At 62.7% G+C, this 41,526-nt stretch carries 37 protein-coding genes, 3 pseudogenes and 1 riboswitch; of the genes and pseudogenes, 23 read left to right on the forward strand and 17 right to left on the reverse strand.

Translation table 11 applies throughout. From position 1 onward, the window contains the following. Nucleotides 1-75 precede the first annotated feature (75 nt). Nucleotides 76-357 (forward strand): annotated as a pseudogene (locus tag OKB81_RS05760) (hypothetical protein); the annotation flags it as partial. Nucleotides 358-426: 69 nt separating this feature from the next. Here OKB81_RS05760 and OKB81_RS05765 read toward each other — a convergent pair. Together OKB81_RS05765 and fkpA are read right to left on the reverse strand one after the other, a co-directional pair. Next, nucleotides 427-1,829 (reverse strand): annotated as a pseudogene (locus OKB81_RS05765) (sigma-54-dependent transcriptional regulator). Between the two features lie 148 nt (nucleotides 1,830-1,977). Then, entirely contained in the window at nucleotides 1,978-2,787 is an 810-nt protein-coding gene (gene fkpA / locus OKB81_RS05770) for an FKBP-type peptidyl-prolyl cis-trans isomerase (protein ID WP_029313875.1), read from the reverse strand. 119 nt (nucleotides 2,788-2,906) lie between these two features. Between fkpA and OKB81_RS05775 the strand changes: the two genes are divergently transcribed. Next, complete coding sequence (locus OKB81_RS05775; protein ID WP_109111702.1) at nucleotides 2,907-3,875, forward strand: WD40 repeat domain-containing protein; 969 nt, start codon at nucleotides 2,907-2,909, stop codon at nucleotides 3,873-3,875. A 14-nt stretch (nucleotides 3,876-3,889) separates the two neighbouring features. Continuing rightward, complete coding sequence (locus tag OKB81_RS05780; protein ID WP_010673249.1) at nucleotides 3,890-4,105, forward strand: SlyX family protein; 216 nt, start codon at nucleotides 3,890-3,892, stop codon at nucleotides 4,103-4,105. 64 nt (nucleotides 4,106-4,169) lie between these two features. On the opposite strand, the gene OKB81_RS05785 is transcribed toward OKB81_RS05780, so the two are convergent. Together OKB81_RS05785 and OKB81_RS05790 are read right to left on the reverse strand one after the other, a co-directional pair. Further along, nucleotides 4,170-4,808, reverse strand: coding sequence for an FKBP-type peptidyl-prolyl cis-trans isomerase (locus OKB81_RS05785; protein WP_010673248.1), 639 nt, complete (start codon nucleotides 4,806-4,808; stop codon nucleotides 4,170-4,172). 146 nt (nucleotides 4,809-4,954) lie between these two features. Next, nucleotides 4,955-5,161: a YheV family putative zinc ribbon protein gene (locus OKB81_RS05790; RefSeq protein WP_039040049.1), complete on the reverse strand. Its 207-nt coding sequence runs from the start codon at nucleotides 5,159-5,161 to the stop codon at nucleotides 4,955-4,957. A 39-nt stretch (nucleotides 5,162-5,200) separates the two neighbouring features. On the opposite strand from OKB81_RS05790, the gene OKB81_RS05795 reads away from it, so the two are divergent. The 3 genes from OKB81_RS05795 (at nucleotide 5,201) to OKB81_RS05805 (ending at nucleotide 7,969) form a co-directional block, all read left to right on the forward strand. Continuing rightward, nucleotides 5,201-5,887 carry a hypothetical protein gene (locus OKB81_RS05795; RefSeq protein ID WP_119197375.1) on the forward strand — a complete coding sequence of 229 codons (687 nt, stop codon included), beginning with the start codon at nucleotides 5,201-5,203 and terminating at the stop codon, nucleotides 5,885-5,887. A gap of 138 nt (nucleotides 5,888-6,025) precedes the next feature. Then, nucleotides 6,026-6,925 (forward strand): chemotaxis protein, encoded by a 900-nt coding sequence (locus OKB81_RS05800; protein WP_045523724.1) that lies wholly within the window; start codon nucleotides 6,026-6,028, stop codon nucleotides 6,923-6,925. 60 nt (nucleotides 6,926-6,985) lie between these two features. Continuing rightward, nucleotides 6,986-7,969 carry a hydrolase gene (locus OKB81_RS05805; protein WP_270662537.1) on the forward strand — a complete coding sequence of 328 codons (984 nt, stop codon included), beginning with the start codon at nucleotides 6,986-6,988 and terminating at the stop codon, nucleotides 7,967-7,969. On the opposite strand, the gene OKB81_RS05810 is transcribed toward OKB81_RS05805, so the two are convergent. Next, complete coding sequence (locus OKB81_RS05810) at nucleotides 7,951-9,090, reverse strand: GGDEF domain-containing protein (protein WP_119197373.1); 1,140 nt, start codon at nucleotides 9,088-9,090, stop codon at nucleotides 7,951-7,953. The genes OKB81_RS05805 and OKB81_RS05810 overlap by 19 nt on opposite strands. An 89-nt stretch (nucleotides 9,091-9,179) precedes the next feature. On the opposite strand from OKB81_RS05810, the gene OKB81_RS05815 reads away from it, so the two are divergent. From OKB81_RS05815 to OKB81_RS05825, 3 genes are all read left to right on the forward strand, one after another. Next, nucleotides 9,180-9,425 carry a YheU family protein gene (locus tag OKB81_RS05815; protein WP_010673242.1) on the forward strand — a complete coding sequence of 82 codons (246 nt, stop codon included), beginning with the start codon at nucleotides 9,180-9,182 and terminating at the stop codon, nucleotides 9,423-9,425. Between the two features lie 235 nt (nucleotides 9,426-9,660). Next, entirely contained in the window at nucleotides 9,661-10,530 is an 870-nt protein-coding gene (locus OKB81_RS05820) for a phosphoribulokinase (protein ID WP_010673241.1), read from the forward strand. Between the two features lie 16 nt (nucleotides 10,531-10,546). Then, on the forward strand, nucleotides 10,547-11,080 hold the full coding sequence (locus OKB81_RS05825; RefSeq protein ID WP_119197372.1) for a hypothetical protein: 534 nt from the start codon (nucleotides 10,547-10,549) through the stop codon (nucleotides 11,078-11,080). Between the two features lie 69 nt (nucleotides 11,081-11,149). Here the strand turns inward: OKB81_RS05825 and OKB81_RS05830 are convergent, their stop codons facing one another. Further along, nucleotides 11,150-11,449, reverse strand: coding sequence for a hypothetical protein (locus OKB81_RS05830; protein ID WP_010673239.1), 300 nt, complete (start codon nucleotides 11,447-11,449; stop codon nucleotides 11,150-11,152). A 48-nt stretch (nucleotides 11,450-11,497) separates the two neighbouring features. Further along, entirely contained in the window at nucleotides 11,498-11,902 is a 405-nt protein-coding gene (locus tag OKB81_RS05835; RefSeq protein ID WP_041211191.1) for an OsmC family protein, read from the reverse strand. Between the two features lie 374 nt (nucleotides 11,903-12,276). Here OKB81_RS05835 and crp point away from each other — a divergent pair, with 374 nt between their 5' ends. Together crp and OKB81_RS05845 are read left to right on the forward strand one after the other, a co-directional pair. Then, nucleotides 12,277-12,915, forward strand: coding sequence for a cAMP-activated global transcriptional regulator CRP (crp, locus tag OKB81_RS05840; protein WP_010673237.1), 639 nt, complete (start codon nucleotides 12,277-12,279; stop codon nucleotides 12,913-12,915). Between the two features lie 127 nt (nucleotides 12,916-13,042). Beyond that, nucleotides 13,043-13,843, forward strand: coding sequence for a putative RNA methyltransferase (locus OKB81_RS05845; RefSeq protein ID WP_041211190.1), 801 nt, complete (start codon nucleotides 13,043-13,045; stop codon nucleotides 13,841-13,843). Nucleotides 13,844-13,983: 140 nt separating this feature from the next. On the opposite strand, the gene OKB81_RS05850 is transcribed toward OKB81_RS05845, so the two are convergent. The 4 genes from OKB81_RS05850 to OKB81_RS05865 all read right to left on the reverse strand — a co-directional run bounded on the left by OKB81_RS05850 (nucleotide 13,984) and on the right by OKB81_RS05865 (nucleotide 23,999). Next, nucleotides 13,984-16,560 carry a glycosyl hydrolase family 18 protein gene (locus OKB81_RS05850; protein WP_160837339.1) on the reverse strand — a complete coding sequence of 859 codons (2,577 nt, stop codon included), beginning with the start codon at nucleotides 16,558-16,560 and terminating at the stop codon, nucleotides 13,984-13,986. A gap of 132 nt (nucleotides 16,561-16,692) precedes the next feature. Further along, nucleotides 16,693-16,779: riboswitch (cyclic di-GMP riboswitch) on the reverse strand. A 198-nt stretch (nucleotides 16,780-16,977) separates the two neighbouring features. Then, nucleotides 16,978-20,439, reverse strand: a complete 3,462-nt coding sequence (locus OKB81_RS05855; protein ID WP_119197370.1) for a hybrid sensor histidine kinase/response regulator — start codon at nucleotides 20,437-20,439, stop codon at nucleotides 16,978-16,980. A gap of 63 nt (nucleotides 20,440-20,502) precedes the next feature. After that, nucleotides 20,503-21,645 carry a 3-phenylpropionate MFS transporter gene (locus OKB81_RS05860; RefSeq protein WP_160837336.1) on the reverse strand — a complete coding sequence of 381 codons (1,143 nt, stop codon included), beginning with the start codon at nucleotides 21,643-21,645 and terminating at the stop codon, nucleotides 20,503-20,505. A 260-nt stretch (nucleotides 21,646-21,905) separates the two neighbouring features. Further along, the gene (locus OKB81_RS05865) at nucleotides 21,906-23,999 is read right to left on the reverse strand and encodes a TonB-dependent hemoglobin/transferrin/lactoferrin family receptor (RefSeq protein WP_119197369.1); all 2,094 of its coding nucleotides are present in this window, start codon (nucleotides 23,997-23,999) and stop codon (nucleotides 21,906-21,908) included. Between the two features lie 195 nt (nucleotides 24,000-24,194). On the opposite strand from OKB81_RS05865, the gene OKB81_RS05870 reads away from it, so the two are divergent. From OKB81_RS05870 to OKB81_RS05880, 3 genes are read left to right on the forward strand one after another with little or no spacing between them, the layout of a single operon-like run. Next, entirely contained in the window at nucleotides 24,195-25,163 is a 969-nt protein-coding gene (locus tag OKB81_RS05870) for a ChaN family lipoprotein (protein WP_119197368.1), read from the forward strand. A gap of 14 nt (nucleotides 25,164-25,177) precedes the next feature. Continuing rightward, nucleotides 25,178-25,729 (forward strand): cysteine hydrolase family protein, encoded by a 552-nt coding sequence (locus OKB81_RS05875; protein WP_039040040.1) that lies wholly within the window; start codon nucleotides 25,178-25,180, stop codon nucleotides 25,727-25,729. 39 nt (nucleotides 25,730-25,768) lie between these two features. After that, a complete protein-coding gene (locus tag OKB81_RS05880) occupies nucleotides 25,769-26,176 on the forward strand; it encodes a hypothetical protein (protein WP_119197367.1) in 408 nt (135 codons plus the stop codon). A gap of 65 nt (nucleotides 26,177-26,241) precedes the next feature. Here the strand turns inward: OKB81_RS05880 and hutZ are convergent, their stop codons facing one another. Both hutZ and hutX read right to left on the reverse strand, forming a co-directional pair. Further along, on the reverse strand, nucleotides 26,242-26,799 hold the full coding sequence (gene hutZ, locus OKB81_RS05885; protein WP_010673228.1) for a heme utilization protein HutZ: 558 nt from the start codon (nucleotides 26,797-26,799) through the stop codon (nucleotides 26,242-26,244). Then, nucleotides 26,796-27,308, reverse strand: coding sequence for a heme utilization cystosolic carrier protein HutX (gene hutX, locus OKB81_RS05890; RefSeq protein ID WP_160837338.1), 513 nt, complete (start codon nucleotides 27,306-27,308; stop codon nucleotides 26,796-26,798). The genes hutZ and hutX overlap by 4 nt, the downstream gene beginning before the upstream one ends. A gap of 167 nt (nucleotides 27,309-27,475) precedes the next feature. Between hutX and OKB81_RS05895 the strand changes: the two genes are divergently transcribed. Genes OKB81_RS05895 through OKB81_RS05905 form a run of 3 tightly spaced genes read left to right on the forward strand, consistent with a single transcriptional unit; the run spans nucleotide 27,476 to nucleotide 30,156 of the window. Continuing rightward, nucleotides 27,476-28,321, forward strand: coding sequence for a heme/hemin ABC transporter substrate-binding protein (locus OKB81_RS05895; RefSeq protein ID WP_119197366.1), 846 nt, complete (start codon nucleotides 27,476-27,478; stop codon nucleotides 28,319-28,321). Beyond that, nucleotides 28,318-29,349: a FecCD family ABC transporter permease gene (locus OKB81_RS05900; RefSeq protein ID WP_042881318.1), complete on the forward strand. Its 1,032-nt coding sequence runs from the start codon at nucleotides 28,318-28,320 to the stop codon at nucleotides 29,347-29,349. Before OKB81_RS05895 ends, OKB81_RS05900 begins: the two co-directional genes overlap by 4 nt. 15 nt (nucleotides 29,350-29,364) lie before the next feature. Beyond that, nucleotides 29,365-30,156 carry a heme ABC transporter ATP-binding protein gene (locus tag OKB81_RS05905; protein ID WP_039040038.1) on the forward strand — a complete coding sequence of 264 codons (792 nt, stop codon included), beginning with the start codon at nucleotides 29,365-29,367 and terminating at the stop codon, nucleotides 30,154-30,156. Nucleotides 30,157-30,253: 97 nt separating this feature from the next. Here OKB81_RS05905 and OKB81_RS05910 read toward each other — a convergent pair whose 3' ends face one another. Further along, complete coding sequence (locus OKB81_RS05910) at nucleotides 30,254-30,862, reverse strand: YitT family protein (protein ID WP_010673223.1); 609 nt, start codon at nucleotides 30,860-30,862, stop codon at nucleotides 30,254-30,256. A gap of 293 nt (nucleotides 30,863-31,155) precedes the next feature. Here OKB81_RS05910 and OKB81_RS05915 point away from each other — a divergent pair. Both OKB81_RS05915 and OKB81_RS05920 read left to right on the forward strand, forming a co-directional pair. Further along, nucleotides 31,156-32,505, forward strand: a pseudogene (locus tag OKB81_RS05915) (UDP-glucose dehydrogenase family protein). After that, nucleotides 32,502-33,500 (forward strand): NAD-dependent epimerase, encoded by a 999-nt coding sequence (locus OKB81_RS05920; protein WP_141116536.1) that lies wholly within the window; start codon nucleotides 32,502-32,504, stop codon nucleotides 33,498-33,500. The pseudogene OKB81_RS05915 and the gene OKB81_RS05920 overlap by 4 nt, the downstream one beginning before the upstream one ends. 42 nt (nucleotides 33,501-33,542) lie before the next feature. Here the strand turns inward: OKB81_RS05920 and OKB81_RS05925 are convergent, their stop codons facing one another. The 3 genes from OKB81_RS05925 to OKB81_RS05935 are packed head-to-tail and all read right to left on the reverse strand — an operon-like array spanning nucleotide 33,543 to nucleotide 36,320. After that, nucleotides 33,543-35,231, reverse strand: coding sequence for an ArnT family glycosyltransferase (locus OKB81_RS05925; protein WP_202395069.1), 1,689 nt, complete (start codon nucleotides 35,229-35,231; stop codon nucleotides 33,543-33,545). Next, on the reverse strand, nucleotides 35,221-35,580 hold the full coding sequence (locus OKB81_RS05930) for a lipid-A-disaccharide synthase N-terminal domain-containing protein (RefSeq protein WP_045523761.1): 360 nt from the start codon (nucleotides 35,578-35,580) through the stop codon (nucleotides 35,221-35,223). The genes OKB81_RS05925 and OKB81_RS05930 overlap by 11 nt, the downstream gene beginning before the upstream one ends. Further along, the gene (locus OKB81_RS05935) at nucleotides 35,580-36,320 is read right to left on the reverse strand and encodes a glycosyltransferase family 2 protein (RefSeq protein WP_119197364.1); all 741 of its coding nucleotides are present in this window, start codon (nucleotides 36,318-36,320) and stop codon (nucleotides 35,580-35,582) included. The genes OKB81_RS05930 and OKB81_RS05935 overlap by 1 nt, the downstream gene beginning before the upstream one ends. Nucleotides 36,321-36,632: 312 nt before the next feature. Between OKB81_RS05935 and OKB81_RS05940 the strand changes: the two genes are divergently transcribed. The 4 genes from OKB81_RS05940 to OKB81_RS05955 all read left to right on the forward strand — a co-directional run bounded on the left by OKB81_RS05940 (nucleotide 36,633) and on the right by OKB81_RS05955 (nucleotide 41,393). After that, entirely contained in the window at nucleotides 36,633-37,475 is an 843-nt protein-coding gene (locus OKB81_RS05940) for a lytic transglycosylase domain-containing protein (RefSeq protein WP_119197362.1), read from the forward strand. A gap of 198 nt (nucleotides 37,476-37,673) precedes the next feature. Beyond that, nucleotides 37,674-39,341 carry an energy-dependent translational throttle protein EttA gene (ettA, locus tag OKB81_RS05945; protein ID WP_119197361.1) on the forward strand — a complete coding sequence of 556 codons (1,668 nt, stop codon included), beginning with the start codon at nucleotides 37,674-37,676 and terminating at the stop codon, nucleotides 39,339-39,341. Between the two features lie 111 nt (nucleotides 39,342-39,452). Continuing rightward, on the forward strand, nucleotides 39,453-39,782 hold the full coding sequence (locus OKB81_RS05950) for a hypothetical protein (RefSeq protein WP_039040029.1): 330 nt from the start codon (nucleotides 39,453-39,455) through the stop codon (nucleotides 39,780-39,782). Between the two features lie 255 nt (nucleotides 39,783-40,037). After that, a complete protein-coding gene (locus OKB81_RS05955) occupies nucleotides 40,038-41,393 on the forward strand; it encodes an NCS2 family permease (protein WP_010673214.1) in 1,356 nt (451 codons plus the stop codon). Nucleotides 41,394-41,526 lie beyond the last annotated feature (133 nt).

The raw sequence follows: 41,526 nt of genomic DNA on the forward strand, positions 1-41,526 counted from the left end.
GCAAAAGAGAGTAATAGATCAGAACGGCCGATCGCCGTCAAGCACTGAAAATAGCAAAATCAGGTGCGGAATGACGGCTTTATCGCCCGCTGGAGTCTGGCGCGCCTGAGCCGGGCCCAGGATCGCCATGAACAGGCCATGGCCGAACTGGCGCAGTTGCGCGACGACATGACTGCCGCAGGCGCCCCCGAGGATGGCTATGTGTTCGAGGAGCTGGGGGAGAATGCGCTCTTGCTCAATGATCCCGCGGCGACCGAGTACTTTGCCCGTGCCTGGTTTCTGCTGTCACAGGATGGCTGGTTCACCGCTAACGAGGCAGAACGACTGGCCAGGCTCAAGCTGCTCGCCAAACTCTGATAAGCGTGCGGGGCGACCAATTGGCCGCCCCGCACATCAGCATGTCTGCCCGGGAGTAGAGGTGACGGCTCAGGCCGGACTCGCCTCTTCCCAGCTCTGCTTCTTGCGATAAATCGTGGAAGGGCTTATTTCCAGCAGGGCCGCCGCCTTGGGGATGTTGCCGTCACAACTGGCGATGGCCTGCTCGATGGCCTCCTTTTCCACCTGCCAGAGCGGACGGACCTGCCTGCGAACGACGACGGATTCTGACTGGGGATCCGCGATCCCGACCACAGGCTCCGGGGCCAGGGTTCGCCCCCCGTTGAGGGGAGGTGGCAGGATATCCGGGCTCACCAGCTCGCCATCGTTGAGCACCACTATGTTGCGCACCACGTTTTGCAGCTCGCGCACGTTGCCGGGCCAGGGGTAGTCGAGCAGCACCTGCACTGCGTCCGCATCAAAGTCCCTGAACCGCTTGTTCTCCTCACCGGCATAACGCAATAGCAACTCCCGGGCCAGCAGCAGGATGTCCTCTCCCCGCTCCCTCAGGGGGGGCAGCGCCAGCGGGATCACGTGCAGGCGGTAGTAAAGGTCTTCACGAAACCGTCCGGCCTTGACCTCCACCAGGGGATCCCGGTTGGTGGCGCAGACAAAGCGCACATCCACCGTCTCCAGCTTGCCGCTGCCGACCCGCTGCAGGGTGCCGGTCTGGATGAAACGCAGCAGCTTGCTCTGCAGGTCGAGATCCATCTCGCAGATCTCGTCGAGGAAGAGGGTACCGCCGTCCGCCAGACTGGCCGCCCCCTTGCGATCCCCCTGGGCACCGGTAAACGACCCCTTCACGTGGCCGAAGATCTCGCTCTCCATCAGGTCATGGGGAATGGCGGCGCAGTTGAGGGCGATGAAGGGCTGATCCCGACGCGGGCTGCACTGGTGGATGGCCTCGGCGCACACCTCCTTGCCGGTGCCGCTCTCGCCAGTGATGAAGACGGTGGCCTTGCTCGGCGCCGCGCTCTCGATGATGCGATAGACCGCCTCCATCGCCATGGAGGCGCCGATTAACCGGCAAAGGAGCTGCGCTCGAAGTTTTCCCGATACTGGGCCACCAGCGAGCTGAGCTGCTGGTGCTTCAGGGCATTGCGCGCCGTGGCGCACAGGCGCTTGCCATCGAACGGCTTGGTGAGAAAATCGAAGGCCCCGAACCGCATCGCCTCCACCGCCACATCCACCGAGCCGTGAGCGGTGATCACCACCACGGAGCAGGGCAGTTGCCGCTCCGTGATCTGCTGCAAGATGTCCATGCCGGACATGTCGGGCAACTCCAGGTCGAGCAGCACCACGGGGGGCGGGCTTGCCAGCAATTGTGCCAAAGCCTGCTGGCCACAATCTGCCAGCTGCACCTCGTAGCCATCCTGGGCCAGATACTGCTCATAGACGACCGCCAGACTGCGGGTATCTTCCACCAACAGGACACGGGGTTTGCTTTCAGCCACGAGATCCATCCTTGCGCTTGATTTTGTTGTCTATTCTGGGGGCTAGCCGCCACACACTCAAGACGGCCTCATCGCTTTATCCGGGGGATTGCGACAATACACAAGCAAAAACGGCTCCCTGGGGAGCCGTTTTTATGGTGCTTTGAGCTTATTTCTTGGCGTTGTCGCCATCGGCAGCCGGTTTTTCGATGGCCAGCAGCTCTACGTCAAATACCAGCACGGCGTTGGCCGGGATGGAACCTGCACCGTGCTCGCCATAGGCCAGCTTGGACGGCAGGAAGAACTTGAACTTGGAGCCGACCGGCATCAGTTGCACCCCTTCGGTCCAGCCCGGGATCACCTGGTTGAGCGGGAAGGTAGCCGGCTCGCCGCGATCGACGGAGCTGTCAAACTTGGTGCCATCAGTCAGGGTACCGGTGTAGTGTACCTTGACGATGTCGGTGGCCTTCGGCTTGGCGCCGTCACCCATCTTCTCGACCTGATATTGCAGGCCGGACTCAGTGCTCTTCACGCCCTCTTTCTTGGCGTTGGCAGCCAGGAACTCTTCACCCTTCTTCAGGTTTTCCACGGCATCCTTGTCGGCCTTCGCCTTGGTCAGCTCGTTGATCTTGGCGTCGTATTCCTGCAGAACCTTCTGGATCTCCTCGTCGGTCATCTTGGCTTCTTTGCCCAGACCGTCGGTGACACCCTTCAGGATCACGGTGTTGTCCAGCTTGATGCCGAGCTCCTGCTGGCGCTCCAGGGTATTGGCGATATAACGACCCATGGAGAGGCCGATCGCATAGCCGGATTGCTCTTCAAAGCTCTTGGCCTCAGCCTTGGGGGCCTCTGCCGGCTTGCTGGCTTCTGCCTTGACCTCTGCGGTGTTGGTCGCAGCAGGTTTCTCATCTTTTTGGCAAGCAGTCAGACCGACGGCAACCGCCGCAGCCAACAGGGACACCTTCAGAAAATTGTTCATCAGTTTCTCCAAAACTCTAAATACCGCTCTCGGTTCCTTCGTGAAATGAGAGGTTTATCGTGATAAGCGCCTTATACTAACGCCGTGATCGCAGGTAACGAAAGCATGAGACAGGAAAAATGATCAAAAGTGCCATTTATCTCATCGGTATTTGCCTGATGCTGACGGGGTGCGAACAACGCTCACTTCCCAGCCAGCAGATCCACCTCGCCAACCAGGGGCTGCTGAGCGCGGATCTCGCCAGTTCCGGCAAGCTCGCGCTCGTCTCCAGCCTGGGTCAGGGCACTGTGGTGTGGGATCTGGAACAGGGCAAGGAGCGCTGGCGCTGGCGCCAGAGCGACGACCAGGAGGAGTTCGTCACCCTGACCCGCTTCTCCCCCGATGACAGCCATGCCATCACCGCCACTCAGCACACCTTCGCCATCTGGCGCTTGCAGGATGGCCGCTCCCAGGGCTACTACTCCCTGCCAGAATCCCGCCTGCGCGATGCGGCGATCTCGGCGGATGGCCGCCAGGTGCTCATCGGCCGTGAAGACGGCAAGGCGGAGGTGGTCGACACCCAGACCGGACGCCGGCTGCAATTTCTTGGCCACACCGAACAGGTCAACACGGTGGATCTCTCCCCCAATGGTCGCTATGCCCTCACCGGCGGCAACGATTACAGCGCCTATCTGTGGGATACCCGCACGGGCCAGGTGGTGTGGCGCTTCAACCACGCCGGGCGAGTCGTGATGGCGAGACTGGATCCGTCCGGACGTTTCGCCTTCACCGCAGACAGTCGCCAGGCCAGCATCTGGGATCTCAAAACCGGCAAGGAGCACAGCAGGTTGCAATATGATCACCGCTTCGAGGTCTACACCAGCGCCCGCTTCGCCAACGGCGGCAACTGGCTCATCACCGGCGCCCCCTCCCGCCAGCTCACTCTGTGGCAGGTGAGTGACGGCCAGCCGTTGCAGAGCTGGCGCGTCTCGCCCCATCCCAAGGTGAAACCGCCGAGCGCTGTGGTCTATGGCGTGGCTTTGCGCGACAATGACCACCTCGTCAGTGCCAGCTCCAGTGGCCTGGCTGAAATCTGGACTATCAAGTAAGGACCAAAAGGCCCATGAGTCAGCAACTAAACGAACGCCTCGAAACCCTGGAAAGCCGCCTCGCTTTTGCCGAATACACGGTGGAGCAGCTCAACGACGAGGTCACCACCCAGGGTCGCGAGCTGGACCGGCTCAAACACCAGATCCATCTACTGGTGGATAAATTGCAGAGCGTACAGCCGAGCCAGATCGCCAGCATGGCCGAAGAGACGCCGCCACCGCACTACTGATGAGTGCCAGCCATAAAAAAACCCGCGCCATGCGCGGGTTTTTTTATCATCGGCCAGGCCGTGATCAGTGCTGATGGCCCTTGCCACCACAACCGCCACCACCGCAGCAACCACCGTGACCGTGATCGTCGCCGTGATCGTGTGCATGGTTGTGACCATGGCCGCCACAGCAGCCACCGTGGTCATGATCGTGATCATGGCCGTGATCATGGTCATGACCATGATCGTGACCGCAGCCACCAGCGCCGTGCACATGGCCATGGGCCAGCTCTTCGGCGGTCGCGGCACGCACGTCCTTGATCTCGACCTTGAAGCCCAGGGTCACGCCAGCCAGGGGATGATTGCCGTCCACCTTGATGAACTCCTCGGACACCTCGATGACGGTCACCGGGCGGTGGCCGTCGTCGGTCTCGGCCACAAAAGTATCCCCTTCAGACACTTCCATACCGTCGAACAGCTCGCCGGGCACTTCCTGCACCAGATTCTCGTCGTACTCGCCATAGGCCTGGTTCGGCGTCAGGGTGACGTCGAACGCCTCGCCCACGCTGCGACCTTCCAGCTCGGCTTCGAGGCCGGAGACCAGGTAACGGGTACCGTGCAGATACACCAGCGGCTCTTTACCGACAGTGGTGTCGATGACTTCACCGTGTTCGTCGGTGACCGTGTATTCCAGCGTAACCACGCTCAGGGGAGCTACTTTCATGTCAGGGATCCTGCGGATAGAAAAAAACGGGCTCAGAATACCTCAAAAAGGCAGACAAGCATATGGTCGGCCCGGCTTCAGTGTGATGAAAAAGTCATCAACAGCGACCAACCTGACCGACGTACCATCACCTTGAGGCATGGCACTCACTCGGGACGAAACACCCCAATCACCTGCTCCGCCTCGCGCGTCACCTTGTCCACCTGCTCCTGGGTCTGCACCTGGGTATCCCCGCACTCGACACAGGTCACCTTCTCGACTCCATGCTCCATATACAGCATCATGGTGTCCATCTTGCCGCACGCCGGGCAAACCGCCCCGGCAATGAAGCGTTTTTTACGTCTGGTTTCCATTTTCGTTACCTCCAGGCAGCATCATATCAGGGTTTTTACATGCATCACGCCATCGAATATCAGCATTTTTCCACTTCCACTCTTCAGGTAGGCCCCCGCAAGCGCTCCCCCATGGGCCAATTGCTGCGCGTCACCCAGGGGGCGGCGCTGCTGAAATTGGGTGCCCATGAGCTGCTGCTGACACCTGGCAGCCACTTCTGGCTCTGTGCCGATGCCCTCGCCGCCTTCACCACTCTGGCTGACTGCCAGCATGATCTGCTGGCCTGCTCCGTGCGGGTGCCCCAGCCCGCCCAGGCTGGCTGGTTGCAGGCAAGCCCGTTGATGGACGCACTGCTGGACAGCCTGGCGGCCTGGTCACGCCCCCGCGACTGGCAAGGCCCCTATGGGCAGCGGCTGCAAGTGGTGGGGGATGAGTTGCATGGCTGCACCATCTCGTCACTGGGGGATCAGGCACTGCAAGATGCCTGGCAAGCCCTGGCCAGAGCGCAGCCGGATAGCGTGGCTGCCTGGCAGACCCTGCTGGGCACTCGCGGTCTCGAGGGCCCGGACGCCCAGGCACTGCAGGATCAGTGGCAACTGTTGCAGGGGATTCGCCTGCTGCGAAGCGGCAGCACACCGTCACAGGTGGTGAGCAGGCTGGGTTATCGGGATGAAAGCGCGCTGGCCGAGGCTCATCTGCAATGGCTCGGGGCGCCCCTCTCCCCTCAGCCGTCCGCGACCCGATAAGAGAGGCATAAAAGGATGGCAAAAGAAATCCAGTTTTGCGGCTCACCGCCGCTAACAACAAAGGAGTCATTCATGTCACCATCTTTTATGCTGAACACCCGATTGACCGTCACCGACTAGATCAACAGGACATCCGCCATGACGAGCAAGGCCAACCAATCCCAAGGCATGTTGCTGTTCCACCTCTCTGCCAGACAATCTTTCGCCATCGGTACCCTCAAGGTGAAGGAGATCGTGCCCTACACCCAGCTCACCGCCCTGCCACAATCCCATCCCACCGTGCTCGGGGCCGCCAGCATGCGCGGCACCACCATCCCGGTGATCGACATGGCAATGGCCGTGGGCTACCGCCCCATCAGCCGGGAGGAGATGCCCCACTGCTTCATCATCATCACCGATTGCCGCCGTACCCTGGTGGGCTTTCTGGTGCGGGGCATCGACAAGATCACCGAGTGCAACTGGCGTGACATCGAGCCGCCCCCTCCCTCTTTGGGACAGAACGTCTTCGTCACCGGTGTGACCCGGGTGGGAGATCAGTTGATCCAGTTGCTGGATGTGGAACTCATCCTGTCGCGGGTCTATCCGGACGATCCCAGCCATCTCTACCCCGTGCTGACCGACGTGCAGCGCGAGAGGCTCAAGCCGATGCGGATCCTGCTGGTGGACGACTCCTCTGTCGCCCGTCGCCAGCTCATGGCGGCGCTCGATTACATCAACATCCCCTACGAGGTCTGCACCAACGGACGCGACGCCCTCACCCTGATGCAGACCCGGGTCTCCCAGGGCACGCGGATCGACATCCTGGTGAGCGATATCGAGATGCCGGGACTGGATGGTTACGAGCTGGCCTTCGAGGTGCAGAGCGATGCCAAGCTGGCGGGAGCCTACATCATCCTGCACACCTCCCTCTCCAGCGAGATCAGCGTGGAGCGGGCCCATCAGGTCGGCGCCCACGAGGCGCTCACTAAGTTTGAAGCCAACGAACTGATCCAGGCCATGCTACGCGGCGCCGAGCACCACGATCGTCTGTTGGCCTGATGTCGCGGCGAGCCAAGGGCTCGCCGCCCCCTTTTCCTTCCTGCTCTTCCGAGTCGTTGCATGTTGACAGAAAGCCACTTTCACGCCCCCTGGTGGGCCCGCAACCCCCATCTGCAAACCATTTTGCCCAAGTGGCTGCGCCGCTCGCCTGCCCGCTTCATCCAGGAGCGCTTCGAACTTCCGGACGGCGATTTCGTTGATCTGGCCTGGAGCGGCGAACCCGGCCAGGATGAACAACCCCTGGTGGTGGTGTTCCACGGACTGGAGGGGAGCATTCACTCCCACTATGTCAAGGGGCTCTTTGCCCACCTGCAGCGGCAAGGGAACGAGGCGGTGCTGATGCACTTTCGGGGGTGCAGTGGCGAGCCGAATCGGCTGCTGCAGGCCTATCACTCAGGCGCCATCGAGGACGCCCAGACGGTGATTGCCGAGCTGGAGCGGCGTTTTCCTGGCCGCCCCCTGGTCGCCATCGGCTATTCCCTGGGGGGCAACATGCTGGTCAATCTGCTGGCGCGGGCCTGCCCGGCACCATTGAAGGCGGCGGTGGTAGTGTCGGCCCCGCTGCAACTGGCAAGCTGTGCCGATCGGGTCAATCAGGGCTTCTCACGGGTCTATCAGAACTACCTGCTGCGGACCATGCGAACCAACCTGCAAAGCAAGATCCGGCGCCAGAGCGCGGCACGGGCGCGCTGGCAGCCGACCCAGATCACCCGCATCGCCACACTGAGGGAGTTCGACGAGCTGGTGACGGCACCGCTCCATGGTTTCGAAAGCGCCGATCACTACTACCAGACCTGCTCCGGCCTGAGCCTGCTGGCCCGCATTCCCATCCCGACCCTCGTTATTCACGCCGCCGACGATCCCTTCATGACCGATGCCGTCATTCCGGCGGCGGAGCAGCTCTCCCCTCTGGTGCGCTACGAGCTGAGCCGCCAGGGCGGCCACGTGGGCTTCCTGCACGGCTCTCCCTGGCACCCCCGCTTCTGGCTGGATGAGCGCATCAGCCAGTGGTTGCGGGAACAGACTCAGGGCGCGAACCGGTAACCGTTGCGCCCCTCTTCCTTGGCCTGATAGAGGGCGCCATCGACCCGCTCGAGCAGCATGACGAGGCTCTCCCCGGCTCGCCACTGGGCTATCCCCTGGCTCAGGGTGAGGTGGGGGGCTACGTCGGAATCCTCATGGGGCAGAGCCCTGGCCGCCAGAGTGGCGCGAATGCGCTCCGCCACCTCCTGGCCACCGGCCAGCGTCGTCTCCTGCAGCAACACCACGAACTCCTCTCCCCCGTAGCGCGCCACCAGATCGCCGGGCTCCCGCACACTCTCCTCCAGGCACTCGGCCACCAAGATCAGGCACTCATCCCCCGCCTGATGCCCATAGCGATCGTTGTAGCGCTTGAAGAAATCCACATCGAGCAGGATCACGGTGAGCGGTACATCCTGGGTGGTGCCTTGCGCAATGGCACGCTTGCACGCCTGATCGAAGTGGCGACGGTTGGCTATGCCGGTCAGGGGATCCCGGTTGGCCATGGCATTCATCTTGTTTGCCAGCATCAGGTTGTCGTGCTCCCTTGACACCGCAAGCTCGAACCAGCCGTTGAGCATGCGCCGTCCCGTCTCCAGCACCACTAGCAAGACCCCGACCACTATGGTGTTGACCAGAACAAAGGGCTCAGGACTCCAGGAGGCTCTCACCAACAAGAACAGCAGGGGGACAGAAACCAGTGCGTAAAACAGCCGCACATCGCAATACGCGGCGACGAGACCGGTCAGCAGCAACAGACTGACCATGTTGAAAATGAAACTGAAGCCCCCCTTCAAGTCGACGATCGAGATGGTGTAACCCACCATGGCCCAGGCCAGGGCACAGACGCACAGGGACACCAGCCAGATGGCATGGGATTGACGGGAGAGCCAGCCCCACCCGAGCGGCAGCAGCAGGCCAACACCTATCATGGCAAAGAGCTGCCATTTGTATGACCAGGGCAGGTTGCCGACCAGTACCAGGTGTGCATCCCGATAGATGTAGAAGCGGGTCAGCAGAAATACGAGGGCGATGAGATTGATGACCCAGTACCAGCGCAAACCGGCGCTCAGGGCGCGGCGGCGGGCATCGAAAAGGTGCTGTTCGAATTGACTGGAGGGTCGGCGTGCGTCAATGGATTGCATGGCACCCCTCGTCCAAAACGAGACAAATCCCTTGCGCTTGCCGACCAGACATCGACAATATCCGCAACCCACTGAGTGAAGATGAAATCATGATTATCCCCTGGCAAGAACTGGAGCCGGACACCCTCACCAACCTGCTCGAACACTTTGTGCTGCAAGAAGGCACCGAATACGGTGAACAGGATGTCAGCCTGACCGACAAGGTCGAAGCAGTCAGGCAACAATTGCTACAAGGTAGCGCCGTGCTTGTCTACAGCGAGCTGCACGAAAGTGTCAATGTCGTCCCAAAGACTCATTTAAGCAAGTCACCCACTGACGACTTCCCCCAAGCGTAACGCGGTCACGGCTTATCGGGCGGCTCACCCCGCCCTCCCCCCATCTAACTCGCACCATCAGGCCGCATGGCCAGCTCGCCACCCAGCAGCGCCTATTCCGGCGTCCCCGGAGCACGGGGCAGCCCTCGTTCACAGCTATTGCCGGGAAGCGTGGGGGCAGCGGGAGGATGACGGCGCACTTGACCGCACTTTGGGCCACCCCTTATAACGGAACTCCCAAGGAAGAGAGAATTCTATGTCCGCCAAGCATCCCATCATCGCGGTCACCGGTTCGTCCGGTGCCGGTACTTCCACCTCCACCAACGCCTTCCGATCCATGTTCCACCAGCTTGGATACAAGGCGGCCGTGGTCGAGGGGGACAGTTTTCACCGCTACACCAGGCCCGAGATGGACGTGGCGATCCGCAAGGCCCGGGAGCAGGGGCGGCATATCAGCTACTTCGGCCCGGAGGCCAACGACTTCGGTCTGCTGGAGTCCTTTTTCCAGGAGTATGGCCAGAGCGGCACCGGCCAGTATCGGCGCTATCTGCACAGCTTCGACGAGGCGGTGCCTTTCAACCAGATGCCTGGCACCTTCACCCCCTGGCAGGATCTGCCCGGCGAGACGGATCTGCTGTTCTACGAAGGACTGCATGGCGGCGTGGTCACGGGGGAGCACAACGTGGCGCGGCACGTGGACTTTCTCATCGGCGTGGTGCCCATCGTCAACCTGGAGTGGATCCAGAAGCTCATTCGCGACACCTCGGAACGCGGCCACTCCCGCGAGGCGGTGACCGACTCCATCGTGCGTTCCATGGACGACTACATCAACTTCATCACGCCGCAGTTCTCCCGCACCCACATCAACTTCCAGCGGGTGCCGACCGTCGATACTTCCAACCCTTTCAGCGCCAAGGTGATACCCAGCCTGGACGAGAGTATGCTGGTGATCAGGTTTCGGGGCATCAAGCAGGTGGACTTCCCCTACCTGCTGTCGATGATAGACGGCGCCTTCATGTCCAGGATGAACACCATCGTCGTGCCGGGTGGCAAGATGGGCTTCGCAATGGAACTGATCCTGCGCCCCCTGATCCAGCAACTGATCGAAACGGGCAAGATCACCTGAGCCAAGGAGCTTAACGATGCGCGCTGCACTTCTCTCATTCACGCTGGCAACCCTGCTGGGGGGTTGCAGCTCCGGCCCCGCCGCCCCCACGGTCGAAACGGGCACCATGGTGGTTCGCCCGGCGGAGCATTGGACCTACGGGGCGACACCACGCTATGCGCTGGCCGAACAATTCCAGTATGCGGGCAACAGCGCCGCGCCCTGGCTCGAGCCGGTACAGCAGGCCGTCATCCGGCAACTGGACGGCAAAGGCTGGCGCAGCGTTCCCCTGGATGAGGCCGACGTATGGGTCGCCATCGGGGTAGCTGGCAGCCAGGACATGAGCGATGGCGAGATCTTCTCCCGCCTCGGCATGACACCGGGCCTGAACGCCGCTACCAATGCCCGCAAGGGGACCCTGGCCGTCGTGCTGCTCGACGGGCATAGCCAGAAAGCGGTGTGGAGCAGCGCCATCCAGCTCGCCAGCGACGTGCCTGTCGCAGAGGAGGCCCGTGGCCAGCTTAGCCAGCAACTGGCCGTCCAGTTGCTGGGCTCGCTACCGTCAGAATGATGTCTCGTTCAACAAAAACGGCCTGCTTCACGCAGGCCGTTTTCCATGCACGCCGTGACGGCATCAGGGTCACTTCAACTCGCAGGTCAGCTGGGTCACACCGCTCTTGACCAGGGTGGCCTGCTTGTCCTGACGGGAGAAGGTAGTCACCCCGTCGGAATAGCTGGCAGTCTCTTTGGGCGACTCGATGCGCCCCAGCTTGTGATAGACACCGGCATAAGGGAACTGCACCATGTCGGCCTGGGCATCATAGGTGATGGCCAGCAACTCTTCCCCGCACTGATACTGGCTGTATTGATACTGGGTCGGCTGCGGCATGCTGCAGGCGGCCAGACCGAACAGGGGAAGCAACATCATCATTTTTTTCATCGCACTTTCCTTATGTCATGGCGTTATCGACGGGACAAACTTTAGCGGTTAACCCTCAAGAATTTGATAACTATGGGTAATTTCTACCGCTTTTTCCAACATCAGGGAAACTGAACAATATTTTTCCATGGACAGATCCACCGCACGGGCGACCTGCTTCTCCGCCAGACTCTTGCCGGTCACCACGAACTTGAGGTGGATCTGCTCAAATACCCGGGGAACGGTATCGGCGCGGGTCCCTTCCAGTTCGACATGGCAGGCAGTCACTGACTGACGGGCCTTCTCCAGAATGGAGACCACATCGATGGAGCTGCAACCGCCGACAGCCAGCAGGATCATCTCCATCGGGCTGGCACCTTCACCCGGGTTGGCGCCATCCAGGGTCACCTGATGACCGGACTCGCTCTCCCCCACAAACTTCATGCCTTCCACCCAGCTGACCTTGGCTTTCATCTCTCACTTTCCTCTCAATGACGACGGTTCTAACGCCCATAGCATACCTCAAGCCGGGGTCGAGTGGCACATGCGCCAGGATCTTGCCCGTTCCCGACGATAAAGCCCCGTTTGTGGCGACAGCAGCCTCTCCTGCGAAACGGACGACGACCCAAAGGGAAATAGATCGAAATCAACATCCGACCTCCTCTTCTTGCCTAGAATGCCCCGGACGACGCAGCAGATGGCTGCTCACCGGTGGACGGCAAAACCCCAAAGCCTTGTCAGCACAGGCAAAGGCTCTTATTCTACTGCGACCAAAGAGTAAGGAATGGCAAGCTTGGCAACTTGCCTGGACGCACAGTCCATAAAAATGACACTACAGAGGAAGTCTCATGATCATTGGCAAACCGCAAAGCGATCCCACCCTTGAGTGGTTCTTGTCGCATTGCCACATTCATAAGTATCCCGCCAAGAGCACCCTGATCCACGCCGGTGAAAAAGCGGAAACCCTCTACTACATCGTCAAGGGCACCGTCGCCGTCCTGATCAAGGATGACGAAGGCAAGGAGATGATCCTCTCCTACCTGAATCAGGGGGATTTCCTGGGCGAGATGGGGATGTTCGAAGAGAACGAGAATCCGGAGCGTTCCGCCTGGGTGCGTGCCAAAGGCGCCTGTGAAGTCGCCGAGATCTCTTACAAGAAGTTCCGCCAGCTGATCCAGGTCAACCCGGACATCCTGATGCGTCTATCCGGCCAGATGGCCAAACGCCTGCAGCACACCAGCCAGAAGGTCGGCAACCTCGCCTTCCTGGACGTGACCGGCCGCATTGCCCAGACCCTGCTCAACCTGGCCAAACAGCCGGATGCCATGACCCACCCGGATGGCATGCAGATCAAGATCACCCGCCAGGAGATCGGCCAGATCGTCGGCTGCTCCCGTGAAACCGTCGGCCGCATCCTCAAGATGCTGGAAGAGCAGGAGCTCATCTCCGCCCACGGCAAGACCATAGTGGTGTTTGGTACCCGCTGACCGGGTTCCGCCGACGGCGCCCGCACAGCGCCGTTGGATAAAAAGGCTGCCCATGGCAGCCTTTTCCGATCCTCTCCCCTATAATCCCGAACGCCCCGCCGTCATGGCCTTCGCCAAGAGAACTCCTATGCACCTTCAATGCCCCCTTTGCCGCAGCCCCCTGCACCTTCATGCCGCCTCCCGCGGGGTCTATTGCGACAACAAACACCACTTCGATCCCGCACCGGAAGGCTATCTGGACCTCATCCCCGGCAAGAAGAACCCCAAGGACAGCGACAGCCGGGCCCTGCTGCGCGCCAAGCGCCGCTTCCTGGAACAAGGCCACCAACTGCCTCTGGTGGACGCCATGGCGAACCTGCTCGCTCCTCTTGGCGAGCGCGAACTTGTCCACCTCGGCTGCGGCGAGGGGTACTACTGCCGCGCCCTGGCTGAGCGGCTGCCCGGCTGGCAGGTCGGCGGTTTCGATCTGGCCAAGAATGCCATCTTCGCCGCCAACAAGGCGCAACCGGAAGGCCAGTTCGTCATCGCCGACCCGGCGCGCGCCCCGCTGCTGCCTGGCACGGCCCAGGTGCTGCTGGTCAACGACCTCAAGGTCAAGACGGAACTCCTGGTCAGCTGGCTGGCGCCGGGCGGCTATCTGCTCCACGTGCAGCCAGGCCCTCGCCATCAGTGGCAATTGCGCGTCAGCCTCAATCCGGTGAGCATGGAACATCCCCTGAGCTGGCCCGCCCTCACCGGGCTTGTCAATGTTGCCCAGCAACGCGCCCAGTTCAGTACGGCGCTGGATCAGGGCCTGCGCGAGCACATTCTGGAGACCAGTCGCCTCGGCTGGCGTGCCAGCGGCGAGCAGCGCCACGCCTTCACCCACCAGGGGCCCGACGCCCTCGAGCAGGATCTGCTGCTCAGCCTGTGGCAAAAACCGCTGTGAACCGGTGATATACCATGAAAAAAGGCCCTGACGGGCCTTTTTGACAAAGCAAGTACGCCTTTTCCCTGACAGGGAAGAGACACCCAACCACGCAGCAAGACAAAAATGGGGCCCTCGGCCCCATTTCTCATCACGGCAGATCAGTTGCAGCTCGCCGCGCCCTGATCGACCCAGACGGCGGCCTTGCCGGGCTCATCGCCCTTGGTCCAGTACTGGGCCTTCCACTTGCGGCCGTTGTGGCTGGTGACATCACCGCCGTTGTAGACCACTCCGGCATCCCAACCCAGTTGTACCTGGCTCACCAGTTTCCACTGATCGGCGGTGCGGCTCGGCTCGTTGCCCTGGGTCCAATACTTGGCCTGCCACACCAGTTGCTTGTGGCTCACCTTGTCATTGGTGTTGTAGACGGTACCTGCACTCCAGGCCGGGTGGTTGGCCGCATCCGGATCGCTGGCCTCGCAGCCACCACCTGTACTGGCCGGCTTGACGGTCAGGCGGGTAACGGCTGTGGCATCCAGCGCCCCATCGGTGACCACCAGGGTCAGATCGTAGGCCGTGTCACTGGTCACGTTCGAGCCCTTTACTACCAGGGTCGCGCTGTCCAGACCGGTGGCGCTGAGCCCGGCCGGCACTGTCCACTGATAGCTCAAGGCATCACCATTGGGGTCGGAAGCGGTGGCCTTGATGCTCACCTGCTTGCCGGCCTCGACGGTCGCACTGGCCGGTACGCTGACCACGGGAGGCAGGTTCGGCTGCGGCGCCTTGTTGGTGACCACCACCTGATCCTTGGCCGAGAGCCCCTGATCGTCGGTCACGGTCAGCTCGAACACCAGATTGATGTCGCTGCTGACGGCATCCAGTACCACACGGGCCTTGGCCTGGGTAACATCCAGCAGGCTGGCCTGGGGTCCGGAGACCTGTTTCCAGCTGTAGGTCAGCGCCCCGTTTTCCGGATCGTAGGAGGCGCTGCCGTTGAGGGTCACCTCGGCCGGGCCGGTGGCACTCAGATCGCTGCCGGCATTGGCAACCGGCGGCTTGTTGACCGGCGGCAGCGTACCCTCGCCGTGGCCCAGCCCCTCGTGCATGGCGTTGAGGATGTCGCCGTTGTCCGCATCAATCTCCCAGGCGAACAGACCGCCGAGCTGGTTCGCCAGCACGTACTGCCCTTTGGCCTTGACCGAGCGGTCGTTGTCGAAGGTAATGAGGTCGCCACTGCTGGCCTTGAAGACATAGGGGGCCTCGGCCGACTCGTCATAACCCTGCTCCCAGCCTGCGCCCATGCGGTTGTTGACGATGTCGCGGTAATCCACTACGCCATTTTCCCAGGTACCGCTCACCGGTCCGGTAGCGGTGCCGGTGAAGGGATTGCCGGCCTGGTAGTTCTTCACTCCGGTCCAGCCACGGCCATACATGGCCGCCCCCACCACAATCTTGCCCGGTGTCACCCCCTGACCCAGCAGCGCCTTGACGCCCTTGTCGGTGGTGTACTTGGTGGCCGGATCCCAGCTGGAGGCAAAGAGGTTGGTCTGGTGGGCCAGATTCGTCAGGTCGAAGGCGCCGCTGAAGTCGTAGCTCATCAGGAAGATGTGGTCCATGTACTGCTGGGCCGCCTGATAATCCACCTTGGCAATCTTGTCACCGCCGGCGCTGATGGCCGAGGTCAGCTCATACTGGCGGCCGGTCTCGGCTTCCAGTTCATCGAGCATGGCTCGCAACTCCTTCATCAGCACCACATAGGTAGCGCCGTCATTCGGGCCGCCCAGGCTGGGGTTGGCCCCCTGTCCGCCCGGGAACTCCCAGTCGATGTCCACGCCGTCGAAGAATTTCCAGGTCTGCAGGAACTCTTTGACCGAGGCGACGAAGGTATCGCGCTTGGTCTTGTCACCCAGGAAATAGAAGGGATCGGAGAGGGTCCATCCGCCGACAGACGGCAGGATCTTGAGGTCCGGGTGGGCCTGTTTGAGGGCCATCAGGTTGCCGAAGTTGCCCTTGTAGGGCTCATCCCAGGCGCTGAGGTTGCCTTGGGACATCTGGATCGCCGCCCAGGGATCATGGATGGAGACCTTGAAGTCTTCGCGACCCGCACAGGAGCGCTGCAACGCCTCGAAGCTGCCGGAGATCTCTTTGAGGCTGTCGTTGATGCCGTTGCCACCGCAGATGGGGGTGAAGCCGTAGAGGATATGGGTCAGGTTCTGGGCCGGGATCTTGTCCACGGTGAACTTGCGACCATAGACACCCCACTCCACGTAGTAGGCCCCCACCACCTTGCCGGACTTGTTGGCGTAGGGCTTGTTGTTCTCCTTGAGGGGCGCATTGAGCGGCGCCAGGTGGCTGCCGTCGGTATCGGCGACCATCAGCTCCTTCTTGTCGGAGAGGGTGCAGCCATCGGCGTTGCACAGGGCCACCTGCATCTGGTAACGCCCCCCCTTGGTGACCTTGAAGTTTGCGGTACCCGCGGCGGAGGCCGGGCCTGACCACACCTCCTTGCCGTCGAGCAGTACCTTGGCGGTCTGTCCGACGTCACCGGACCAGAGGTTCCAGGTCACGCTGACGGGAGCGCCATCCTTGTGGACGGTCACCAGCTGGTTGTAGGCCGAAGCGGCCTGATTGACTTCAACGATGGCAAACTTGGTGGGGCCGGAGCCAATGGTGGGTTTGCCCGGGGCAGCGGCGAAGGCGGAGGTAGTGCAAAGCCCCCCGACCAGAAGCGCCAGCAGGGAAAGTTATGGACTTAACATATTTGAACTTCCTTATTTCGTTATTGGAATTAACAACGAAAAAGGCAACGCAACCTGCCAGGTAACGCAGACAACATCGCAACCATGGCTTGGCCCATGGACGATACAACCTGTGGTGGCCCCGCTATCCTAGGTACGCAGACCCTTAGGCCGGAAGCTTTGCGTCCCGGACTTTCATCCGGTTTGCCTTTTTGCACAACTTGATTTGCGACAAAAATAATCGCCGAATGACTATAGAGGAGAGTCGCCCGGGTGCCACCTGCCAAAAGTGACACCCAACAAGACTCAATTATCACCAAATCTGGAAAGTGGCGACGAAATAGGCATCATCGTCGATCATGACGTCTGGATGGCATCCAGAAAATGTTCAGCCAATGCTCGATTCTGTGAGACCAGTCACTGAACCGGCATCAGCAGGCTGTTCATCAGGGCGCGCAGCTTGAGAGGTTTGACCGGTTTGCTCACGTAGCCGAAGCCGTGCTCACGGATCTGTGCCTGCAACTCGCTCTTGCGATCCGCACTGATGATGATGCCGCCGATACCGTTGCCGTGGGCCAGCCTGATCATGTGCAGCGCCTGCAACCCTGTCTTGCCGTCATCCAGGTGATAATCCGACAGCACCAGCGCAGGCAGGAAGCCGCCGCCGATGATCTCTTCCGCCTGCTCCAGGCTCTGGGCACAGCGCACCTCGCAGCCCCAGCGTCCCAGCAGCGAGGCCATGGCGATGAGGATATCCTCCTCGTTGTCGATGCAGAGGATCCTGACCCCTTCCAGCTGACTGTCTCGCAGGGCCGGGGTCGTCACCTGGCTGGGGATGACGGGCCGGGTCGCGAGGTTCAGGGTGATGGCAAAGACGGACCCCGCTCCGGGCCAGCTGCGCAGGGAGAGCTGATGACCCAGCACCAGCGAAATGCCGCGGGCGATGGCGAGCCCGAGGCCAAGCCCCTGCTCCCTGGCGGTGCGGGAGTGATCGAGGCGGGAAAACTCGTCGAAGATCGCCTCCTGCTTGCCCTCCGGGATGCCGGGGCCGTTGTCCCACACCTCGATGCGCACCTTATCCCCCATGCGGCGACAGCCGAGCAGCACCCGACCGCCGGGGTTGTAGCGAAATGCGTTGGTGAGGAAGTTCTGCAACACCCGCCGCAGCAAGCGCACATCGCTGTAGACCGCAAGGCGGCTCTCCACCACGGAGAACTGGATCCCACCGGCCTGGGCCAGCACGCCGAATTCCGCCTTGAGATTGTCCAGTACATCGCTCAGGGCGAAATCGAGCTTCTTCGCCTTGAACTTGCCCGCCTCGAGGCGCGAGATGTCCAGCAGATCCGTGATGAGATCCTCGGTCGCCCCCAGGGCGTCGTCGATGTGACGAGCGATGCGAGCCGGTTCGTCCTCCGGGGGCAGCATCTCCAGCAAGGAGGAGGTAAAGAGCTTGGCCGCGTTCAGCGGCTGGGTCAGGTCGTGGCTCACCGCCGCAAGGAACCGGCTCTTGGACTGATTTGCCCTCTCCACCTGCTGGTTTACCAGCAGCAGTTGGCGGTTGAGTTCGGAGAGCTCGTGGGTGCGCTCGGCCACCCGCGCCTCCAGGTGCTCGTTCGCTTCCCGCAGCACCCGCTCCGCCGCCCTGAACGGGGTGATATCGGTGAAGGTCATGACAAAGCCCCCCGCAGGCATGGGGTTGCCCTGCATCTCGATGACTCGGCCATCGGGACGCTCCCGCGCCGAGACATGGGGGCTGCCACGCTTCATGAAGGCAACCCGCCGCGCCACCTGGGCCTCGATGTCTCCCTGGCCGCACAACCCCTGTCCAGCGTTGTAGCGGATGATCTCCTCGATGGAACGGCCCACCTGAATGAGACCGGGGGGATAGGAGAACAGCTCGATGTAGCGTCGGTTCCAGGCCACCAGCCTGAGCTCCCTGTCCACCACGGAGATCCCCTGCCCCATGTGTTCGATTGCCCCCTGCAACAGGCCGCGGTTGAAGCGGAACATGTCGGAGGCCTCGTCCACTATGGTGGCGATCTCCTCGAGCTGCATGTTGCGTCCCTGCAGGGCGGAGGCCAGCACCAGGCGGGCGGACGAGGTACCGAATACCCCGGCCAGCAGTCGCTCCGTGTGGGCGATGAGCTCGGCGGAGGCCTGCATCTGGGGCGCCAGGGTGCCTCCCCGCTCGCCGGCGAAGCGGCCGAAGGCCCGCTTGACGCGGCTGGAACCGACGAAGCGGGCCGCCAGCATCTCCAGCTCCTTCACCGAGACCCGCGCATGATAGAGCGCCGAGGTATCCCGGCTCGTCTTGCCGACGAAGTTGGCGGCCTGCAGCCGCTCGCTCACCGCCGCCCGAGACAGCAGGGAGCCCGCCACATAGCCGACCAGGTTGAGCAGAAGACTCAGGAAGAGGCACCAGGCCCCCAGACTCAGATCCCGCACCGCCGGCCAGTCTGGGGGCGCCAGCAGGGCTTCGAGGGGGGAGCCTGCCAGCAGTCCGCTCTCCGCCAGCAGGGTCACGAACCAGAGGCTGACCCCGAGGGCGAGCCCGAGATAGACGCCCTTGCGATTGCCATGACGCCAGTACAGGCCAAGCAGCAGGGCCGGTGCGAACTGGGCCACGGCCCCGAACGAGAGATAGCCGATGCGCGACAGACTGGTGAGATCCCCGAGCCAGAGATAAAGCGCCCAGGCCGCCAGCAAAATCAACAAGATGGCGCCCCGACGCACCTGCAGCAGCAACCGCATCAGGCGCTCGTCCCGCCCCTGTTGCCAGACCCGGCGCAGCAGGACCGGCAACACCAGATCGTTGCTGACCATGATGGCCAGAGCGATGGTGCAGACGATCACCATGCCGGTGGCCGCCGAGGTGCCGCCGAGAAATGCCAGCATCGCCATGCCGTCGTAGCCGAGCGACATGGGGAGGCTTATCACATAGGTGTCCGAGGCCATGTCTGCCCCGACCCACTGCTTGCCTGCCAGCGCCAGCGGCCAGATGAAGAGCCCCATCAGAAAGAGATAGAGGGGGAAGATCCAGCGGGCCCAGTGCAGATCCTGCCCCTGGTTGTTCTCCACCACGGTCACGTGAAACTGGCGCGGCAGGCAGATGACGGCGCACATGGCGATCAGGGTGTAGATGGCGAGCTCCAGCAGGCCGCCCGGCGTCACCGCCACCACCGCATCGAGGAAGTCGCCCGCCACCAGGGTACGCGCCTCGCTCGGTCTGGCGATGATGAGCCAGAGCGCAAAGCCCCCCACCGCCATGAAGGCGAGCAGCTTGACCACGGACTCGAAGGCGATGGCCACCACCATGCCCCTGTGGTGCTCGGTGGCATCCAGGTTGCGGGTGCCAAACAGAATGCTGAACAGGGCCAGCAGCAGGGTGACCCCCAGCGCCAGCTCCGCCATGTTGCTGGTGGGGCTGACCCCCGTGCTGTTGGCCATCAGCAGATCGAGCCCGGTGACGATCGCCTTGAGCTGCAGCACCAGATAGGGAAGTATCCCCATGACGGCGATGAGGCTGATCACCATGGCCAGGCGCTGGGACTTGCCATAACGGGCGGCAATGAAATCGGCGATGGAGGTGATGTGCTCGCGCTTGGCCACCAGGATGAGGCGGGCCAGCAGGCGCCAGCCAAACAGGAACACCAGCATGGGGCCCAGGTAGATGGGCACCGGCGACCAGGGGGATTCGCTGGCCTGGCCCACTGTGCCGAAGAAGGTCCAGGAGGTGCAATAGACCGCCAGCGACAGGCTGTAGAGCAGAGGCTGCCCCTTGGGGCGACGGCGCTTGTTCTTGTCCGCCACATAGGCGATGAGGAACAGCAAGCCCAGATAGGCGAGCGACAACCCGATCAGCAGCCATCCTTGGTGCATCTCTCTACTTCCCTTGTCCAGATAAGTCGGAGGTCTGCCGCGCCAGAGACCGGCAGACCTGTGTCATCGGCCCTGTTCAGGGCTCTCTTCACGCAGCCGCAACACGAAGACCGGCAGCACTACCAGCACCATGATAAAGAAGATGCCGCCCCCCAGCGGCTCGAACAGCACGCCGCAGATCGCCATCAGGGCCGCCACCGTCATGCCAAGGCCCAGGGCCGCATAGAGCGCCTGGGTGGGGATCTGCTGCTCCGCAGGCAACTGGCGGGTCATGAAGCGGATGGCGCCGAGGTGACTGACGCAGAAGGTGACCCCGTGCAGCAGCTGGCCGAGCACCAGCACCGCCAGGTCGGTAGAACTGCCGAGCAGCACCCAGCGCACCACGCAGCCAAGGGCCCCCACCAGAAACAGGGTCTGGGCACCGAAGCGCTGGAGGAAGCGCTTGTCCGCGGCGAACATGGCGATCTCCGCCACCACTCCCAGAGCCCAGAGATACCCGATCAGGGTGCCGCTGTAGCCGGCGCTCTTCCAGTAGATGGCGCTGAAACCGTAGTAGGCCGCGTGGCTCCCCTGCAGCAGGGCGGTGATGAGCAGGAAGCGGCGCACCGGGGCCGACCTGAGCGTGACGAGCAGCGAGGCCTTGGCCCGCTCCCCTTGCAGCTCCCGGGGGGCGGGTCGCAGCGGCAGCAGGCTGAGCCCCAGCATGATCAGCAGCCCGGCCACCATGGTGTGCAGCACCCAGTCGCTGCCAAAGTTGCCCACCAGGGCCCCCACCAGGGTGGAGGCGACGATAAAGGCAAAGGAGCCGCACAGCCGCACCTTGCCGTAGTCGAGGTGGGTCTGAACCACCATGCGGGTGGCAAGTGCCTCTCCCATGGGCATCAGGGTCGGGTAGATGAAGTTGGCCGCTAGGGTCAGCACCACCAGCCACCAGAGGCTGTGGCCCAGATAGAAACCGAGGAAGGCCAGCAGACTCAGCAGACAGAGCAGGCGGGTGACGGGCAGCAACTGGCCGGCACCCTTGACTCGCCCCATCACCATCAGGTTGCCGACAAAACGGATGGCCATGCCCACCCCCAGCAACAGCCCTATCTGTTCAGTCCTCACCCCAATGCCTTCCAGCCAGAGCGACCAGAACGGCAGGTAGGCGCCATAAACGAAGTAGAAGGCGCCAAAAAACAGGGCTAACCAGGAGAACGCGGGCATAGGGGCTCGGCAGCGGGACAAGGGGCACAAATGATAACCGATTTCGGGACGGGGATCCCCAGGCAGCATGACAGATAAAAACCATAAATATCAATAAAGTTGAACCTTTGTCACATCCCCCTGTCTATTGGGTAACACCGCTTCCTGATGAGTGTTGCAATCCTTCCACCCGCCCCTGGCGGGTTTCTTTTTTGCAGACGCCGACCTTCATGACAAAAGGGGCCCGAGGGCCCCTTTTCCTTCATGCTGGTCCACGACCATCAGAACACGTACTTGACCCGTGCACTGAGGTTGCGGCCAGGCTCGGTCTGCTTGCTGGTATCCGCGGTGGCGGCAAGGCCGGTGATGCTCTCGTAGCTCACGTACTCCTTGTCAAACAGGTTGAACACCCCCACGTTGAGCTGCAGGTCCTGCACCGGCTTGAACTGGGCATAGAGATCCACCACGCCCCAGCCTGCGCTCTTGATGTTGTCGTTGCCTCGCGCATCCTTGCCCACCTTGTCCATGTCGTCGGCAAAGCGCAGGGCGGTGTTGATGTTCCAGTTCGGCTGCTCCAGACGCACTCCGACGCTGCCGTTCAGGGGGCTCAGGCTGTTGATGTAGTTGCCCTCGCCATCCTTGCCCTCGATGTAGGCCAGGTTGCCCCAGACGTTGACCAGATCGTTCAGCCAGTAGTCCGCCTTGGCCTCGGCCCCCTTGGTGGTCGCCTTGTCCAGGTTCTGATACTGATACAGCGCGGTGCGGCCCTCGGTGCCGACCCCGGCCAACTCGATGAAGTCTTCAAACTTGTTGTAGAAGGTGGCCACTTCATAGCTGAACCCGCCACGGCTGCCGCGCACCCCCAGATCGATGCCGTCGCTGCTCTCGGGCTTGAGGTTCGGGTTGGGCTCGATGCGATAGCCATATGCCTGGTGGTTCAGGGTCGAGAAGGCATTGTCATACATGGGGGTCTTGTAGCCGTGGCTGTACTGGGCGAACAGGTTGGCCGCCTCGTGCGCCTTGAACACCAGCCCCAGCTTGGGCGAGAACTCCCCTTCGGAGAAACGCTTGAGGTTCTCGCCGGTGTAGGCGGGATCCTGATCCGGGTTCATCCGGTAGTAGTCGTAGCGGGCTCCCGGCGTCAGCACCCAGCGCTCGCCGAACTTGATCTCGTCAAAGGCCCAGAGCGCACTGCGCTCGGTGGTGGTGGAGGGGAAGCTCAGCTCGTTGTAGCCGACGAAATCCCCCGGCACGGTCGGCGCCTTGAAGCGGGTGCGCTCGTTGTCGGTATGCTCGTATTCCAGGCCCCAGGCCAGACGCTGGCTGGCGAGCGCCTTGTTGAACTTCACCTGGGCGCCCAGGCTCTCCTGCTCGAAACCGTTGTGATCCAGGGAGTTCTTGGTCACATAGGGGTTGCCCGGCATGACCGGATACTTGGACGAAGCGTACTGATCCAGGGTCTGCTTGGCGCGGCTGTAGTAGATCTTGCTGTCCACGCGATCCGCCCAGGGGGCGTTCAGGGCGAGGCCATGATCCAGTACCAGGGAGAGGTTGTCGGTCTCCTTGTCGGTAATGGGCTGGTTGAAGACGGAGCCCGCCTTGGTCAGATCGATGGCATCCGGATCCTGCCCCTCGGTGAAGTAATCCACCGTCAGTTTCAGGAACTGATCATCGGAGAGATTCCACTTGCTCTTGAACAGCACGGCCTGACTGACGATGTCGAACTCGTTCTTGTCGCCGTCATAATTCTGGGTGACACCGCCATCGCGCCAGGTGTAGCGCAGCAGGTTCTCGACTTCCCCGGTGCGCAGCGCCCCCGTGATGCCGGCCATTCTCTGGTGGCTGCTGGAGGCATAACCCGTGGTCGCATCCAGATAGCTGCCGCGGCCCTTGAGGAAGTCGCCAGCATCCTTGGTGGTGATGGCAATGACGCCTCCCAGAGCATCGGAACCGTAAGCGGCGGAGGCCGGCCCTTTGGCCACTTCCACCTGCTTGATCATGTCGGTGTCGAAGTAGGTCTGACCCACGCCGCCATTCTTGTAGGCATCGTTCTGGCGCACACCGTCCTGCACCACCTTGACCCGGTTTTCGCTCATGCCGCGAATGGTGAAGGTCTGGGCATCTCCTGCGCCTCCCTGCACGCTCACCCCGGGCTCATAGCGGAACAGATCGGCGACGTTGCTGACGACCTGCTCTTCAATCTGCTCCGAGGTAATGACGCCGATGGGACCGGAAACATCTTCCAGCTTCTGTTCCATCCGGGAGCCGCTGACGACCATGACTTCATCGGCTTTCTTGTCTGCGGCGAAAGCGGGGGAGATCAGCCCGGCCGCCACGGCGAGGGCTATCAGGGAGGGGGTGTTGTTGTGCGCCACTGCAAAGTCCTTATTGAGAATTATTATCAAGCGGAAGGCATATTATCCCGCCAGAGACAAAGATCAATAATAAAGTGAATCATTCTCATTTCACTTTATCGTCATTCCCCCTTACACTGGCGCCACTTTTTGCTCGCCATGCCGCCATCCCATGGTGCAGCCTTTTCCCATCCCCTGTTTCTTGAGTGAGTAACCATGATCCGACGACTCCCCCTGCTCGCCCTACCCCTGCTGCTGGCCGCCTGCGCCACCACGCCACAGAACACCCCACCCGAGACCCTCTATCACGCTCGGCTCGATACAGCCCAGGGGCAGGCGCTGACCTTCGAGCAGGCGGTGACGCGGGTGGCGGATGCCGACATCGTGCTGGTGGGGGAGCTTCACACTCACCCGGCCATCCATCTGTTGCAGGCCCGTCTGCTGGCAGGGCTTGACGAGATGTCGCAAGCCGATGGCCGGGCCCTGGTGCTCTCCATGGAGCAGTTCAGCCGCGCCGATCAGCCGGTGCTGGATGCCTACCTGGCCGGACGCATCGGCGAATCGGCCCTCATTCGAGATGGCCATGCCTGGCCCAACTACCAGAGTGATTACCGCCCTCTGGTGGAGTTCGCCAAGGCGCAGCACCTGCCAGTGATTGCCGCCAATGCCCCCAAACCTCTGGTGAGCTGCGTCGGTCAGGAGGGACCGGCCTGGCTCGACAAACTGCCGGCCAATCGCCGCAGCCAGCTTGCCCGCGAGCTGACTCTGGGGGATGACGGCTACCGCCAGAAGTTCATGGCCTCTATGCACCATGGGGATGCGGACGGCAACGCCCGTCGCTTCGCCGCCCAGACCAGCTGGGACGACACCATGGCCGAAAGCATGGTGGATTATCTGGGCAAGCATCCCGGCAGGCGCATCATGCATATCGCAGGCAACTTCCACGTGGAGGGGGGACTCGGGATCGCCAGTCGCATCGCCAGCCGCAATCCGGCACTCAAGGTGGCGCTCATCGTGCCGCAAACCGGTGACGAGACAGCCCCCGGGAGAGACGCAGATGTCAGGGTCCACATCGCTCCCCTGCCGGAACGCTGGCTAAATGCAAAGGAAATGAAGCAAGATATGGGCGCACTGCATCAATCCCGAAGCCGTGACTGCAGCCAATGGTTGCAACCCTCAAAATAGCCCAAGGATTTCATATGGATGTGCTACTCGTCATCGACATGCAACAGGGGTTGTTCGATAACCCCCGCCATCAGGATGCCCAGGTCATCGCCAACATCAATCGTCTGGCCGATCGCGTGCGGGGCCAACACGGACGGGTCATCTATGTGCAACACGACGAACCGGGTTCCGAACTGGAACCTGGCAGTGCGGGCTGGCAACTGCACGCCGATCTGGCCCCATCTCCCCACGACAGCCGGGTGCGCAAGACCGCCTGTGACAGCTTCCTCGATACCGAGCTCGGCTTCCTGCTGGCAGAGCAGTCGGTAGACAGACTGCTCATCTGCGGCTGTGCCACCGACTTTTGCGTCGATACCACGTTGCGCAGCGCCGCCGCCAGGGGCTTTGACGCCTTTGCGGTGACCGACGCCCATACCACGGCGGACAGGCCGCACCTGAGTGCGGAGCAGATCATCCAGCACCACCACTTCATGTGGCGGCATCTGAGCCTGCCTCAAGGCAGAAGCGTGACCCTGCTCACGACGGATGAGCTGCTGGCCACCATTCAACCCGAGCGGGCGTGTTAAGCTGCCCGTCCTGATGTGAACACCCGATTGGAGTCTTGTGTGCGTCTACTCTCTGCCGTTGCCCTCACGCTGCTGTTACCGGCGCTCACCGCCTGCTCCGGATTGCCGGGGGCAGCACCCGATGGCCCGGCCCCCCTGTTCCACACCCATATCAGCGACGACGGGAGCAAGCGCTTCACCTTCGAGGCCGCCCCTCTCGACGGCCTGCCCACCCGGTTGCAGGAGGGAGATGACAACCGGCTGAGCCGCCGCGACAAGAGCCTGCTGGAACGCCGGGAAGCCCTGCAGGACGAGCAGCTCACCCAGATGCTGGCCACGCGCAAGTATTGCCGAAGCGGCTATATCGTCCTCAGCCAGACCTCCTGGAAGATCCGCGGGGAATGCAACGAGAGCGCCACCCAGGCCGATCGCGATGCCTTCCCCAACCAGGCAGGCTGGCAAGAGTAACCCGGGACATAACAACAAAATGGGCAGCCCAGGCTGCCCGTTTTCTCATCTCGCTAATTGTTCCCTCAAACGGGTTCATCCGCCGGGCTGGTCAGCTCGGCGCCATTGTCGATGCGTTTGTGCCCTTCCACCAGGTGAACGAAGTCCACCAGTTCGTCGCCGGAGACACGGAACGCCTGACCGAATCCCTTGACGAACAGTCCCTGCTCGGGCTTGAGCCTAAACAGCACGAAGTCCTTGAGGTTGGAGAGCCCTTTGACTATCTCGCCGAAGCGCCCTTCCAGCGCCGCAACGGCCTTCTCCCAGCGTGCGTCGTCGCGGGCCACCACCTCGGCGACCGCATCGAAGGTCAGACGCTTGCGGGCAAACAGCTCGCGGGCACCGGTTTCGTCCTCGATCAGCATCAGCGATACCTTGGGCACCTGTTGCAGGTTGCGGGCGTGGCGAGCTATCTCGGAGATGAGCACATAGTATCCATCTTCCTGCAGCACGAAGGGGGCATAGCTGGCATTGGGGTTGCCTTCGCCATCCACAGTGGCGAGCTGCAGGGTACGGCAACCGTCGCGGAACTCGCGGATCTCCGGTTGCAGGCGGTTTTGCAGGCGCTCCTGACGTTCACTCATGCTTTCACTTCCTCTTGATACTGAAGGCGCAGGGCCATGAAACGCTCCACCTGCTCAGGCAGCAGTTGACGCTGCTCGTCCCGGCCCAGGTAGATCTTGAAGATGCAGCGGCCACTGTGGCCGAAGAACTGGAAGGAGTGCCCCTCCTTGCCCATGAAGAGCTTGCTGACCAGGGCGATGCCTGCCACGTTGTCGAGCTTGAGGTGGCCGTGCAGCTCCCCGTCCCGCCCCATCAGGTTGTAGTAGCCGCGCGCGTTCTTGCCCTTGGGGAAGGGAGCCTTCACCTCGAAGATGGATCCATCGGATTCGACGATGGTGGTCACCTGACCCCAGCTGGCCAGGTCCGCCAGCAGGGCTTCGGCCTCCCCGGCCGGCACTTGCGTCATCAGGGCGGCAGGCAGATGGCGTACCACCTCCCATTCGCTGACGGCCAGCTCGGTGGCGAGGGTGGACGGGTGGGCGCTCGGGTCTTGCTCCAGCAGCGCATGAATGCGTTGTGCAATGCTCATCGGTTCTCCCTGGATGATCTGGCGATGGTGCTCGGTGTCGCGGCGGATACTGTAATAAAGCGCCCCAAGTAACGCAATTGATAATCGCTTTCATTCTCAGTGCATTTTGATGGACGACTTGATATTCTCGGCGGCAACCCTATTTCATTCACCCTTCGGAGGTTCGCATGGGCCGTCGTATTGCCCTCGCATTCAGCCTGCTCGGCTGTGCCCTTTCCCTCTCTTCCCCATCCGTCATGGCGGTGGAGCGTATCGTCAGCATAGGCCCCGCCACCACGGAACTCATCCTGGCGCTGGGGGGCGAGCAGAGCCTGGTCGCCACCGATGTCAGCAGTCCGGAGCCCAGAGGCGTGCCCAAGGTCGGCTATCACCGCGCCCTCGCCGCCGAAGGGATCCTGAGTCTCTCTCCGACCCTGGTGGTCGGCAGCGACGAGATGGGCCCGAACAGCACGCTTGATCAGTTGCGCCGTGCCAACGTCAAGGTCGAGGTCATGGCCACAGCCCCTACGCTGGCCAACCTCAACGAGCGTATCGACACCCTGGCCCATCTCCTGGGTGACCAGGCGGCAGGGAGCAAGCTCAAGGAGGAGATTGCCGCCCAGAGCGACACCCTGGCGGCGCAGGCGAAGCAGAACAAGCCCCTCAAGGTCGCCTTCCTGCTGTTGCACAAGGGTCAGCCCACCAGCATCGCCGGTGGCAACACCACCGCCAGCGCCCTCGTCACCCTGGCGGGCGGCGTCAATCCGGTGGCTGGGCTCCACGACTACAAGCCCGTCTCCACCGAATCCCTCATCGAGCTGCAACCTGATCTGGTGCTGGTGAGCGGCCGCGACTGGCAGCAGTATCAGGATCCCGACGCCGTCCTGAGTCAGGTGCCCGCCCTGTCAGCCACCCCGGCAGGCAAGAACAAGGCTATCCACGCCATCGACGGACATGCCCTGCAAGGGGGCCTCAGCCTTCGTTCCTTGCAACAGGCGAACCAGATCGCCCAGTGGATCAAGCAGGGTTCCTGATGCGCCTGCCTCTGCCCTGGCTGCTCGCCCTGACCGGCTGCGCGCTGGCGTTGCTGCTGGTCGGGTCCCTCGCGACCGGCCCCATGTCCCTCTCCCTTGGTGAGAGCCTGCGCGCCCTGTTTGCCGGACCACAGAGCGGGATTGAGGCTCACAAATTATTGATCGTGCAGGAGATCCGTCTGCCACGCACCCTGCTGTGCATCGCCGTGGGGGGCATTCTCGGCCTCTGCGGCGCCGTGATGCAGGGACTGTTTCGCAACCCCCTGGCAGACCCCGGCATCATAGGGGTGTCGGGTGGCGCGGCACTCGGCGCGGCCCTGGCCATCGTGCTGCTCGCCCCGCTGGGCTCGCACCTGCAGAGCCTGCTCGGCCTGGGGTTGCTGCCCCTGCTCGCCTTTCTCGGCGGAGCCCTCACCACCACCCTCGTCTATCTGCTGGGTACCCGGGAAGGGGGCACCTCGGTCACCGTGATGCTGCTGGCCGGGGTGGCCATCACGGCGCTCTCCGGCGCCGTCATCGGACTGCTCACCTATCTCGCGGACGATCAGATGCTGCGCAACCTGAGCCTGTGGCAGATGGGCTCCCTGGCGGCAGGCAAGCCGGTCGATGTGACGCTGGCGCTGCTGACCCTGGCCGCCCTGCTGCTGTTGTTCATGCGCGATGCTAATCCCCTCAACGCCCTGCTGCTGGGAGAGGGAGAGGCCCGGCATCTGGGGGTGAACGTGCAGATGCTGAAGCGTCGCCTCATCCTGCTCACCGCTGCCGGTGTCGGCGTGGCGGTGGCGGTGGCCGGCATGATCGGCTTTGTCGGCCTGGTGGTTCCCCATCTGGTACGGCTGCTGGCCGGACCCAACCATGTCCGCCTGTTGCCGCTGTCTGCCCTGCTGGGGGCTGGCCTGCTGCTGGGGGCCGACATGCTGGCACGCACCCTGCTCGCACCGGCCGAGCTGCCGGTCGGCATCATCACCGCCCTGCTGGGTGCCCCCTTCTTCATCTGGCTCTTGGTCAAGAGCCGCCGAACCCTGTAACAGGAGATCGCCACTTTGCCCGGATCCCCCTCCCCCCTGCTCAGTTGCCGGGGTCTTCGCCTCAGTCGTGGCAACCGGCTTATCCTGGACAGCCTGGATCTCGACCTGCATGCTGGCAGCCTGACCGCCCTGCTCGGCCCCAACGGGGCGGGCAAAAGCTCACTGCTCAAGTGCCTGACCGGCGAGCTGGAACATGAAGGGGAGATCCACCTGTTCGGCCAGACCCGCAGGGGGTGGGCCGGCAACGCTCTGGCCCACCGGGTCGGTGTGCTGCCGCAAAGCTCCTCCTTGAGCTTCCCCTTCCTGTGCGAAGAGGTGGTGGCCATGGGTCGGCTGCCCCACAGCGAGCCTGCCAGCCGGCGCGACGAAATAGTCCGCGCCGCCATGACCCACGCCGGGGTCGACCATCTGGCGAACCGCCTCTATCCCGGCCTCTCCGGCGGGGAGCGTCAACGGGTGCAGTTCGCCCGGGTGCTGGCCCAGATCTGGCAGGCCCCGGAGGAACCGCAGCAAGCGCGGCTGCTGCTGCTGGACGAGCCCACCTCGGCGCTGGATCTCAAATACCAGCACCAGTTGCTCGCCATGGCCCGGGCGCTGGCCGGTCGCAACACCGCCGTGCTGGTGGTGTTGCACGACCTCAATCTGGCAGCCCGCTACGCCGATAGGCTGGTGATGCTGGAGCAGGGCAGGCTGATGGCTGACGGCAACGCAGGCGAGGTGCTGACTCCGGAGCTCATCGCGCGCCTCTACGACTACCCCGCACAGGTGATCCACCACCCCGAGAGCGGCGTCCCCATGGTGGTGTGACACCCAGGGGCAGATAGCAACAGAGCGCCATCAGGCGCTCTGTCTTTTTGCGGTATCCAGCCTTGGGCTGACCTGCAGGGCAATCCCCCTGGGCACATCAGGCTATCTGGTAGCGCCCCGGCTTGTGATTGAGTGTCAACACCAGGTTACAGATGATGGCTGCCACCACGGAAAGCACCAGCAGCCAGGGGGAGACCACGAAGAAAGAGGCGACCACGATGGCGCAATCCAGCCCCATTTGCAGCTTGCCTGCCCGCACACCCCATCTGTCCTGAATGAAGAGCGCCAGGATGTTGAAGCCCCCCAGGCTCGCCTTGTGGCGGAACATGATGAGCAGTCCCATGCCGATCAGGGTGCCGCCGATCAGCGCCGCATAGACGGGTTCGATCTTGCCGATTTGCAGCACGGCGTTGAGGTGATCCGTCATGAATGAGACGGTGGCCACGGCAGCAAAGGTATTGAGGGTGAAGCGCGGCCCCATTCTGAGCCAGGCCAGGGCATAGAAAGGCAGGTTCATGGCGAAGAACAGCAGGCCGAAGCTGATGCCGGTCACCTGTTGCAGCAGCAGCGCCAGGCCGGCGGTGCCACCGGTGAGCAGGCCGACCTGATGGAACAGGAAGATGCCGAGGGAAACGAAGCCTGCTGCGGTCAGCAAGGCGAGCACATCCTCATAGAGCGGGTGCGCAGAGCGTGAAGTGTTGTCCATAACCAGGTATCCAGTCGCGAAGCAAGAGAGTGTTGGCCGCCCGTCGGGCGGAGCGAGCCCCGTTAACCGGGGCTTCGTTATGCCGACAGTCTCCAATTTGAGTGAGATGGATCACAAGTCCCGCCCTTCACGCGCCAAAATGGTGCGCGTCATCCAGGCGTTACAATCCTTGCACCAAAATGTCCCACACTCACCGCCGGCCTGATGCTGAAAAACCTGAAACGGGCCGCTGCCCCCCGCGCCCGAATCGTTCTAGAATGAGTCGCTTGTCACTGCCAGCGGAACAACAGCGGATGAGAGTAACCGTATTCGGAATAGGTTATGTCGGGTTGGTTCAGGCCGCCGTACTGGCGGAGATGGGTCACAAGGTGATCTGTGTGGATGTGGATGCCGACAAGGTCGCGGCCCTGAAAGCGGGACACATTCCCCTCTTCGAGCCCGGCCTCGCCCCTCTGGTGCTGCGCAATCATCAGGCCGGCCGCCTGATCTTCACCACAGACCCGGCACGGGCGGTGGAGTTTGCCGAGCTTATCTTCATCGCGGTCGGAACGCCGCCGGACGAGGACGGATCCGCCGACCTCCATTAGGTGATGACGGTGGCGGACACCATAGGCCGCCTGATGCAAGGGGGCAAGGTGGTGGTCAACAAGAGCACTGTCCCTGTCGGCACCGCCAGCCGGGTACGGCGACACATTGCGGAGCGCCTCGCCGACCGTGGTCTCGATCTTCCGCTCGACGTGGTTTCCAACCCCGAATTTCTGAAGGAGGGCGCCGCCGTCGCCGACTGCCTGCGGCCGGATCGCATCATCATCGGCACCGACTCCGATCACGCCTTCTCCCTGCTGGAGGAGCTCTACGCCCCCTTCAACCGCAAGCGAGACCGCATCCTGCGGATGGATGCACGCAGCGCCGAACTGACCAAGTACGCCGCCAACGCCATGCTGGCGACCCGCATCTCCTTCATGAACGAGATGGCCACCCTGGCCGAAGCCCTGGGCGCCGATATCGAGGAGGTGCGCAAGGGCATTGGTGCCGATCCGCGCATCGGCCACCACTTCATCTACCCGGGCTGCGGTTATGGCGGATCCTGCTTCCCCAAGGATGTCAGGGCGCTGATCCACACCGCGAAGGAGGCGGGGTGCGAGACCCCCCTGCTGCGCTCGGTGGAGCAGGTCAACGAGGCGCAGAAGCACAGGCTCATGACCCGGCTGCACCACCATTTTGGTGCCAGTCTGTCGGGGCGCACCTTCGCGTTATGGGGACTCGCCTTCAAACCCAATACCGACGACATGCGCGAAGCCCCGAGCAGGGTGCTGATGGAGGCGATCTGGGCGGCAGGAGGCCAGGTGCAGGCGTTCGACCCCGAGGCCATGACCGAGGCCGCCCGCCTCTATGGCCAGCGGGCAGATTTGATCCTGTGCGACACCCAGGAAGCCGCCCTTCAGGGGGCCGATGCCCTGCTCGTCTGCACCGAGTGGCAACAGTTCCGCGCACCGGATTTCGACCTGCTTCGCCAGACCCTGAAGCAGGCCATCATCTTCGACGGCCGCAACCTCTATGATCCGGCCCGTCTGCGCCAGCGCGGTTTCACCTACTATGCCATCGGCCGTGGCGACAGCCTGGCTCATCAGGAGGAGCGATGAAGTACCTCGTCACCGGCGCCGCCGGGTTTATCGGATTTCATGTGGCGCGCAGGCTCTGTGGCGACGGCCATCAGGTGGTGGGGATAGACAACCTCAACGACTACTACGCGGTGAGTCTCAAGGAGGCGCGCCTCGCCCTGCTCACGCCTCTACCCGGCTTTCGCTTCGAACACCTCGATCTCGCGGACCGCGCGGCCATGGCTTCGCTTTTTGCCCGCGAGCAGTTTGACCGGGTGATCCATCTGGGGGCCCAGGCCGGGGTGCGCTACTCCCTGGACAACCCCTTCGCCTACGCCGACAGCAACCTCACCGGCCACCTTACCGTGCTGGAGGGGTGTCGCCAGACCCGGGTGCAGCATCTGGTCTATGCCTCCTCCAGCTCGGTCTACGGGCTGAACGAACAGATGCCGTTCAAACCGTCCCATGGGGCGGATCATCCCGTCTCCCTCTATGCGGCGAGCAAGAAGGCGGGGGAGCTGATGGCCCACTCCTACTCCCATCTCTACGGCCTGCCCACCACCGGGCTGCGCTTTTTCACCGTCTACGGCCCCTGGGGTCGGCCCGACATGGCCCTGTTCAAGTTCGTGCACGCCATCCTGAACGGCGACCCCATCGACCTCTACAACCAGGGCCAGCTCAGCCGGGATTTCACCCATGTCGACGACATCGTCGAGGGGATAGTGCGCATCTCAGACATCCCCCCTGCGGGCGATGCCCACTGGCAGGGGGCCCCGGACGCCAGCCCGGCCCCCTATCGCCTCTTCAACATCGGCAACGGCAGCCCGGTCAGGCTGCTGGACTTCGTGAATGCCATCGAGTCGGCCCTCGGCAAACGGGCCATCCGCAACATGCTGCCCATGCAGCCCGGCGACGTGCTCGCCACCTGGGCCGACACCCGCTCGCTGTTCGACACCACGTGCTATCGCCCCCGTATCGGGCTCAAGGAAGGGGTCGACGGCTTTGTCCGCTGGTATCGGGACTACTACCGGGTCTGAGCCAAACGAGGTGGCAGGGTCCCCTGGCTCGCGACCCTGCGCTCAGGATGAAGGGGTATAGCTGAAGGGCACCATGGTGGGGGAGAGCCCACGACAGGCGGGTTTGAGGGCCTGCGGGCCTGCCAGCAGCCAGTCGGTGCGGTGACGGTTGCCGAGGTTTTCCATCTTCGCGGGATCAAAACACCTCACCATCAGGTCGGCGCTCCCCAGTACCCAGCGCCCGGGGGCAGCCCCTATCCAGGCGGCAGCTTCCCGGGCCTGCTCCCCGTCTCCCATCAGATAAGGGTAATGTTTCACTGGTTGCAGGCTAAACAGCAGATGCTGCTCCTTGAATCCCGCCAGCAGCAGTTCATCCCCCGCAGGCACCTTCTGCGCCGCCAATGCCATGACTGCCTGAGGGGTGCGCACCTCGTTGAGGCGCACGCTTATCCAGCAGGAGTAGATCAGCCACCCCACCGCCAGGGAGCAGAGAATGGCGGTCAGTGGCGTCCGGCGAAGCCAGGCATTGATCAGCAGCAAGGATCCCCCCAGCACCAGCAGGGGAAGCCAGGGATCCGGCCCCAGTTCCCCCAGACGGCTGGCCACTCTGTCGCTAAATACCAGCACCAGAGCCCCCACCAGCCCTACCCCTCCCAGCAACCAGCCGAGCCCGGCCAGTAGCCGCCCCGGCCAGACCCGGACCAGCAGGGTGCCGATGAAGGGTGCGGTCAGGAGCGCCAGGGCGGGCGTACCGGGCGTGATGTAGACGCCCCGCTTGCCTGGCGAGCAGGAGAAAAACAGCACCACCAGCATCAGATAACCCAGCAGCAGCAGGATACGCCTGTCCTGCGCCCGAATGGCGCGCCGCCAGGCCACCACCAGCCAGGGCAGCAGCAGGGAGAGCGGCAGCCAGAACGGCGGGATCACCGAGGTAAGGTAGTACCAGAAGGGTTTGACGTGGTGCCAGGCGCTGGTATAGCGAGTCACCGTCTGGCGCAGCAATATGTTGTCTCTGTAGGCCAGCAGGAGGGGATCCCCGCTTCGGGTCACGGCCTCCAGCATGGGGACCAGCCAGAGGCTCATCGCCAGGGCCATGGCCAGCGGCCCGAGCAGGGCCTTCAGCCAGGCTGACAACGGCGCGGCGCGGATTTGTGCCCTGTGGGTCCAGAGCGCGGGAAGCAGCACCAGCAGGGCCAGTACTCCCACCCCCTTGGTGATGACGCCAAGCCCCGCGGCAAACCAGCCGAGCCAGTACCAGCGCCACCCTCCCTCGCAGAGCAGGAAGCGCAGAAAACCATAGAGACCGAGGGTGATGAAGGCCGTCGCCAGGGCATCGATCTGCGCCGTCTTGGCCTGCAGGGTGAACTGGACGGTGAACAGCAGCAACAGCCCGGCCATAAAGCCGACCGCTGGGTTCCATAACCGACGCCCCAGGTCCCACACCAGCAAGATGGTCAGCAAGCCAGACAGCAGGGAAGGCAGCAGAAAGGCCACCTTGATGGAGCCAGTCAACACATAACCGATCGCGATCCCCCACATAAATAGCGGCGGCTTGTCCGGATAGAGCTCCCCGCCGCGCATGGGGAAGAGCCACTGGCCACTCTCCACCATCTCCTTGGCGATCAGGGCAAAGCGCGGCTCATCCGCCGGCCAGGGGTCCCGCAGACCCAGCCCGGCCCCCAGCACCACCAGCGCGATCAGCAGCAACCAGCCAAGGGACGTCTGATTGAGCAGGGTGCGATCATTCACCATGACGAGCCTCCCCGGTCACTCCCTTGTCACGCCGCCAGCCCCGATGCTGGATATCGAGATAGAGGCTGTAGAGCGCGGTGAAGGTGGGGAAGAGGTTTTGCAGCACGCCGACGGAGTCCTGCTTGGGAGAGAAGGTGAAGTAGCTGAGCGTCATCAGGCTGCCGAGCACGCTCATGTACCAGAACAGGCGCGGGATGACGGGTCGCCCCGCCCGCCTGGACGCCAGAAACTGCACCAGCCAGCGTCCGCCGAACATCAGCGCCCCCGTGTAGCCGATCAGCTTCCAGCCGGTGACGTGCACCCCGGTCCAGTCCAGCCAGTCGATGGGGGCAGACAGCCAGGCGTCCATCACTCCAGCATCTCCCGGATTTCAACCACCTTGGAGCGGCGCTGCAACCACCAGACCCCGACCACGTCCACCAGCCCGACCCAGAGCCGGTTCCAGACCCCGTATTTGGAGATGCCCGCCTGGCGTGGCCTGTGGTTGACCGGCCAGGGCGCCATGCGCCCCCCTTGAGCCTGGATCAGCGCGGGGATGTAGCGGTGCATGTGATTGAAGGCAGGCAGTTTCAGATACCAGTCGCGACGCACGACCTTGAGCCCGCAGCCGGTATCCGGAATGCCGTCGCGCAGCAGCAGGTCGCGAAAACCGTTGGCCAGCGTTGAAGAGAGACGCTTGACCCAGTCGTCGCGGCGGTTGACCCTGTGGCCGATGAGGCCCACCTGGTATGGATCGCTCTGGTAGCGGCGCATCGCCTCCTCCAGCATGGCGGGAATGTCGGCGGGATCGTTCTGACCATCGCCGTCGAGTACCACCAGCCAGTCGCCACGCCCGTGGCGCACTCCGCTCAGCACCGCCATGCTCTGGCCCACGGCATGGACATGGCATAGCACCTTCAGCCTGGTGAAACGCGTCTGCAAATCGCGCAGCACCACATGACTTCCGTCCACGCTGCCATCGTCCACATAGATAAGTTCGTACTCGAACCTGCCCCCAAGGGCGACATCTATTTCGCCGACAAGCGGGGCCAGATTGTCCCGCTCATCCTTGGCAGGCACCACGACAGAGATATCGACCGATTCGACCATATGCACATCCTGCCCTCATCAGAGGCGCTATCGATTCACCCGGCAGACCCGACGACATTGCATCGATGGCCTGGCTGACATCATGCAAATACAAGGCGTTAGAAAACAACTCTGTCAGCATATTGAACCTCAATTAACAAATCTGTCAAAGCAGTCACTGACCCGGGAGCCATAACGCCTCTCCCCTGCACCAAAAGTTCCATACCGTTTTCATCTCTGTTGCTCACCCACATAACCAGATGTTCCATCTGCTGGCTGGCGTCCCTCCCCGGATCGGGCCTATATGTTGCGGATACCAAAGACGAGGTTTCCATGAAAAAACGACTCTGGGGCTGGGGACTCCTGATACTGCTGGCCACCACTTCCCACGCAGATCCCTTTCGTCAGGCCCCCAAGGCCATGAGCGCACTGCGCCAGGGTGCCGCCATGGAACAGGGAAACCCGCGGCAGGCCATCGCCCACTACTGCACCGCCGCCAACCTTGGCAACCCGGAAGCCTATTACCGCATCGGCCGCCTGCTGGCCCGCGGCCCCCAGGGGATCCGCAATGCCCGCAGCGCCAACGCCTACCTGGCCATGGCCATGCGCCTTGGCAACCAGCAAGCCGCCCGTTACTACAACGAGCGGGTCGGCAATGCGCCCCTGGGTACCTGCGGCATTGGAGGCGGTGGCGGAGCCCCCTGGGTGCGCCCCAGTGCCCCCTTCGATCAGGAGCGCTATCTGGCCAGACAGTCACAGGCCAAGCAAAAGCTGGCCGTCATGATCCGCCAGGCCGCCCAGCGTCACAAAGTGGACCCTCAACTCGCCCTGGCCATCGCCATCGCCGAATCCAATCTGAACAGTACCGCCGTCTCCCCCAAGCAGGCGCAGGGCGTCATGCAGCTCATTCCCGAAACCCAGGCCCGCTTCGGCGTGACCCGGCCGTTCGATGCCCAGCAGAACATCCGTGGTGCCATGATCTACCTGAAGTGGCTGGAGAAGCAGTTCGGTCCGGACTGGGTGAGGATCAGCGCCGCCTTCAACGCCGGGGAGCAAGCCGTGCTGCGCCACGGCGGTGTGCCTCCCTATCAGGAAACCCAGGAGTATGTGCAGCGGGTGCTCTACTACTCGGGGCAGGATCCTGACAAACCTGCCCGTCGCAGCTCACCGCGCTGAGCTTGCCCGGTTGCCCCTCTTCCCTCGCGCCTGTCGACCGTCCCGGCCTGCGGCGCCCGGCTTTGCCGCCCCTCTCCCATTGGTTTACAATCGACGGGTTTTTTGGAACCGGGTTGACGACCCGTCGACCCGGCCCCACCACGACATCAGTTTGTTAATGCCAAGACATTAAACTGCTGAAAGGAAGAGAATTAGCCAATGGCTCAATTTATTTACACCATGAACAGGGTTGGCAAGGTCGTGCCGCCCAAGCGTCATATTCTCAAGAACATCTCCCTCTCCTTCTTCCCGGGGGCCAAGATAGGCGTGCTGGGTCTGAACGGCGCCGGGAAATCGACCCTGCTGCGCATCATGGCGGGCATCGACACCGAGATCGAAGGGGAAGCCCGTCCGCAGCCCGGCATCAAGATCGGCTACCTGCCCCAGGAGCCGAAGCTGGATCCGGAGCAGACCGTACGCGAAGCGGTCGAAGAGGCGGTCGGCGACGTCAAACGCGCCATGGCGCGCCTCGACGAGGTCTATGCAGCCTACGCCGACCCGGATGCGGATTTTGACAAGCTGGCCCGCGAACAGGGCGAGCTGGAAGCCATCATCACCGCCCAGGGCGGCCACAACATGGAAAACCAGCTGGAGCGCGCGGCCGACGCCCTGCGCCTGCCGGCCTGGGATGCCCAGATCAAGCACCTCTCCGGTGGTGAGCGCCGCCGCGTGGCCCTGTGCCGTCTGCTGCTGGAAAAGCCGGACATGCTGCTGCTGGACGAACCGACCAACCACCTGGATGCGGAATCCGTGGCCTGGCTGGAGCGCTTCCTGCACGACTACGAAGGCACCGTCGTGGCCATCACCCACGACCGCTACTTCCTCGACAACGTGGCGGGCTGGATCCTGGAGCTGGACCGCGGCGAAGGCATCCCCTGGGAGGGCAACTACTCCTCCTGGCTGGAGCAAAAAGATGCCCGTCTGGCCCAGGAAGCGAGTTCCGAGGCCGCCCGTCGCAAGTCCATCGAGAAGGAACTGGAGTGGGTTCGTCAGAACCCGAAAGGCCGTCAGGCCAAATCCAAGGCTCGTATGGCTCGCTTCGAAGAGCTCAACACCAACGACTACCAGAAGCGCAACGAGACCAACGAGCTGTTCATTCCGCCCGGACCGCGCCTCGGCGACAAGGTGGTGGAGGTGGCCAACCTCTGCAAGTCCTATGGCGACCGCCAGCTGATCGACGATCTCTCCTTCTCCATTCCGAAGGGTGCCATCGTCGGCATCATCGGTCCGAACGGTGCCGGTAAATCGACCTTGTTCCGCATGATGTCGGGTCAGGAGCAGCCGGATTCCGGTTCCATCACCCTGGGTGACACCGTGGTGCTGGCCTCCGTGGATCAGTTCCGCGACAGCATGAACGACAAGAAGACGGTGTTCGAGGAAGTCGCCGACGGCCAGGACATCCTGCGCATCGGCAACTACGAGTTCCCGAGCCGCGCCTACATCGGCCGCTTCAACTTCAAGGGTTCCGACCAGCAGAAGCGGGTCGGCGAGCTCTCCGGTGGTGAACGTGGCCGTCTGCACCTGGCCAAGCTGCTGCAGACCGGCGGCAACGTGCTGCTGCTGGATGAACCGACCAACGATCTGGACATCGAAACCCTGCGCGCCCTCGAGAACGCCCTGCTGGAGTTCCCGGGTTGCGCCATGGTCATCTCCCACGACCGCTGGTTCCTCGACCGCATCGCCACCCATATCCTGGACTACCAGGACGAGGGCAAGATCGAATTCTTTGAAGGCAACTTCACCGAATACGAAGAGTGGAAGAAGAAGACCTACGGTGCCGAGGCTATCCAGCCGCGCCGCGCCAAGTACAAGCGCATTGCCAAGTAAGGCGAGGCAACAGCCGCGCCGCCAGGCATGACGTCACAAGGGGAGCCGGGGCTCCCCTTTTTTGCCTCTTCTGACTTACAATCTCCACCTCTACCCCAGCGATAGCGACCCATGACCCAAGCCTCCACCACCAGACTCACCATCCAGATCCGGCTCGAACCCGGCTGTCTGGGGCCGGATGGCAAGCAGCACATCGATACCTTCTGCGCGGCCGCCAACCGGATCCTCGCCGCCATAGAACCCCGACGAGTGCACTGGGTGCTGCTGCCCCGCCATGACAAGCAACTGGCCGAGCAGGCCTACTTCCTCGATGGCCGTCCCTTGAGCGAAACCCAGGCCACCCTGCTGCTCCAACGCATGGGGTTGGCCCTCGATCCCTTGCTGGAGCAGAGCGATGCCGTGCTGAGCCAGCTTATCGAACGCTACCAGAAAAACCGTTGATCCCGATGTGGAAACGGGGCTCTATTGGTCCCCTTTTTCCTGCCTCCGGGGGAAAACGTTTGAATTTTTACTCTATTCATTGATCCGCCTCGCACATCCGGGGTTTGTAAACCTGGCTGCCTGTGTGAAAATGTGCGCGCTGTCACGGTATCAGGACGAGTCTGGTCACTTCACCGCCAGAATCAGGGTCCGTAGCCCCGCATGGATGGGCCGGGCCCCCTGCTGCCTATTTCACGTCACCCATTGGAATCCAACATGAATCAACCACATCACGCTACCGGGCAGACCGCCAGCCCGGCTGCCGGGCAGGGATTGCTCGAGCGCCTGTTTGCCCTGCGCGGTCATGGCACCACGGCCCGCACCGAGGTGATCGCCGGCATCACCACCTTCCTGACCATGGTCTACATCGTCTTCGTCAACCCGCAGATCCTCTCTGCGGCAGGCATGGACACCCAGGCCGTGTTCGTTACCACCTGCCTCATCGCCGGTGTCGGCAGCATCCTGATGGGTCTGCTGGCGAACCTGCCCATCGCCCTGGCTCCCGCCATGGGCCTCAACGCCTTCTTCGCCTTCGTGGTGGTGGCTGGCATGGGCTACTCCTGGCAGGTCGGCATGGGCACCATCTTCTGGGGTGCGCTGGGCCTGCTGATCCTGACCCTGCTGCGGGTACGCTACTGGCTCATCGCCAACATTCCCCTGACCCTGCGGGTCGGCATCACCGCCGGTATCGGTCTGCTCATCGCCCTGCTCGGCCTGCACAATGCCGGCATCGTGGTCGCGAGCCCCGCCACCATGGTGACCGTGGGCAACCTCACCTCCCTGCCCTGCCTGCTGGGATTGTTGGGATTCTTCCTCATCTGCATCTTCTCCGCCCGCGGCGTCCACTCCGCCGTGCTCATCGCCATTGTCGTCACCACCACCCTGGGCTGGCTGTTCGGCGATGTCACCTTCAAGGGCTTCGTCTCCGTGCCGCCGAGCATTGCCCCGGTCTTCGGCCAGCTGGATCTGATGGGATCGCTGGACATCAGCCTCGCCGGGATCATCTTCTCCTTCATGCTGGTCAACCTGTTCGACTCTTCCGGCACCCTGATCGGCGTGACCAACCGTGCCAAGCTGGCCGATGACAAGGGACACTTCCCGCGCATGAAGCAGGCCCTGGTAGTAGACAGCGTCAGCTCCGTCGGCGGCGCCTTCATGGGGACCTCGTCCGTGACGGCCTACATCGAGAGCAGCTCCGGCGTCGCCGTCGGCGGTCGCACCGGTCTGACCGCCATCGTGGTGGGCATCCTGTTCCTGCTGGCCATCTTCTTCTCTCCGGTCGCCGCCATGGTGCCGGCGTATGCCGCAGCGGGGGCCCTCATCTACGTGGGCGTGCTGATGTGCTCCGAGCTGACCCGGGTGAAGTGGGAAGACCTGACCGAAGCGGTGCCGGCCTTCATGACCGCGGTGATGATGCCGTTCAGCTTCTCCATCACCGAGGGGATCGCCGTGGGCTTCATCTCCTACTGCGTGATGAAGGCGGGCACCGGCCGCTGGCGCGAGATCAACCCCTGCGTGCTGGTGGTGGCCCTGCTCTTCGTCCTCAAGTTTGTCTGGGTCGATGCCCACTGATTTTTCTTCCATGAAAAGAAAAACCAGACTCTGAAAACAAAAATGCCCGTCATCGACGCAATGCTGTTCACTTAAGAGAATTTGAGTTCCAGTCCACGTAGTATCAGGGCTAAAAAATGAGGGAGGCATGATG

This window comes from Aeromonas sp. QDB56 (assembly GCF_027705505.1).
In the GTDB taxonomy this organism is placed as follows: Bacteria; Pseudomonadota; Gammaproteobacteria; order Enterobacterales; family Aeromonadaceae; genus Aeromonas; species Aeromonas caviae.

Coding starts and splice junctions, on each gene's coding strand:
- OKB81_RS05795 (WP_119197375.1), top strand. CDS start 5,201: ATGCATCACGCCATCGAATATCAGCATTTTTCCACTTCCACTCTTCAG.
- OKB81_RS05955 (WP_010673214.1), top strand. CDS start 40,038: ATGAATCAACCACATCACGCTACCGGGCAGACCGCCAGCCCGGCTGCC.
- OKB81_RS05920 (WP_141116536.1), top strand. CDS start 32,502: ATGAAGTACCTCGTCACCGGCGCCGCCGGGTTTATCGGATTTCATGTG.
- OKB81_RS05825 (WP_119197372.1), top strand. CDS start 10,547: ATGCGCGCTGCACTTCTCTCATTCACGCTGGCAACCCTGCTGGGGGGT.
- fkpA (WP_029313875.1), bottom strand. CDS start 2,787: ATGAACAATTTTCTGAAGGTGTCCCTGTTGGCTGCGGCGGTTGCCGTC.
- OKB81_RS05950 (WP_039040029.1), top strand. CDS start 39,453: ATGACCCAAGCCTCCACCACCAGACTCACCATCCAGATCCGGCTCGAA.
- OKB81_RS05935 (WP_119197364.1), bottom strand. CDS start 36,320: ATGGTCGAATCGGTCGATATCTCTGTCGTGGTGCCTGCCAAGGATGAG.
- OKB81_RS05925 (WP_202395069.1), bottom strand. CDS start 35,231: ATGGTGAATGATCGCACCCTGCTCAATCAGACGTCCCTTGGCTGGTTG.
- OKB81_RS05820 (WP_010673241.1), top strand. CDS start 9,661: ATGTCCGCCAAGCATCCCATCATCGCGGTCACCGGTTCGTCCGGTGCC.
- OKB81_RS05800 (WP_045523724.1), top strand. CDS start 6,026: ATGACGAGCAAGGCCAACCAATCCCAAGGCATGTTGCTGTTCCACCTC.
- hutZ (WP_010673228.1), bottom strand. CDS start 26,799: ATGAGTGAACGTCAGGAGCGCCTGCAAAACCGCCTGCAACCGGAGATC.
- OKB81_RS05895 (WP_119197366.1), top strand. CDS start 27,476: ATGGGCCGTCGTATTGCCCTCGCATTCAGCCTGCTCGGCTGTGCCCTT.
- crp (WP_010673237.1), top strand. CDS start 12,277: ATGATCATTGGCAAACCGCAAAGCGATCCCACCCTTGAGTGGTTCTTG.
- OKB81_RS05855 (WP_119197370.1), bottom strand. CDS start 20,439: ATGCACCAAGGATGGCTGCTGATCGGGTTGTCGCTCGCCTATCTGGGC.
- OKB81_RS05875 (WP_039040040.1), top strand. CDS start 25,178: ATGGATGTGCTACTCGTCATCGACATGCAACAGGGGTTGTTCGATAAC.
- OKB81_RS05845 (WP_041211190.1), top strand. CDS start 13,043: ATGCACCTTCAATGCCCCCTTTGCCGCAGCCCCCTGCACCTTCATGCC.
- ettA (WP_119197361.1), top strand. CDS start 37,674: ATGGCTCAATTTATTTACACCATGAACAGGGTTGGCAAGGTCGTGCCG.
- OKB81_RS05785 (WP_010673248.1), bottom strand. CDS start 4,808: ATGAAAGTAGCTCCCCTGAGCGTGGTTACGCTGGAATACACGGTCACC.
- hutX (WP_160837338.1), bottom strand. CDS start 27,308: ATGAGCATTGCACAACGCATTCATGCGCTGCTGGAGCAAGACCCGAGC.
- OKB81_RS05835 (WP_041211191.1), bottom strand. CDS start 11,902: ATGAAAGCCAAGGTCAGCTGGGTGGAAGGCATGAAGTTTGTGGGGGAG.
- OKB81_RS05780 (WP_010673249.1), top strand. CDS start 3,890: ATGAGTCAGCAACTAAACGAACGCCTCGAAACCCTGGAAAGCCGCCTC.
- OKB81_RS05810 (WP_119197373.1), bottom strand. CDS start 9,090: ATGCAATCCATTGACGCACGCCGACCCTCCAGTCAATTCGAACAGCAC.
- OKB81_RS05830 (WP_010673239.1), bottom strand. CDS start 11,449: ATGAAAAAAATGATGATGTTGCTTCCCCTGTTCGGTCTGGCCGCCTGC.
- OKB81_RS05805 (WP_270662537.1), top strand. CDS start 6,986: ATGTTGACAGAAAGCCACTTTCACGCCCCCTGGTGGGCCCGCAACCCC.
- OKB81_RS05815 (WP_010673242.1), top strand. CDS start 9,180: ATGATTATCCCCTGGCAAGAACTGGAGCCGGACACCCTCACCAACCTG.
- OKB81_RS05930 (WP_045523761.1), bottom strand. CDS start 35,580: ATGGACGCCTGGCTGTCTGCCCCCATCGACTGGCTGGACTGGACCGGG.
- OKB81_RS05860 (WP_160837336.1), bottom strand. CDS start 21,645: ATGCCCGCGTTCTCCTGGTTAGCCCTGTTTTTTGGCGCCTTCTACTTC.
- OKB81_RS05910 (WP_010673223.1), bottom strand. CDS start 30,862: ATGGACAACACTTCACGCTCTGCGCACCCGCTCTATGAGGATGTGCTC.
- OKB81_RS05870 (WP_119197368.1), top strand. CDS start 24,195: ATGATCCGACGACTCCCCCTGCTCGCCCTACCCCTGCTGCTGGCCGCC.
- OKB81_RS05790 (WP_039040049.1), bottom strand. CDS start 5,161: ATGGAAACCAGACGTAAAAAACGCTTCATTGCCGGGGCGGTTTGCCCG.
- OKB81_RS05940 (WP_119197362.1), top strand. CDS start 36,633: ATGAAAAAACGACTCTGGGGCTGGGGACTCCTGATACTGCTGGCCACC.
- OKB81_RS05775 (WP_109111702.1), top strand. CDS start 2,907: ATGATCAAAAGTGCCATTTATCTCATCGGTATTTGCCTGATGCTGACG.